Origin of the sequence: Candidatus Puniceispirillum marinum IMCC1322, from assembly GCF_000024465.1 — a bacterium.
Lineage (GTDB): Bacteria > Pseudomonadota > Alphaproteobacteria > Puniceispirillales > Puniceispirillaceae > Puniceispirillum > Puniceispirillum marinum.
The window spans coordinates 57,672-115,342 of record NC_014010.1; the positions used below are offsets into that span (position 1 = coordinate 57,672).

A 57,671-nucleotide genomic window follows, 5' to 3' on the forward strand; every position below is an offset into this window, starting at 1 on the left:
GTTGATAGCCGCCTGTTGTTTGTACCAGTCAAATTCTTCGACCCAATACGCGCAGATTTCCTTCATGTAATCAAGATTGACGCCATAATCCCAGCCCCCATCATCCGGCATTTCATGCCATGGATATGAAGCAACGCGTGCTTTTATAGTCGCAATCGTGTCTTCGGATATATCAAGATGATAAGGGGTTAGGTGTGCCATATTGGTCTTTCTTATTTGTATATAAATCTAATGTGCCGTAGGCCTGTAACTTCTAAGCCGCTTCAAAACGGGTAAGCTGTCATACATTATAATATCTGACTTATCCAAAAAACTGACTTCGATAAAAGGAGCAGAAATGCTTTTTTATAGGGACAGATTTAACGTTATGCGGTGTGAAGACCTGTATTTCAGCAGTTTTGAAAGTTTTTGAAAGGTAAAACAAGGAATTGAAAAATAACATAATATGCTGTTTCCACACTAGATTTTTCTAGTACTCAGGCGCATGAAATAAGCCTATCTGTCCTTATTATTAGAATGTTTTGTCCCTTTCTTGCGGCGTTGTGGCCGTGAATGATTAGATATGACAAACGTCAATATTGGATATCGATCAAAGACAAACATCAAGGCCTAGCCTTGCGACATAGGGAGCAGGAAATGAAAATGAATTCCTTCTGGAAAACGACTCTCACCGCGGCCGCCATTATATTTGGCGTTGAGGGTGCGAGTGCCGAGACTGTGCTGAAGCTCGGAACGACTGGTAGGCTGGGTATGCCGATCGGTGACGCTATAGATCAAGCATTGATGCCCGCCCTGGAGAAAGTTTCCGGTGGCAAGATGAAAATCGAACCACATTATCAAAAAAGCTTGTGTGCTGAACAGAAATGCGGTGAACAGGCGAACCAAGGACTTATAGCTCTGTGGACCAGCTCTACGGCAAACTATGGTAATTTTGGATCAGAATTAGCGATTTTCGATTTGCCTTTCATCTTTAAATCACTCGAAGATGCTAAGCGTATTTCAAATGATTGGCTGGCCGAACGACAGTGTAAGCTGGCACTTGAGAATGCGGGGCATATTTGTCTTTCCGTTTATTCGAGTGGTGGGTTCAGGCAGCTTGGGAATGCAACCAAACCGGTTCGGGTTCCTGACGATATGAAAGGTCTCAAGTGGCGGACTACCAAGAGCCCAGTTGAGTTCATGCTCGTTAAAAATTGGGGCGCTGTTCCCACACCTTATGATTGGAGCCAGCTATATCAGGGGCTTCAGTCAGGGGTAGTCGAGGGCCAGTATGTCGCTAGCCCCTGGCAGCATGTAGCAAAGCTTCATGAAGTTGCAAAATACTTCACCGAGATTGGTGGCATGTGGTCTGGCAATATTCTGGCGATGGATGCTAAGCAGTATAACGCGCTGTCTTCTCAGGAGAGAGAATGGTTACATCAAGCGGCCGATGCCTATGGTGAAAAAGTCAATGAGTTGGATAACGCTTGGATCAAGAATGGAGAAGATGCCATTAAAGCATCTGCGAAAGAGTGGTATGTGCCATCTGAAGCGGAACTAACTAAATGGAGAGCCGGCGCAATTGGTGCGTGGTTGGATGCGAAGGGCACATTTGAGCCTGAGGTTGCCAAAAGGGTACTTCTGGAACAGGGCATGGATAGTTTTGTGGCGCAGCTAGAAGAAGCTGGGGCGTTATAAATCATTCATCTATTAAACTTTGAAAAGATCATCTAGGCTATGGGTTAGCCTAGATGGTTTTTCTGAAACAAAACCTTCACATGTGAGTCACCATGGAAAGCATCCTTCTACTTGGCATATTGCTGTTTCTAATCCTTTGTGGTGCTCCCATTGGCTTCACTTTAATCCTAATACCTTTCTTTTATATTTTGATCACCGACGCCGTGCCTCTTGTCTTGATCCCAAGTCAGATGTTTACCGCCATTGATTCAGTGCCATTGACAGCGATTGCGTTCTTTATGCTGACAGGTGAATTAATGACCAGTGCGACGATTACCGATCGGCTCGTGGCATTGAGCAGGGCGCTGATTGGCCGACTGCGCGGAGGATTGGCGCAAGTTAATGTGCTGGTAAGCATGTTTTTTGCGGGTATGAATGGGTCGGTAGTGGCTGATACGGCTACCGTTGGTGCTTTAGTATTACCAGCGATGAAAAAAGCTGGATACCCACCTGCCTTTTCTGCCGCCGTTACAGGCGTAAGCTCGACCATAGGCGGTATCATTCCGCCCAGCATCATGATGATTGTTCTTGCCAATGCAACCGAGATTTCGATTGCGTCATTGTTCGCGGCAGGGATTATTCCGGGCCTGTTGATTGGCGTGGTGATTATGCTCATCAACCATTATTTCGCGGTAAAATACGATTTTGAGCGCAGCGAAGAGTCGTTCTCGATAAAGCGCGCAGGCAAAGAGTTCTATCGATCCTCTTTTGCGCTGCTGATCCCCGTGGTTTTGGTTGGTTCAGTCATGGGGGGTGTTGCGTCGGTCGTTGAGGCTGGTGCTATCACAGCGATGGTCGCGTTATTTACGGGTGTGTTTGTTTACCGTACTATTAAATGGAAAGAATGTAGTGGCGCTTTCCGTCGGGCATTCCGTAATTCGGCGATGGTTTTTATTATCATCGCAGCGTCGGGGCCGTTTAGCTGGTTGCTTACCTCATTGGGTGCCATCAATGATCTCGAGACTTGGCTATTGGGGCTTACCGATTCCCCGGTGATTTTTATTTTGGCACTGATGCTTTTCATTTTTCTGCTCGGAATGGTGATGGACTCTGCCGTAAATATAATAATCGTTGGCCCCGTTTTGGTTGATGTGATGGCGAAAGCTGGCTTTCCTGAGGTTCAGGCCGCCGTCGTTGTCATCGTTGGCTTTTTGATAGGGTCGGTAACACCGCCGGTTGGGGTTGCCTACTTTACCTCTGCGACGATCGCGCAAGTGCGATTAGAAGCGGTAGCGGTAGCGTTAGTGCCTTATCTAGCTGGACTGTTTCTACTGTTGTTTTTCATTATCGTCATTCCGGAGTTGACGATGTTTCTTCCCCAGATCATGAGTTAATAGAGAGCTATGTGGCAATTCCTGAATCACATTGACCGTTTTGTCCATCGTGCTTTAGAGGCACTTTGTTCACTGTTTCTGGCTTTGATGGTTGGATTCACCCTCTATACTGTGATGATGAGATATGTGTTCGCAAATCCACCTGTTTGGGGGGATCTGTTGACTGTTTTAAGTAATATCTGGTTGATGTTCATCGCGCTTTCGCTCACCGCCAGAGATAATGAACATATCGCATTAAATTTAATCTATGAAAAATTGCCTGCGAAACTGGCTCTGTATGTCCGCCAGTTCTGGAAACTTATGATTATACTGGTCGGCTTCATTTTGATCATTTACGGGGTTGAACTGGTCGAGGGCATGCGTGGTAAATATTGGGAAATGTGGCATTTCGAATTCACCGCCCAAGGCATTGAGTTTAAAGAAAACTACATGCCAAAAAAATACGCGGTGATGATCCTGCCAATCGCCGGGTTCTTGACCGCCTTTGGTGCTGCAATTTGTTTTTTTAAGAAGGTCTAGTTTATCGGCAAACTATGATATGAAGCATAGATAGACAATTGCGATTTTCCGGCTTTGATCGCGACCAGTGATGTCCCTTTGATGGGGATATCAAAGTCATGACCGGTTCACGACGCATTGACGAAACCTTATAAGATCAGGAATGATAGAGATCATTCAATCACATCTGAGAGATCATAACATGGAATTGTCAGCCCCGAAGCTTGAGCATATATGTGATATCAAAGTCGAACTTGGTACGGTCAAGGAACTGGGCGATGGGCGTGGCGGCAGGCGTCGTATCATTCCCATAATTGGCGGCACAGTGTCGGGACAAGGCTTAAGCGGCCGGGTTTTGAATGTTGGTGCTGACTGGCAAACCGTTTTCACGGATGGTCTGGCACAGCTGGATACGCGTTACGCATTCGAAACTGATGATGGTGCGGTTATTGAAATTCTTAACTTTGGATTTCGCCATGGACCTGAAGAGGTGATGGCGGCTGTTGCGCGTGGCGAAGATGTGCCGCAAGGTCAGTATTATATGCGTACGCATGCGCGGCTTGAAACAGGTGACCGCCGCTATGACTGGGTCAATCGGGCTTTATTTGTCGGCACGGGGGCGCGTCTTAAATCAAAAGTGCTGATCAGCCTTTTCCAGATTTTATAGTTAAGATTTATATACGTATCTATTTATTCATTTGTTCAGACGGGCATTAGCCGAGCGCCTTTTTCGATCAGTGGTGCGGCATTATTTACCGTTTCCATAGCGAAGCCTGCGGCGGCTTTATATTGTGCCATGAATGCTGTGCGCTCGGCCTGTGACATGACATCATCTATATCATCAAAAATCCCGCCACAGCGTTCCTCGACAAGCGTCAGCAGGCCAAATGGCCCGTCATTACGATTGCGAAGCACCACTTTTGCAATGGGCGCAGATAATGCGTCGTCATAGGCTTTTAGGGCGTCGGTTGTGATGCCATATTGCAAAAGCATTTTGGCAAATATGCGGGTATCGATAATCGCCTGACTGGCGCCATTCGATCCGGTCGGATACATCGGATGCGCCGCATCTCCTATCAAGGCCACACGATTTTCAATCCAGCATTTCAGCGGGTCACGATCAATCATCGGATTTTCATAGGCAGCGTCCGCAGCCTTTATCATGGCTGGTACATCAAGCCAGTCAAACTGAAACGAGCTGAAATGATGCACAAAACTATCTATTTCAACAGGACGGAACCAGCCACTTTTTTCCCAGCCATGCGCAGGATCAACGGCAACCTCGGCGATCCAGTTAGTCGTTGCCAGACCGTCGGCATCCATTTGTGAAATGGGATAAATTATGACCCGATTGTTCCGCGTCCCAAGCCCGAGAAAAGAAGAGCCTGTTCGTACCGGACGCATGCGTGTGGTGCCGCGCCACATGATCGTGCCACCCCAATGAATGGGCGGCTGTGTTGGGTGCATCTGGGCGCGAATTCTGGAATGAATGCCATCAGCGCCAATCAGTAAGCTGGCTTTTTGCGAGATTATTGTGCCGTCGGCGGTTTCAATGCGCGCGGTGACGCTTTTGTCATTATTTTTATCATAACCTATGACGCGGTGCCCAAGTTTGACCGCATCAGCACCCAGCCTTTCTAACACCTTTTTGTAAAGTAACATATGAAACTGACCACGATGAACCGCGTATTGTGGCCATTTATATCCAGCCTTTTGGCCGCGTGGTTCACTGTAAATTTCGGCACCATTTAGTCCCAGCAAAGCCCATTCGGATGATTGGATGCCAATCGTGTCGAGAGCTGTTGCATCTATGCCAAGGTCGCATAATTCCCGAACAGCATTTGGTTGCAGATTAATGCCCACACCCAGAGGCCGCATGTCCTGTGCGGTTTCATAAACCATACAGGGAATACCAATCTGGTGAAGGGTCAAGGCCATGACCAATCCGCCAATGCCACCACCGGCAATTATTATCTGATGATCATGTTGCATTTATCGATATCACCTGGTTTTACAATAAATAATGACTGTCTATTCTGGGTCGAGACATCCGTCATGGCCGCGCAGGCGGTATTGTCAATTTTGACAAAACATTATGCTTTTCAAGAGATGCACGAATAAAGCCATTATTGATCAGGGTAGCAACGACATCATTCAAAAATTCAACAATCTCCGGATTGTTTTTTCTAACACCCATTGCCTGTTTGATCGCGGTGAATGGAGGTTTGATGATCCGATAGCCGGATCTGATCGATAATTCTTCTTCAAGTTTTGGCAGCAAGCCCGCCAATATAGCGGCCTTTCCCTGCCGAAAACATTCATGCGATTTTGCAATAGATTCTGCTGAAACAATTTCGGCGTTTTTGAAGTTTTCCCGTAACCACAACTCATAGGCGCTACGCTCTGATACAGCTATTGTGGCACCCAATCTGTCAACATCACTGTTAGTCTGAAACTCTGAGTCATCACGCACGAGAAAATGCGTGTCTATAAGGACATAAGGATCACTAAAATCAATGGTTTTGCCTCGTTCAACTTCAGATGCGATATTACCGATATCCCATAAGTCCTGATCTACGGCATCGGCTAATTGTCCTGGCTGGTCAAACAATACAAATCGGCAAGGTACGTCAAGAATTGATGCTACATGCTTGGCTATATCTGGTGAAATGCCAATCGGGGTGCCATCATCCTGTCGCCCCGAAACAAGCAGACTATTGCCAAGATTAATAGCCACGCGCAAAACACCCGTTGGTGCTAGTGCCTTTTGAAGTGGTTTTTTCATAAAGTTATGTCCACAGATTAGATGAAATTGTTAGCTATATGTCTGACCAATTTCAAAGATTTGGGAATTTTAGAGACTTTTGATTATCTGGACGTATATTTTATTATTTATGATTCAAATTTTAGAAGACTTTATAGGCAATCGCAAGCAAGGAACACTATGATAGCAAGCCTGTTCTGTGTTAAAATAAACTAATCTTGAAGGATCTAAATGTTATTAAACAGATATTTGAGAACCAGATATTTGAACAATGTTCCAAACTAATTTTTAGAAATAGGTGATAACGAAATTCGAGATCCTGTTGGTCGAAAATTGTCGTTGTAAGCAAAACCAGCCTAGAGGAATGAAAATGTCGGATTCAGTTGTTATTCTAGGGGGAAAACGCTCTGCCATTGGTAAATTTGGTGGCGCGTTAGCCGGAACTTCTCCAGCATCATTGGGTAGTATTGTTACCAAAGCGGCGTTAGAAAGCGTTGGTGTTTCGCCACATCATGTTGATCATAGTGTTTATGGAAATGTACTCCATAGCGAAGCCCGTGATGTTTATATAGCCCGCGTTATCGCGCTTGAGGCAGGATTGCCAACACATGCGCCTGCGCTAACGGTAAATAGGCTTTGCGGATCGGGTTTGCAGGCCATTATCTCGGCCATTCAGCTTATTCAACTAGGCGATGCCAAAATAGCCATAGGTGGCGGTGTTGAGTCTATGTCCCGGACTGGTTATCTGTTGCCTCAACTCAGGTTCGGAACAAAAATGGGAGATGCAAGTGCTATTGATATGATGCTAGCGTCGCTTCATGACCCGTTTGGAAATGGACATATGGGGGTAACCGCAGAAAACATAGCGTCCAAATTCGACGTTTCAAGGGATGAACAAGATAGCTTTGCCCAGCTAAGCCAGGAACGTGCCGCCTATGCCATCGCCGAAGGCCGGTTCAAAGAACAAATTGCAGGTATTGATATAGGGCGTGGTAAAACCGCAAGTCATTTTGATACCGATGAGCATCCACGTGCAACGTCGAAGGAAGATCTTGCAGGGTTGCGGACTATTTTCAAGGAAGATGGCAGTGTTACCGCTGGCAATGCCAGTGGTATCAATGATGGTGCGGCAGCTGTTGTTCTTGCGAGTGAGCATGAGGCCCAAGCAAAGGGGTTGCAACCAATGGCGCGGGTGCTTTCCTATGGCTTTGCTGCTGTCCCACCTGAAATTATGGGTGTGGGGCCTGTTCCAGCGTCAAAAATGGCACTTGATCGGGCCGGCATTTCAGTAGGTGATCTGGATGTTGTTGAATCTAATGAAGCCTTCGCTGCCCAAGCCTGTTATGTAAGCCGCGAATTAGGGCTTGATCCAGCTAAAGTGAATCCGAATGGCGGGGCCATTGCGCTGGGGCATCCGGTTGGCGCCACGGGGGCTATCCTGACATTGAAGCTGGTGTATGAACTGCGCCGTATTGGTGGCCGTTATGGATTGGTGACGCTTTGCATTGGAGGTGGGCAGGGCATTTCACTGGTTGTCGAGGCACTCTAAAACCATCTTTTGATGATACTGATATATAGGTGAAGGTTCAGCCTGATATGGTTGTCTGTAATGGTGGTGATGCTGTCTTTTGGTCAGCTCATTCATTATGGATGAAACCGAATGAAGGTGCCGTTTTGGACTCAGGACATTAATATTTTTATGGTTACAGGTCGTGGGCTGGAATATGACAGTTAATTACATGGCCCGGGCTGGTCATCTGTGATGGAGGGGTATGAGTCTCGCAGATAGCCCCAACTTTGCGCGGGCAACGGCGCTGGAATGGACAACCTGATGCTGGGGGGGCCAGTTCGACAACATCGTCGGCGCTCAGTTTTGGCGCGACGTCTGGATTGGGTTCGAGTACAGCCCCTAGCAGCAGATCAGTATAGGGATGATATGGTGCTTTATAGACATCATCGGCGTGGCCAATCTCGCATAAGCGACCCTGATATAGCACCGCCACCCTGTCTGAAATAGCCTTCACGACCGCCAAATCATGCGAGACGAAAATATAGGTTGTGCCCTGACGTGTTTTTAACTCGTCGAGCAAGTCAAGAACAGCCGCCTGAACCGAAACGTCCAGCGCGGATGTCACCTCGTCGCACAGGACAATCTCGGGTTCTGCAGCAAAGGCACGAGCCACGGCAACGCGCTGTTTTTCTCCGCCAGATAACTGGCTTGGCAGACGGTCAAGATAATGTGCGCCAAGCCTCACCCGTTCAATGAGTTCAGTGCTACGCTGACGCAAAGCGTCGCCGCTCAAGCCAAAATAGAGTCGCAGCGGTTGGGCCAGAATTTGTGCTACCGTATGACGTGGATTCAGACTGTCATCCGGATTCTGGAAAATCAGCTGAATCTGACGCAAATTTAGCGCTGGGCGCTCTTCGACTTTAGCAGTCAACGGGGTCTCGCCATGAAGCGTAATGGCGCCATCCTTTGGTGAAATTAATCCGGCAATCGCTTTTAGAATTGTGGATTTTCCACTACCACTTTCGCCAACAAGACCAAGCGTTTCACCTTTTTCGATGGTGATATTGATGCCTTCTACGGTAGCGGGAGAGGGTTTTTTAACGGAAAATAGGGTTTCCAGAAAATCAGTTTTAGCATAGCTGATGGCAAGGTTGTTCAACCCTAGCGCTTGCCCAGATTCAACGGTTGTCAAATCGCCTTGTCGTGCCGGTTTTTTGTTTGCCGTCGGCATCTGGTCAATCTTGTCACTATGAAAACAGCGGACGTCTTCACCGCTGTCTATGGGGATAAGTGGTGGCGACATTGACTGGCATTTTTTATCCGCCAGGGCACAGCGGTCGGCAAAGGCGCATCCGTTAATAGCCTCGCCCGGCATTGGTGGTCGCCCGTCCAATGCCATTGGCAAGCGGGTTTGATTCAAGCGCGGTATTGATGCCAGCAAACCATGTGCATAGGGATGACGTGGCGCCAGCAAAACCTGCCGAGCCGAGCCATTAAGTACAATTTCACCAGCATACATCACCACCACACGGTCACAGACCCTCGAGATCGCGCCCAGATCATGGCTGACATAGAGCATTGCCATATTGCGTTCACGCGCCAGATCACGGAGCAATTCAAGAATATGCGCCTGCGTTGTTACATCCAGACCTGTTGTCGGCTCGTCAAGTAATAATGCTTCAGGTTCTCCGGCAAGTGCCATGGCGATGGCCACCCTTTGCTGTTGGCCACCAGATAGTTCATGCGGATATCGCGTCACCAGCGCGGCCGGATCGGGAAGCCGAACTTGCGTTAGTAGTTCAACAACACGTGCCTTAAATTGCTGGTCATTTAGATCGCTGTGCAGGCGCAAGGCCTCGGCAACCTGTTGACCAATACGCAATGTCGGGGTGAGTGACTGACCAGAATTTTGGGGAATGAGAGCCAATCTTCCCCCTCGGATTGCCTGTAGGTCATCGCGGTCAAGTTTGAGCATATCAACGCCATCAAAACTTACACTACCGTCAAGAGCACGAAGACCACGTTTGAAATAGCCAAGCGCGGCAAGGGCTAGCGTGCTTTTACCGGAACCGCTTTCACCAACAAGGCCAACACTCTCGCCGCGTTTGATGGTAAGGCTGACATCGCGTAGCACTTTGATCACCTTGCCGGAACGGCTGGAATAGCCAATCGACAAATTCTTGATATCAATAAAGGCTTTTTCACTCATGCTACATTGGTGCCTTTTGTGCACGATCAATACCCAGCGCTTTGGCGAGGGCATCTGCAGTTAGGTTAATGCCTATAATTAGCGACGAAAGTGCGATCACGGGACCAATGACACCCCATGGTGCAAAGGACATGAAACCGCGCGCATCAGAAATCATCAATCCCCAGTCTGGTGTCGGTGGTGACACACCAAAGCCCAAAAATGACAATGACGAAAAGGCTAACAACATCCACGACCAGCGCATGGCTCCTTCTACCATCAGCGTATCAAGCACGTTTGGTAGTAATTCACGCCATATAATGCTGATCCGGCTGTGCCCCCGGGCTTTGGCCGCCCATACAAAATCGCGGGCGATCACATCATGGGTTGCGGCACGGGCAATGCGAATGACAGGAATTCCATAGAAAAAGGCCAGTGTTGGAATGAGTACTTCGACACCACTGCCAAAGGTCACGATCAGTACCAGCATTTTCAAAATCCAAGGTAGCGACAGAAACGCATCGACAACCCGCATTAGCACTTCGTCAAGACGCCCGCCAACCAAACCAAAAAGAATACCTGTAAAACCGCCCCAGATAACCGCTAGTGGGGTTGCTACACCAGTCACCAATAATGCCTCGCGTCCACCCATTAGGGTTCGGGAAAATACATCCCGACCAAGATGGTCAGCCCCAAGCCAGTGAATATTGTCAGGTGCCGAAAGCATGAGACCAGAATTCTGCAATTTAAAATCAAATGGGATTATGTAAGGGCTAATCAGCGCCAGCACGACATGGAACAGAACCAGCGACAAGCCAATCGCGCCTGACGGTCGCGATACAAGATCTTTGAGAACTGTAATCGCACGGAAGCTGGATTCGGTTTTTGGGGCGAGTGCTACAGCCATTAGTTTCTCGTATACATGGTGCGTAGCTTCGGATTGGCGATCATGGTGAGTAAATCTGCAGCCAGATTGACACAGACATAGACGCTGGCCACAATCAGCGCAATTGATTGCACTACAGGCAGGTCGCGGTCTGAGATTGAGTCGATCATTAGTCGGCCAAGCCCGGGATAGTTGAACACCACCTCAATCACAACAACACCACCAAGTAGCCACGCAATCGTTAAAGCAACAACATTAATCGCTGGCAACAACGCATTTGGCAGGGCGTGACGGAACACCATCTGCCAGTAGGGAACGCCTTTCAGAGTTGCCATCTGCACATAATCGCTTGCCATCACCTCAATCACCGACGAGCGCACCATCCGCATTATATGTGCGCACATGACCAGCGATAATACGATGACAGGTAACAGAATTTCCGGAAAAAATTCTGCTGCCGGGGCGCCAGCAGATGTTAAAACGATACCTGGTAACCATCCTAGCCAGATACTGAAAATCAGTATGAGCAGGGTTGCCGAGACAAATTCTGGGATGGTCATAGCAAAAATGGCTATAGTCGAGACCATCAAGTCTGGCATACGATCGCGCCACAAGCCCGTGATCACGCCAAGAAAGAGCGCTAAAGGAACCCCAACACTCATGGCGCATAGCGCTAGTAAAAGTGAGTTTTTCAAGCGGTCGCCAACAATTTTGCTGATTTCTGTTTTACCATCGACGGCAAGGCCAAGGTCGCCTGTAACCGCGCCGCCAGCCCATTCGCTAAAACGGTCAATAGCGGGACGATTAAGGTCAAGATCCTTGCGGCATTGCGCTAGCAATTCGTCATCCGCCTGATATTCGCCCAGATATTGAGTGCAGGCGTCTCCGGGAAGTATTTCCACGCCAGCAAAAATGATTAAAGACACCAGACAAACGGTAACAAGGCCCAGAAAAACCCGTCTTATCAACATGAATAGCATGTATGATGTCCCCCCGTTTGGATGGAAACGTAAACCAAACGTCAATTAAAGTGAAGGCCAGTGAGTTACCCATATTATTTTGGGTTAGACACTGGCCTACATTTTAGCTGGCCCACATTTCAGCTGGTTGTCTGCTCATGCAGACAATTGATAGTCAGCTTATTTTACAGTCACTTTGTGCCAGCGAATGGTATGGTTTTCGACAGCATCGATGCCACTGACCCGATCATTCATCACATATAGCTTTGAAACATGATAGGGGATCAATGTGCCAGCGGTTTCGTAAAGATGCTCCTGCGCTTTTACATAAAGAGCCTTACGCTTGCTAAAGTCCAACTCACGGCGGGCATTGCCAAGCAAGGCGTCAAAGGCCTCATCCTTGTAATAGGACTCGTTCCACTTTGCTGTTGAGAGATAAATCTCATGCAGAGCAGAGTCGGCAGGACGCTCATTCCAGCGGGTTGCTGAAACAGTTTTCTGCATCCACGTATCACTCCAGTAACCGTCAGAAGGAACCTGCTTGATTGTCACGCGGATGCCAGCTTTAGCAGCTTGCTGCTGGTATGCTTCTGCAAGAATTGGCCAAGTAGGCTCCAATGTTGCAACATAAACTTCGACATCAATACCATTTGGATAGCCTGCTTCGGCAAGTAGCGTTTTCGCGCCGGCAATGTCCTGAGGGCATTTAATGTCAGCATGATACTGGTCATCGGGCTTTACCGGTGTGTCACAAGCAACCGTTGCCGCGCCACCCATGATGAGCTGAACCAGATCTTCACGATCAGCCGCCATGCGAACAGCTTGACGCACGCGCACATCGTCAAATGGCGCAACGTCGGTGCGGAATACCAAACCACGCCAGTTGCCTGTCGGCACTTCCATCAGCTTGAATTTGTTGCTGCTGGCAAACATCGGCTTTTGCTGGTTGGTTACCGTGTTTTCAAAATCAATCTGGCCACCAAGCAAAGCCTGCATACGGGCCTGTCCATCACCAATGCCAATGATTTCCATTTTGGCAACGCCAGGTGCCCCTTCCCAGTAATCCATATTAGCTTCCAGCTTGGTAACACCGGCAGCGTCAAAGCTAACTAGTTTGAATGGGCCGGTGCCAATGCCTGATGTAGCGATTGAGTCACCAGACCCCTCTGGAATGATTCGCAGACGATAATCCATCAACTGCAAAGGCATGTCGGCAAAAGGTGTCGACAAGGTGAATTTTACAGTCATGCTATCCAGGGCTTCCATTTTTTCGATCATTTTGATCGCGGAACGCGCTGGTGATTTGTTTTCTGGATCCAGAACACGATTTAACGTGTAAAGAACATCGGCGGCTTCAAAACTACTACCATCATGAAATGAGACGCCGCTACGAAGTTTTAATGTCCATTCCGTAGCCGAATTATTCGCGCTCCATGACGTTGCAAGATCGGGACTTGGCGAGCCTTTCATGTCTGGACGAATAAGACGGCTCATAAGCTTTTCAGTGATTTGCATCACCCGGCCACGCGACGCCGGGTCAAGACTGGACTTGTCACCATAGCCATATTCGTGGGCTTGTCTGAATGTACCATCTGGTGCTGCTATTGCGCTTGTTCCACTAATTGACAGAATCATCGCAGAAGCAATAATCAGTTTTTTCATTAGAGTTCCTCCTCAATTACAAGAGTATCAGGCCTGTCCAAGGGGAGCCTGTTTTTAATGTTGATAATTTATTGAATTGCGTTGGAGCTTTGCCCTACGAATTCCCCCTCAGGCTTATTGTAACACCCCAAGTATGGATTTACCGTTTGCTGATAACAATTAAAATTAATGAATAGATTTATACAAAAAATGTATGAATTACATTTTTATATGCGTATTGCCTATTCTATGAATTTGCAGGAAGCTGTCGGAACATGGGTTTCTGGAACAGGTGCAAAAGATTTATGGCTATGGAGAATACCGGTATATTCAAAGAAAATGTAAATATTTTTGCAGTGGGTGGTGGTAGTTTTACCCATGAACAAACGTCAGATAATAGTGATTCGATGCTAGAGGACTATCTGCTGACTCTGTCACCACCGCATCCAAATATTGGCTATATTGGTCATGCCAGCAATGATGATCCTGATCGAATAGGGGCTTTTTATACGCGCTTTGGTGAGATTGCCCATCCTAGCCATTTGCCTGTTACAGCTGACGCAACGGCGGCAAAAGCATTTGTAGCCGATCTGGATATTTTATATGTTGGAGGTGGTTCAACGCTGAAAATGCTCTCGCACTGGCGCGAAACCGGCATTGCCTCGGTGCTGATGGTGGCTGGACAGCACGGCATGATTCTGTCTGGGGTTAGTGCTGGTGCGATTTGCTGGTTTGACCAATTGCTACTAAGTACGCCAGAGAATGATTATATTCTGTCTGCAGGTCTGGGGTTAATTGCTGGGAGCGCATGTCCGCATTATAGCAATGAACCGTCGCGTCAAATTGCTTATGATACCCAGATCAAGGCTGGAAATCTGCCATCAGGCATAGCCATTGATGACGGTGTTGGCGTCCATATCACTAACGGTGTGGTGGCAAAGATTGTCAGAGCCAGCAACGGAAATGCGTATTTTGTCAAAGCTCGCCCATCTTTTGAAGACTCTTCAGCGCACGAAAAGATAAAAGGTACTAATGGGCGTGGGACAATATGTGATGTTGCGCTTTTGAAAGCTGGTGATGAACTGGTTTCTGATACGCATTCAAAAGGGTGTTAGAACCCCAAAAAAGGAACATATAGTAAAATGCGTGAAGGACGTGATGATGGTAGATGAAGCTAGAACAAGGTTATCAGGAAGAAGCCGACGGCGCGGTGCGAAGCCAGCTATCGAAACGATGGCGTCCTTGCATGGTCAAAGAATTGTTGGTAACGGAGGGAGCTTTAACCCACTCAATCCAGAGGGGATTACTGCTGTTCATGAGGTTGCCTGTGAACTGCTTGCCGTAACCGGTCTTAGCGAAGCGCCAGCATCAGCCATTCAGCTTGTAGAGGCGGCAGGCGGGCGTGTTAGTGATGCTGGACGTCTATTGTTTCCAACGTCGCTTGTCGAATTGGCGATCAAGGGATTGTCGCGTGACTTTACACTTTATGGGCGGGCCGAAAACACCGATCTGGTGCTAGCTCAGAACAAGGTTTATGTTGGCACCGGCGGGGCGTCACCACAGATATTTGATATGCAGTTGGGACGCTATAGGGAGTCATGTCTTAGCGATCTTTATGATACGGCACGGCTTGTTGATACACTTGACCATATTCATTTCTTCAGCCGCCCTATAGTGGCACGCGATATGGCCGATGTCAGGCGTCTTGACGTGAATACAGCCTATGCCAGCCTTATGGGGACGCAGAAACATGTTTTTACCAGTGCTAGCAATAGTCAATCCGTTCGCGATATTGCCAATATTTGTTATCAGCTTGCAGGTTCAAAAGCGGCTTTTCTGGAGCGACCTTTTCTAACTTTGAATGTTAATCACGCCGTACCACCAATGCGTTTTGACAGTGATGCTGTTGAGGTGCTGATAGAGGCGGTGCGGTGTGGCATTCCGGTGTCGGTGAATACATTTGGTCAACTTGGTGCCTCTAGCCCCGTTACCATCGCTGGCTGTGTTGCCCAAACAACAGCAGAAACGCTAGCCGGAATGGTGCTTGCATGGCTGGTTGATGAACAGGCGAAAGCCGTGTTTGGTCCGCGGCCAATGATCACTGATCTGCGCACAGGCGCAATGGCTGGTGGTTGTGGCGAGCAAGCCATGCTGACCGCCGCTGCAACCCAGATGGCCAGGCATTATGGTCTGCCTTCGTCAACTATCGCCGGCGCAACGGAAAGTAAAATTCCTGATGCACAAAGTGGCTATGAAAAATGTTTGACCGTAAGTCAAACTGTGCAAGCTGGCGCAAATATTGTGACGCAAGCTTGTGGCGCACAGGCCAGTCTTATGGGCATTTCGTTTGAAGCATTGGTTGTTGATAATGACATGCTTGGCTGTATCTTGCGGGCTACAAATCCGGTTGATATTAGCCCGCAAACGCTTTCAGCTAGTAATATTGCCGCGGTGGCATGCGGTGCCGGACACTTTCTTGGTGAGGCAGACACCTATGCACGGATGCATTCTGATTTTCTCTATCCGGGGATTGCTGACCGTTCCGTAATCGATGTCTGGGAAGCTGCAGGCAGTCATGATATCAGGCATGTTGCCGCAGTGCATGCCAAAGAGGTGCTGGAACATCATCATCCCCGTTACATAGATGCCAAATGTGATGCCATTCTTCGCGCGTCATTGCCCATTGAGCTTGTAATGTAATCTAGGTTTTGTTTTTGTGATCACGGACAACCGGATCATTCTCAAATGCGTCGATCAGAGCATTAGCTAGTTTCCGTGTATCTTGGGTCATCGTATCAACGCCGCGTGTGATAATGGCTATGTGATATCGCAGTTTTTGCAAGAGAGGGCGAACCATGACGCCGCCATTATTCACAGCCATTCTTGCTGAAAACGGATCAACAATGGCTGGCACCCCAGTTTCACGAACCAACGCGGCAGCTGTCAGAAGGTTGGCAACACTATAACGTGCGTTCTTCTGAAGCTTTTTTGATAGACTTGCGTCCATGCCCTGCATTTCGAGCGGATAGACATTGCCAAAGGTCACAAACTCCTGATCTCGTGGCATGGTTGTCAGGTCGAGTTTGTCAGATACTTTTGCAAGGGAGTGGTCTGCCGGAAAAAGAGCCACGTAATTCACTGCTGTTTGGTAAAGTATGTGAACCCCCTCATAAGGTGGTGAACGTGAAACAATACCAAGATCAAATTGCTGGAGTTGGACGGCATCAACAATGGCCGGGGTGTTGCGGGCATAGATAACAGTATGGGTCTTATCATTTTTTTTCTGCATCTGTCCGAGAACTTCGGGTAGCACTGATACCGAGAATGTGGGGATCACGCCAACGGATATCTTGCCAATAGTATCTTGTCGGATCGATGAGGCTAGGTCATCCAAACGCTCAATGCTGATAAAGGCACTTTCTACCGCCTGATGAAAGCGTCGTGCCTCAACCGTAGCGACAATACCCCGCCCTTGCCGCACGAATAGGGCAAAGCCAAGGGCGGTTTCCAATTCATGAATCAATCTGGTCACACTTGGTTGTGACACACGCATATGATGCGCGGCAGAGGTAATTGTGCCATGCTGCATGACCATATTGAAGGCTCTTAGTTGACGAAAATTCATTTAAAACCCCTTTAGCAAAACTATAGGTTTTTTTTATTAATTCATTCAATAATTTTATTTGTGTTATGAATTTTAATTTTGTTACGTTGTATCATGCAAAGGCATGATCTGCTGTAAAACGAGCGCCTTGCAAAAAGGTGAAAACGTGTCAAAAAGCCTACTTTCAGTCCAAGAAGCGCGAATTCGCGCTAAAAAGCGCATACCGCAGATGATGTTCGACTTTGTCGATGGCGCGTCTGGTGACGAAAGTCTGTGCGGTCTAAACAGCCGTGCGCTGGATGAAATAAGGTTGATGCCCAGGGTTTTGGTTGATGTTGCAGAACGCAACCTGTCATGCCGCATTCTGGGTCAAGAAACAGGTCTGCCTTTTGGTATTGCTCCAATGGGGATGTGTTCATTGTCTTGGCCGGGCGCCGACCGGTATATGGCACGTGAAGCGGCAGCAAGGCGTTTCCCTCTTTGTGTCTCAACAGCGTCTTCTGCTACCTTGGAACAGATTATCGAGGATGCTGAAGGTCATGCGTGGTTTCAACTTTATGCCGACCAGTCGGGTGACTTTGTTGATGAACTCATCGAAAGAGCAAAGGTTAGTGGTTATGAGGTTTTGATCCTTACTGTCGATGTGCCTATTCCATCCGTGCGCACGCGTGATTTGCGAAACGGTTTCACGTTTCCGATGCAATGGGGACCGCGCCAGATATGGGATTTTGCCACGCATCCGCTTTGGTCGTTGGCCACGGTTGCCAATAGCTTTGCCGCTGGTATGCCGCGGCCAATGAATTATGTAACGTCTTCATTCGGCACCAAATTTGTCCGTAACGCCAGCCGTGGACGCGCTAATTGGAGCTTTCTTGAAATGCTTCGTGATCGCTGGCTGGGCAAGCTGGTGGTCAAAGGTGTGCAATGTCCGCAAGATGCTTTACAGATCAAAGCCATGGGTGCGGATGCAATTTACGTGTCTAATCATGGGGGGCGGCAACTGAACGCTGCACCAACGACAATCGAGTCACTGGTGGCTATCCGTAAAGCTGTTGGCAGTACTATGCCGTTGATTTTTGATGGTGGTATTCGTTCAGGTGAGCATGTGATTAAAGCGCTTGCATCAGGCGCTAATTTTGCCATGTTGGGACGTGGTGCCATGTATGGCATAGGTGCTGCAGGGGCATCAGGCCTGTCGGACATTCTGGACGTCATTAGCAGTGAGGCTAGTTCTGTCATGGGGTTGATCGGCCATAAAAGCGTTACAGAAATCAGTGCTGCGAACCTTGCCGCTACACATCACAATAATCTATCTAAAGGACTAGACGATGCGTGAAGATAACAAAATTCGAGGTGGCGCTCTGCTGGCACGGGCACTTCAGGAAAAGGGTGTTGAGCATGTGTTCACCTTGTCAGGCGGATTTTGCAACCCTGCGCTTGAAGGTTTTATGGAAGCGCAGATGAAAGTTATAAATTGCCCGCATGAGCAGGTTGCGGGGCATTTTGCTGATGGCCACACTCGTATCACCCGAAAACCGGCTGTATGTCTTGTTGGGCCTGAGGGATTTGCGAATGCTGTTCCGGCGATGATGGAGGCGTGGGGCGAACGTTCACCAGTTATTTTTGTCACTGGATCAAGCACGCTGAAACGTCAGGGTTCGGGAGGCTTTAAGGAAATTGATGATGTTGCCATTGCTGCGCCACTGACCAAATATAGTGCCAGCATTACTGATGGTGAACGGATCAACGAATTTGTAGATCGGGCTTATAAAATTGCAACAAATGGCTATCCAGGAGCTGTGCATCTAAGTTTGCCGGTTGATATTATGTTTTCGTCTTTCCCGGAAAATATAGGCCGACAGGAACGTCCGTTTGATCTGACAGCCCAGCCACCAGCGAAAGCATGGCCCGAACCAGAGCGGTTGCAAATGGTATTGGACAAGCTAAGCACAGCGAAACGCCCTGTTTTGATTGGTGGGCATGGCGTATGGTGGACTGGCGCAGAACACTATCTGGAAGCTGCAGGACGTAAGCTTGGTATTCCTGTATTCAACATCCCTTATCATCAAAAACTGCTTGGTGAGGAATGTGAGGCCTATATGGGGCTTGCTGATATTCATCAGTATCACCCGTCAAAAGATGCGTTCCATGAGGCAGATCTGGTGCTGATGGTGGGGGCAAGGCTTGATAACCAGATGAATTTTGGCAACCCGCCTTTATTTCCAGAAACGGTTGATCTTGTATGTGTCAACGGCTCGCATGAAGAAATAGAGTTCAACCGCGCCGCTGATTTCGCGTTGTTGTCTGACCCATGCGCGTTTTTGCAGGCCATGATTGCGCATGGCGATAGCGCGTTATTTACCCTTGGTCGTGAGTGGTATGATTTGAACCGCCAGCGTCGCGCTGACTGGGTGAAAAAAATGATAGCTGATGTTGAAGCGGAGGCCAGCGCCCCAGAATTTGGTGGCCGCATACATCCGATGCAGTTGGCATTGGATGTTCAAGACGCGATGAATGATGATGACTGGCTTGTTATCGATGGTGGTAACACCCATTTCTGGTCAGAAATTGCGATCAACCTTGCTGGCTATATGGGCAAGAAATTGGGTGGAATTCTTCATCCTGGCACCTTCAGCCTACTTGGTGTTGGTGTGTCTTTTGCTGCGTCTGCGAAGAATATTCATCCTGAAAAGAATGTTGTGCTGATTAGCGGTGACGGTGCCTTTCTGTCGGGGGGCTTGTCGATCGAAACCGCCTTTCAGGAGAACCTGCCGATTACAATTGTGATTGATAATAATGGCGGCCTTGATTGTATTTCACAACAACAGGAACGTTTATTTGAAAGTGGTAAGCATTATGCGACTGATTTCCGCGATATTCCTTTCCATTCGATGTTTGAAGGGCTAGGTGGGCATGGTGAATTAGTGACCAAGCGCGAAGATATCATTCCCGCAGTAAAACGGGCCATGGCCAGTGGCAAGACTGCCTGTGTCAATGTAAAGGTCAAGGGTGTGATTAGCCCGATTGTGCTTGCCACGACATCAAAACGAGACAAGGCGTCAATCGAATAGATATTTGTTGAAAGTAAGTTGAGCCTGTTTAATGGATAGTTAGGTGAATATTCTGGAGGACAAGAAAATGGCTGTGCTGTCATCGCATTTGCTGAACGGCGTTGACGGAACACATGCCGGAAATGTTGCCATATCACTGATAAAGATCGAAGCTGATGGTTCACGTTTACCTGTGTTTGAGGGCGTGAGCGATGAGGGTGGCCGGTTTACATGTAAGGTGAATGCCGCCAGCGATGCTATCTATGAAATGGTGATTGCCAGTGGGGCATATTTTGATGTTCGTGCGATACCACATAGTGGCATGAAAATTATGAGTGACATTGTTATTCGATTTACTATGCCAGATATTTCGGCACATTATCACATACCGGTGATTATGTCGCCAAACAGCTATTCCTGCTGGTTATCAAGCTAAGGTCATGTCTGGGTATTATCGTTTTTAGAATGGCCAAGTAGTTAAATGAAGGAAATTCAATGGCACAATCAGGTCTGAACATGTCGCGGCGCATTCGGCGCTCGCCTTTTACCGACAAGGTAGAAGAATATGGCGTGCGAGGCTTTAGCGTCGTTAATCATATGTTATTGCCAAAAGCTTTTGAGACAAGTGTTGAGGATGATTATTGGCATCTTCGCGAGCATGTGCAGATATGGGATGTCGGGGTACAGCGGCAGGTTCAAATAACCGGTTTAGACGCAGCCCGTCTTGTTCAAATGATGACACCCCGCGATGTGCGGCAGGCGAAGATTGGTCAATGTCTTTATGTGCCCATGATTGATGAAGATGCCGGAATGCTCAATGATCCGGTGTTAATCAAACTAGCTGATGATAAATTTTGGCTGTCTATCGCCGACTCAGATATTTTGCTTTGGGTAAAAGGGCTGGCGCTTGGTTTAAAATTAAACGTTGATGTCGAAGAGCCTGATGTCTCTCCATTGGCGATACAAGGCCCAAAAGCAATCGCCTTGATGGCTGACCTATTTGGTGAGGCGATTCGAGATTTGGGCTATTTCCAATATGGCATATTTGATGTGCTTGGTACACGCCAGCTCATTGCGCGTTCCGGATATAGTAAACAGGGCGGTTTTGAAATTTATCTTCACGGGGGGCATCTTGGGAGTGACCTCTGGGACATGATCTATCAGGCCGGGAAACAATATAATATCATGCCTGGCTGCCCCAATCTGATTGAGAGGATTGAGGGTGGGTTAATGTCCTATGGCAACGAATTTACACGTGACAATAATCCGCTTGAATGCGGATTTGAAGAGCTTTGTTATTTTGGAGATGACATTGACTATATCGGCAAGATCGCGTTGCGCAGAATTGCTGAAGAAGGCCCTCAAAAATTAATTCGTGGCATAAAATTCGGTGGCGGCAAAGCGCCACCATGTGGCAAGCCCTTTTTGGTTACGACGCGCGACAATATTCATATTGGCCAGATTACATCGGGCATCTATTCACCACGTCTTAAATGTAATGTTGGCATGTCGATGATGGCGAAAGGCCATTGGGATTTCGGCACTGTGGTATTCGTTCATACACCCGATGGCATAGTGCGGGAGGGAACAGTTTCACCTTTGCCATTTTGAAACAATTATCAGGGTGGGCTTTGCTTCACGATTCCTAGCGTCAGACATTGAGAGCCTGAAAATCAGATGTTTGAATCTTAAACCGGAAGGTTTGGAGCGGCGTGCGGGAATCGAACCCGCGTCTTTAGCTTGGAAGGCTAAGGTCTTACCACTACACAAACGCCGCGTCTGAAATTGTTTTATAGCTATATTTCCGGTTTGTCCATGCTGTTCCTTTTGCGGTGAAAGGTTATTGCCATTATGCTTGCTGGTGATAATGCATAACCAGATGCCCCACATTCCGGTGTTCGGTTCCGGCGCGTTGCTGGCGGGTCACCATTGCATGTCGAACAGACCTATTTTTCAGATTTTGTGACCAGAGGGCTGGCTGTTCGCTGGATAGCCATATCGTGTGGGGCAACCGCCGGAGGATGCGATAATGTTTCTGGATAGACTGAAAAGATTTAAGCATGGGCCGCGTGACGACCGCGCAAAATCAGCCCTGAAGACGGTTACATGGCGTGTGCTGGCATCAACAGATACGCTGATTATTTCATGGATACTGACGGGCAATTTCAAGATTGCAAGTTCGATCATGTCGGTTGAGATCGTGACCAAGATGTTTCTCTATTACGGGCATGAGCGCATCTGGGCGCGGTTTTTATAGCTGTCTTGGGGGCTAACTATTCCCCCAGCCCCTTGATCCAGTCGAGCATGGCGGTGGTGGCGGCTTTGGTTTGCCCGGGAGAGACAATATCGCCAGCAATCACATGCGAAAATTCATCATCCTCCGCGCCCATCGTGACAGTGATGCTGGTGGCGGTCGCGCCCCATCTTTCGGCCATGTCAATCGTTTTTGCAGGATCGACAACCTGATCCTCACGCGAAAAATAGAATAGGGCAGGTGTCTGAACCGCGCTGACATCGGCATTGACCACGGCCTTGACCAATGCCGCCATCGGCAACAGGGCGGTGGTCGGATAGGTGGTTGTCCAATAGCGTGCATTGAGCGCATTGCGCGGGGGTGACTGGCGCGTGTCACCAAGGATTAAAGGCACCCAGTGGCGCGCCCATGGCCATGTCAGCAATCCGGCAAACGGGTTGTTGATGCCGAAATTAGGCGAGACAAAAATAAAGCCTTTCACATCTGCCGACAAAGCAGGGTCGAGCGCCGCCGCCGCGCTGATCGTAGCGCCAGTCGACGTTGAAATTACGATGGTCTTGTCGCCCAGCCGCCGGCCAATGGCCAAGGCCTCGCCGATATCATACATCCAGTCGGCAATGTCTGCCTCAGCCATCGCCGCCGCGCCGCGCCCATGCCCGCGTAGGCGCGTATAGAACAGATTGGCACCAAGGCTGGCGGCCAGCTGGTCAGGCACAGGGCTTATTTCGGCGGAACTGGCCGAAAAGCCATGGATATAGATGATTGATAGCGGGGTTTTCTGTTGCGGCGCGCCAGCCCAGATGATCTGCTTACCAACATTGAGGGTTATATTGTCAAAGCGCGCTTCGCGTGTCGCCAGATAGGCGGAGATATCATCGCCAAGCACGGCTTCGTCAAAGGCGATGTCAAGCGATGCCGGTTCGCGCGGTGCCAATGTCCAGACGCTGGCACAAAGCAGAATCAAAATGACAATTATACGAAAGCGCATCATGGCATCCCTTTGGCACATAAGCCGGATGTCATGATGGCGCATTATCGGCGGACTGTCACGAAGTGGTTAGCCGATGATCGAAGCTAGAACTGGCGTTTGACCTGAACCGTTGTATAGCCAGCCTTGGTGACCTTTTTGAACGGGTTGATATTGGCGGTGTCCTCTGTCGCGTATTTTTGCTGTGCCACGATCAGCGACCAGCCATTATCATGGTCAACCGATACGGTATGTTCATGCGAAATACCCCAAGCGCCTTCGTCAATATTGGTCGCCAGCTTATCTTCATAGGATAGTGACCAGTTATCGGGCTGCATATCATCGCTGACATAGCCAAGGATATTGGTAAGATTGGCGCGCAGATACAGTCCCGCCTCGCGTTCTTCACTGTCGGTGCGCTGATAGTCTTCTACTTCGGCGTTCCAGGCATCACGCCTGATAAAGTCCCATTCAATATGCGCACGGGCGGAAAAGGTGCGGCCAGAGAATAGATAGACATAAGGCATAACACGATAGGTAAGGCCGTTGATTTCGTTAAAATCGCGCTGTGACAAAGTCAGCAATGTGCCTATTTCATGCTGGTCACCTTCGCCAAAGCGATAGCGAAGCCGGGTACCTGTAGCCGAGATATGGTCATTATCCTTGGCTTTGTCAGGCGCGACACCATCGACGGTTTTGTTTTCGATTTTGGCGTGCTGGGCGCGGAAATACAGGGTGGCATATGTGGCCACATCATATTCACCATAAATGGCAAAAGCTTTCTGATCCATTTCCGATGTTTCATCAAACAGATACTCCCCGACGACATAACCGCCGGTGAATGTCGGATCGCGATATTCATCCATCACATCAGCCGCGGCGGGAGCATGTAACATGGCCAGCGCGATCATAAGGCTGGCAGACGATTTGTAATTCATCAGTTGTCTCTCATAAGTTTATTTATAAGAGATAACTAATGTGGCGATTAATAATTGAGATCAATATGCCAAATTCCGACGGTGAGTCGGTAAATAAAGCATTGAAATTATGTTAAAATTATCAGGGAGTGCGCTATCGTTTCAGATCAACCCAGCCTTTGAGGTTGTCGATGGCGATGTCTTCGATCACCTTCATGCCCGCCGCCGAGTCATTCAGACAGGGGATATAGCTGAATTTCTCGCCGCCATGCTCGATAAATTCTTCATGCAGTTCAATGTCCAGTTCATCAAGGGTTTCCAGACAATCGGCAACAAAGCCAGGTGCCATAACCATGACATGTTTCTTGCCCTGTTTGGCCAGATCGACAACGCTGATATCGGTATAGGGTTGCAACCATGGTTCGGAACCAAAGCGCGACTGAAAGGTAGCATGAAAGCTGTCATCATCCCATTTCAGCGCTTCCTTGAGAAGCCGCGCACTTTTCATACAATGGCAATGATAGGGATCGCCCGCTACAAAATAGCTTTTCGGGATGCCGTGAAATGATACAACCAGCGCATCAGGCTTGCCATGCTTTTTGACGGCGGCTTTGACGCTGGCGGCTAGTGCCTTGATATAGCCCGGATGATCGTGCCAAGGCGGGACGGTGCGCACCGCCGGTTGCCAGCGTTTATCAAGCGCCCATTTGTATAATTCATCATTCACCGTCGCGGTGGTCGAGGCCGCATATTGCGGATAAAGCGGCATCAATACGATGCGGCTACATCCGGCATCCTGTAATGCCTGTAATTGCCGGTCGATGGCGGGCTGGCCATAACGCATTGCATATGTGACCATCAGATTATCGCTGTTAAAGGTCCTGGCGACATGCTCGGCTTGCAAACGGGTGATTTTACGCAAGGGTGAGCCGTCGGGATCATCCTTTAGCCAGATACGGTCATAGGCGGCCCCCGATTTTTTGGGTCGAACATTCAGGATGATGCCATTGAGGATCACCCACCATAGCAGGCGCGGCACTTCAATCACGCGGCGGTCAGACAGAAACTGTTTCAGATAGCGCCGCATCGATTTTTTATCGGTGCCATCAGGCGTGCCCAGATTGACCAGAAGCAAGCCGGTTCTGGCTTGCCCGGGAAAGGTGGGATGATCGGCAGGGGCTTTATTTATCGGCATGGCAGACACTCTTTAAACATCACGTCCTAGATATGTAGGGACTTGATGCGGTGGCGTCCAGCCTTTCGCGCGAAAAGACCTTAAACTATGGTTTTGTCGGGTCAGCAACCTTGCGCAAATAGGGCTTTATCGTCTGCCAGCCATCGGGAAATAATGTCCATGCCTCATCATCCGATACCGAGGGCACAATGATAACATCATCACCATGCTGCCAATCAGCTGGTGTGGCCACTTTATGCGTCGCTGTTAGTTGCAATGAATCGATTGTGCGGATCAATTCGGCGAAATTGCGCCCCGTGGCCATCGGATAGGTCAATGTCAGCTTGATCCGCTTGTCAGGCCCGACGATGAATACCGACCGGACGGCCTGATTTTCGACCGCCGTGCGGCCGGCATGGCTGGTGCCTTCTTCACGCGGCAACATGTTATATAGTTTGGCAACAGCAAGTTCGGTATCGGCGATGATCGGATAATTAGGCATATGTCCGGTGACATCAGCGATATCCTGAAGCCATGAATTATGATCTTCGACCGGATCAACCGACAGGCCGATGACTTTCACATTGCGGGCTTCAAATTCAGGCTGTAATCCGGCCAGTGCACCCAGCTCGGTTGTGCAAACGGGCGTAAAATCCTTTGGATGCGAAAACAGAACGCCCCAGCTATCGCCAAGCCATTCATGAAACGACAGATCGCCTTGCGTTGTCTGCGCGGTAAAATCAGGCGCTATATCATTGATTCGTAGTGACATTTTTGTCTCCTTAGGCTGTATTGGGTGATCATGCACAGGCATGCGGCTATCGCAGCCGAAATCACGTCATATATCAGACATGGGACTCAGTTTGCGGGATACAATATGACGGGGATGACTATTTTAATTTAGCGTTTTGAAACGCAAAATTTTGCCTTTTACGGATAAAGGCGCAAAGCCATACGCTAGGAAGTCCTAAGATGTCCGATGATCACTTTGTTATTCATTTTTAATCGCTTTGCATAAAATGGTAAAAGCAACATCAATTCGAGAAACAAATTGTTTTTCAAGCTCAGTGTACGTGCTTTGGAATTTCGTATTTGTTGTCCATAAAAAATCCATCATAATTGCAGTTGAATCTATGATTAGTGTTTCATCTGTCATCCTTGTTTTTAGCAGATGATCGGTTTTTAGCAGATGACCGGTAATAATTTCATCATCATATTTCCACAAATTCTCTTTGATCAATGTGTCAATAAAAAAGAGTTTCTTTTCTTCTTCAGTAATAAAAGTTAAAAAATCTTCACTATCTGAAAATGAGTTATTCTCAATTAGATTTTTTAACCTACCCTGGCTTGCTAGACCAAGCGCCCATAATTGGCTGCCAAGCGTTTCAAAGGCTGAGCCATCTCTTTTTTCTTTTCTACAAAGTGTCGCAACATATGAAACTATCAAGCTCATATATGTCGCTTTCATAACTAACTCTTCACCTTCGACAATTTGACGGTAGGTGCTTTGAAGAATTTTGACTGATTTTATGAAGTTACCGCGCAAACGTTCATAGTCTGCTAGCTTTTTAATTATGGGAATATCAATGCAAGTATTTTCGCTTTTATGGATTTCAAGTGCTTCTATAATGTATTTTATAGCAATGTCTATGTCAGTTTTTTTGGCGGCAGTTGCTGCTTTAAGCAATCGAGAAATTTCTGGGTTTGGTTTCTCTAAGACAATCATTTATGCTCTCTTTTGCCCAGATGAATTACCCAGATAGTCCAGGTTGGCGCGCCTGATCGGATTCGGCGGTGGCACGGGAAATGGCATTTTCCAGCGCGTTCACAAGATGCGCGATCATGGCATCGGCATGAAACGGGCCAGGGGTCAGACGTAGCCGTTCGGTGCCTTTGGCAACGGTGGGGTAATTGATCGGCTGGACATAGATATTATAGTCATCAAGTAACAGCCGGCAAACGCGGGTACAGGTGGCGGCATCACCAATCATGACCGGCACGATATGCGTTGGCCCGTCGAGAAACTCTATCTGCGTGGCGCGTAACGCCGCTTTCAGCTTTTCAGCCTGAATTTTTTGCTGGTTTCGAGGCTTGTCATGCGCCCGAATATGCCGCACCGATGCCAATGCTGTGCTGGCAATGGCAGGCGGCAGGGCGGTTGAAAAAATAAAACCAGACCCGTAACTGCGCACAGCGTCACAAATCACATCATCAGCCGCGATATAGCCGCCAATCGTGCCAAAGGCCTTGCCAAGCGTGCCCTGAATGATGTCGATATCGTTATCCAGACCAAGCATCTGGGCGATGCCGCCGCCATCGGTGCCATACATGCCAACAGCATGAACCTCATCAAGATAGGTCAGCGCGTTATAACGTTTGGCCAGGTCGATAATGTCGGCAATCGGGCTGATATCACCATCCATCGAATAGACCGATTCAAAAATGATGATCTTTGGCCGGTCAAGCGGCTGGCTTGCCAGTAGCGATTCCAGATGCGCAACATCATTATGGCGGAAAATAGCCTTTTCAACCCGTGCATGACGAATGCCGGAAATGATCGAGGCATGATTCATCGCGTCAGAAAAGACAATGCAGTCATTCAGCAAGCCAGCAAGGGCGCTGATACTGGCTTCATTAGCGACATAGCCGCTGGTAAGAACCAATGCACGTTCTTTGTTATGCAATGATGCTAGTTCCTGTTCCAGCGCAACAATCGATGCGCTGGTGCCCGAAATATTGCGGGTGCCACCAGCGCCAGTGCCATGCTGACCAGCTGCATCTTGCAGGGCGGCGATCACGTCGGGATGATGCCCCATGCCGATATAATCATTCGAACACCATACCGTGACATCGCGTTTACCATCGGGGGCGTTCCAGACAGCCTGAGGATGCGCGCCAACAATGCGCTCAAGCTCAACAAAGTGGCGATACCGATTTTCGGCCACTAGTTGATTGAGCTTGCTTTTAAACGCATCGCGGTAATTCAACTGCCGTCTCCAGCCTAACAGGGTGCCTTAATGCCCTCTGTTGCGTTTGGTGGCGTTCTAAGCTTAGGGCTATTAACCAATGGTTGCTAACCTTCGCGCAAAAGCGGTTAATGTAACGAAACACGGAACCAAAACATCAAAGACAAACGAACGCTTCTTAGATAGTCACTAGGGATGTGATATCGCGAAATATCACATCCGTATAGAGGGTATATGGCCGTTGAGCTATTCTGCCGCAGCTTCGACCACTGTTTCAAGCCTTGCGGCCGAAAATTTCAATTCGGGGATCTTGCCATATGGGTCAAGCGCCGGATTCGTCAGCATGTTGGCAGGGGCTTCGTTAAAGCAGAAAGGAACGAAGATCATACCCGCAGGCAGTTTCGGGTCAACCCGGGCAGCCAGCGCAATTTCACCACGACGCGTCACGACACGGATCAGATCACCAGCCGATACCTGTAATGATTGCAGATCAGATGGTGAGACATGTACCTCTGGCTCTGGCTCGAGGGCGTCAAGAACGGTTGCCCGCCTTGTCATCGAACCGGTATGCCAATGTTCCAGCAGACGTCCGGTGGACATCACAAGCGGAAATTCAGCATCAGGCATTTCATCAGGCGGCAATACATCTGCCGGTGTCATCCGTCCGCGTCCCGACGCGGTCGGGAAACCATCGCCGAAGATCACATCCTTGCCTTCGCTGTTTTCATCAGCACATGGGTAGGTAACGGCATCTTCCTTGAGCAAGCGATCCCATGTAATGCCAGTCAAAGACGGCATAACCATGCGCATTTCGCCAAAAATATCCCGGGCATGTGTATAGCTCCAGCTTAGGCCCATGCGGTTGGCAAGTTCCTGAATGATCCACCAATCCTGTCTAGCGTCGCCTGGTGGGTCGATCGCCTGACGCCCCATCTGCACGCGGCGGTCAGTGTTGGTAAAGGTACCATTCTTTTCCGGAAAGGCCGAAGCAGGCAGGATTACATCGGCAAAAGCGGCCGTTTCGGTCATGAAGATGTCCTGCACAACCAGAATATCCAGATTCGCCAGCGCCGCGCGGGCATGCGCCTGATCAGGATCCGACATGGCCGGATTTTCGCCCATCACATACATCGCCTTGATGTCACCATTATAGGCGGCGTCGGTAATTTCAACGACGGTAAGGCCTTTTTCCGGATCCAGCTTGGCGTTCCATAGATTTTCGTATTTAGCGCGGATTTCAGGGTCGCCAACAGGCTTGTAATCAGGGAAGAACATCGGGATCAGACCCGCGTCAGATGCGCCCTGAACGTTATTCTGGCCACGAAGCGGATGCAGACCAGCGCCGGGCTTGCCAACATTGCCTGTCAATAAGGCCAGCGAAATCAAACAGCGTGAATTGTCAGTGCCATGCGTATGCTGTGAGATGCCCATGCCCCAGAAAATCATCGCGGCTTTGGCATTGGCATAGCCACGTGCCACGTCGCGGATTGTGTCGGGCGCAATACCACAAATGGCCGACATAGCCTCAGGCGTTGAACTGGCGGTACGGGCTTTCAGGTCTTCAAAACCTTCGGTTTGATTTTTGACATAATCACTATCATAGAGGCCTTCGTCGATAATGACATGAATCAGACCGTTCAACAGCGCCACATCAGTGCCCGGAACAAAATTCAGTGATTCTTCGGCATAGCGGTCAAGTGCCTGACCGCGGGGATCCATGACATAAAGCTTGGCACCCTTTTGGGCAGCGTTCTTGATAAAGGTCGCGGCAACCGGATGGTTCACTGTCGGGTTTGAGCCGATCACGATAATGGCATCTGAATTGCGACATTCGGAAAAGGAGGCGGTGACAGCACCAGAACCAATATTTTCCAGCAAAGCAGCGACCGATGACGCATGACACAACCGTGTGCAGTGATCGACATTATTGGTCTTAAAGCCAGTACGTACAAGCTTTTGCACGAGATAGGCTTCTTCATTACTACCCTTGGCCGAACCAAAGCCCGACATGGCTGATGGACCATAGGTGTCACGCACATGATTGAGTTTGCCCGCGGCAAGATCAAGTGCTTCTTCCCAACTTGCTTCGCGGAAATGGGTGAGTGGATTGCTGGCGTCAAAGGGCAGGGAGTCTGACTTGGCAACATCATCGCGGCGGATCAGGGGCGTTGTCAGGCGTTCCGGATTGGCAACATAATCGAAACCATAACGGCCTTTGACACAAAGCCGACTTTTATTGGCTGGGCCTTGACGACCCGAAACAGCCACGATTTTTTCATCTTTGATATTGAATGTTAGCTGACAGCCAACACCGCAATAAGGACACACGGAATCGACATGGCGGTCAGGCGTGATTGCCAGCTTCTGGCTGTCATCAAGCAGGGTTTTGGGCATCAGGGCACCTGTTGGACAGGCCTGAACACATTCACCACAACCCACACAGGTGCTGGCACCCATATCATCACCAAAATCAAACACGATATGCGCATCAGCACCGCGACCAGCCAAGCCGATCACATCATTGACCTGCACTTCGCGGCAGGCGCGAACGCACAAGCCGCATTGGATGCAAGCGTCCATATTGACGGCAATAGCTGGATGTGAACTATCAGGTTCGGCTGACATGCGCGCTGGAAAACGGCCGCTTTCAACGTCCTGTGTTTCGGCATATTTCCACAATTCGGAATCCGGATCATGCGCAGATTCACGCGCAGGTTGATCGGAAACAAGCAATTCCATGACCATTTTACGTGCCGTGGTGGCGCGGTGGTTCTGGCTGTTTACCACCATGCCTTCGCTTGGGGCGCGGATACATGATGCCGCCAAGACCCGTTCACCCTCAATTTCAACCATACAGGCCCGACAATTGCCATCAGGGCGGTAGCCATCATCATCTTTGTAACATAGATGCGGAATATCAGTGCCAAGGCGTGCCGCAGCCTGCCATATGGTTTCGTCAGCTTCGGCGCTAACATCCTTGCCATCGAGAATAAAATTAATCGGTGTTTTCGTATCAGTCATCGTTATATCTTTCACCTAAATCTGAGTGGCTAGCAAAGTCAGTTATGATTGGTATCCGGTTTGGTCGTTATTTTACAATATCTTCAGGAAAATGCTTCATCACGCTGGTCAGAGGATTGGATGCCGCCTGACCAAGGCCGCAAATGCTGGCATCACCCATGGCAATCGATAATTCGCCCAATAGATTGACATCAGGATTTGCGCTTTGCATCAATGTCACTGCCTTTTCGGTGCCATTCCGGCATGGGGTGCATTGCCCGCAGCTTTCATGCGCAAAGAATTTTAACAGATTTGTCGCGGCGTCCCACATATTATCCTGATCGGATAATACGACGACTGCATGCGAGCCTACAAAACAGCCTTCCTCGGCAAGTTTGCCACCAAAATCAAGCGGAATATCACTTTTGCTTGCGGGCAGAATACCACCGGAGGCACCGCCAGGGAGATAGCCTTTGAAGCTATGTCCATCAGCCATGCCGCCGCATAGGGCAATCAATTCTTCAACAGTCGAACCGGCAGGAGCCACGATCACACCAGGCTTGGCAACACGGCCAGAAACCGAATAGCTGCGTGGCCCGGGATGTCCGTCTTTGCCCTGATTGTTGAACCAGTCGGCACCTTGTTCGACAATGTCACGAATCCAGTATAGCGTTTCGACATTATTGACCAGCGTCGGGCGGTCAAAGATGCCTTTTTCAGCGACAAAGGGCGGGCGGTGACGCGGCAGGCCGCGTTTACCCTCGATCGACTCGATCATGGCTGACTCTTCGCCGCAAATATAGGCACCAGCACCGCGGCGCAGATGCAACTCGGTATGATCGGTTAAGCCTGCCGCTTCGACAGCCGCCAGCTCTTCTTTTAGCAAGGCAATGATTTCTGGGTATTCATCACGCATATAGATGTAACAAGCATCGATGCCCACAACCTTGGTTGCGATCAGAATGCCTTCAATCATACGGTGGGGGTCATTTGATAAATATAGGCGGTCCTTAAAGGTGCCCGGTTCGCCCTCATCACCATTGACTGCCATCAGGCGTGGTCCGGGCTGGCCTGAAACAATGCGCCATTTACGTCCAGTCGGGAACCCCGCACCGCCAAGACCACGTAAAGCTGTGTTATCCAGAACGGACAAAACATCTTCGGCGGTTTTCTCGCCTGCCAGCAAAGCTTTGAGCAGGCTATAACCACCATCGGCGACATAATCATCAAAACGGCGTGCGGTTGCCGGAATTTCCGGATGTCCGTCTTCTTCAACGGCTTTCAGCGCTTCAAAGCTGGCATGTTCGACAAGTTTGTGACCAACCGCGGCGGCAGGCGCCTTGTCACAAGCGCCAATGCAAGGCGCAGGAACAAAACGCACCTTGTCACTGGCATAGGGTTGTAACTTTTCAAGCATGGTTTCACCGCCAGCCATCATGCAGGAAAGTGACGTGCAAACGCGAACGGTACAAAGCGGTGGGGCTGTTTCATCTTCTTTAACAAGATCAAAATGGTCATAGAAGCTGGCAACTTCCCAGACTTCGGCCATCGGAATGCGCATGATATGGGCAAGCGCTGCCAGATGCCGTGCAGATAGGTGTTTTTCACTATCTTGTATCATGTGCAGATATTCAATCAGCATATCACGGGTGGGGCTGATATTACCCAGTAGCGCGCGCACTTCGTCAAGCGCAACAGGGTCAAGCATACGACCTTTTGGTTTGTATCTTCCTTTGCCGCGGCTGGGTGTGCCAGCGCTGCTAAAATCGTCTGACTTATCGCGACCGGTGTTCGGTAAATTATCCACCAGCATTTCTCCCATAAAAGCATCATATACTAGGCTATAGCTTATTATTCGTAACAACATGCAAAACGAATGTCTTTACAAACATTAGCTATGAACTGATAGGGGGCGTCATGGTTTTTTCAGATACCGCCAGCAGATCCACATACGCACAATTTATCAGCTGTTTGCCGACATGCTCAAAGTTCACCGTTACATTCAGACCGACAATCGATTGCACCTGACCAATACCCCAATCAGGGCGTTCAGGATGTCTCACAAAATCCCCAAGTTCAAAATACAGCATGTTGTCACCATGGTTATGTGTGATCTGTTCCGGCTAAGCCCGACAATACCATAAATACGACAGCGTTAAAATGCTGTCGATAGGTCATATGCCCTTTGTACCTTATGGTGATTATCGGGGGATGTCGATGATTGGGGATTGTCGAATATCGGGGTCAAATAGAAAATGGCCAGCATGATGCTGGCCATTCAGGGAGAGACTTTGGTTTGGCGTTTAATTTAACCAATCATTGATGAAGTTTAACAAGACACATCAAATAATATTAACAAAACATGAAGATGTCTGTGCGCATTCTGCTTGGTTTGAAACATCTAGTGGCCAAGGTTAAATGGATTGTTCGGCAATTTCGAAATCGGGGGTTTCACGCAGGATATAGCCTTGTCCCCATACCGTATCGATATTCAGCCCGGAGGCCCCGGCATTGTCGAGTTTACGGCGTAATTTGCACATAAAGACGTCAATGATCTTTGGCTCAGGTTCGTCAATACCGCCATAGAGATGGTTCAAAAAGGCATCTTTACTCAACACTGATCCCTTACGTAGCGCCAGAAATTCGACAATGCGGAATTCCTTGCCAGTCAGATTGAGCTGCTTGTCGCCAATCTTGGCGTAATTGCGGCTGAGATCAACGGTGAGATTGCCAGCGGTGACAACCGCCGAACTATGACCATTGGTGCGCCGGATAATCGCGTCCAGATTGGCCATCAATTCATATCTATCGAAGGGTTTGGTAAGATAGCCATCGGCACCAGCACCAAGCGCTGCAATCTTGTCATCAATGCCACTATTACCAGAGACAACAAGTATTGGCATGGGTAAGTGATGCTTGCGGATCAAGCGGGCCAGCCGGGTGCCGTTGCCATCAGGAAGGTTTATATCAAGCAAAACAGCGTCGATACGATTATGTCGCAATTCAGCAAGTGATGCCTCAATTGTATGGGCAACTGTGCTGAAATGCCCAGCTTCATCAAGGGTCATACCGATCACGTCTGCAATAACTGGATCATCTTCAACAATAAGAATATTCATCGATACCTCTTTCCTTATTTGTGCGCCCTTTAGCAGAGCAAAATTGCGGCAAAACGCGCCGCCACATGTAAGTTCGAAGGTGAAAAGACAGAACACGTATAATAAAACAATAATTCACACGAACGTTGGCTTAGTGCAAAAGTTAAAGGAACATGAACAAGATCTCAAATCACATATGCGTGATTAACTTTTTAATAATGATTTTCAATGGTTAACGGTGCTAGGCCGCGAAACTGACCCAAAAAATATACTTGATTGGTAACGAAATACGGTGTAGGTGAAGGGCAAATTTTGGTCTGTTGAATTCACGTCTCGGGGCTGTACGGCCTGACAAGTTATTGCCCTGCAATTAATATTGACGAATAGGTTTTGAAATGACTTCGATAACATCAAAAACAAAAACCACTTCCGAGTCAGCGTCGCTAGGTCTGCTACCCGAAGGGTACCGGCCGAGTGATAGCGAAGAATTCATGAATCCGATGCAGTTGCTGTATTTCCGCAAAAAGCTGGAAGATTGGCGCGCCGAGCTGATTGATGAAGCAGGTGCCACGATCTCAGGGTTGTCGCAGGAAAACCTGCATCAACCGGATCAAATGGATCGGGCACAAATCGAAAGTAACGCCGCGCTTGATCTGCGCACGCGTGATCGTGAGCGTAAATTACTGCAAAAAATCGAAGCGGCCTTGCGCCGGATCGATGATGGCAGCTATGGCTATTGCGTTGAAACCGATGAACCGATCAATCTACGCCGTCTGGAAGCGCGCCCGATTGCCTCATTGAGCCTGCATGCACAGGAACGGCATGAGCGCATGGAACGTGTGCATCGCGACGATTAACGTTTCGGTTATCTTTCATCATTAGACCTATGACGGTTCCTGATTGATTGGATTGGGCGCTGATCCCTTTGAAATATGGGGGCGGGGCATGCTTGCGCGTCGCCCCTGTGTCGCCCCTGTGTCGCCCCTGTGTCGCCCCTGTGTTGCCTCATATGCTACCCTGATGCTCAATGAATCAGCAAAAATAGAACAAAAAGTGAAAATGCTCTTGAAATAGGAACAAAAACAGTACAAAATGATTTCATGATGAATTTTTAACCGGCAATGTCAAAAGGTTCATTGAACCAAAATTTGGACATGGACACTGCCGGGTAGCTATGCAACATGGAGGCATAAAATGGCTGGTGTAGTGGTGGATATGAAAATGAAGGATAACGACAAGAATCAGGCGCTGGAAGCGGCAATCGGACAGATTGAAAAGGCGTTTGGCAAGGGGTCAGTGATGAAACTTGGCCAGCGGGAATCGGCAGTTGATGTTCAGTCGATTTCAACAGGGTCACTGGGGCTGGATATTGGCCTTGGCATTGGCGGCTTCCCGAAAGGCCGGATTGTCGAAATATATGGTCCTGAATCTTCAGGTAAAACAACCTTGGCATTGCATGCGGTTGCCGAAGCCCAGAAAGAAGGCGGTAACTGCGCCTTTGTCGATGCCGAACATGCGCTGGATCCGGCCTATGCAAAAAAGTTGGGCGTTAATATCGATGATCTGCTGATTTCACAACCGGATGCTGGCGAACAGGCGCTGGAAATTGCCGATACGCTGGTGCGTTCGGGTGCCATTGATGTGCTGGTTGTTGATTCGGTGGCGGCATTGGTGCCGCGTGCGGAACTTGAAGGCGAGATGGGTGACCATCATGTCGGTTTGCAAGCCCGTCTGATGAGTCAGGCGTTGCGTAAATTGACCTCGTCAATTGCCCGGTCTAACTGTCTGGTTATCTTCATTAACCAGATCCGTTTGAAAATTGGCGTTATGTTTGGCAATCCGGAAACAACAACAGGTGGTAACGCGTTGAAATTTTACGCTTCGGTTCGCCTTGATATCCGCCGTATTGGGGCGATCAAGGACCGTGATGAAGTGGTTGGTAACCAGACCCGCGTTAAAGTTGTCAAAAACAAGGTTGCGGCACCGTTCCGTACCGTCGAATTTGATATTATGTATGGTGAAGGCATTTCTAAAATGGGTGAGCTTCTTGACCTTGGCGTTGCCGCAGGCATCGTTGAAAAGTCGGGTGCTTGGATTTCCTATAAGGGTGATCGGTTGGGACAGGGGCGTGAAAACGCCAAAAATTTCCTACGTGAAAATACCGAAATCGCAAATGAGATCGAAAGTGCGATCCGTCAGAATGCCGGACTTGTTGGCGATGCAATGCTTGATAATTCGATTGCCGATTCACCCGAGGCTGATGTACCTGAGTCTCCGGATGCACCGCTTGATGCATGATGCGTAACAGCGCACAGATCATGGCAATGCGGGCCTGATCGGAAGCGATGCCATAATATTTAAAAGCCGGGTTTCCGAAATGGAGACGCGGCTTTTTTGTCACATGTAAAAGTCGCATGGGCAAATTTGCAAACGACCCTCTATGATAAGTAAAATGCTATGATGATTCTGGCGTAACGATTGCCAAAATTACAACAGAATATGAAGATAGACTGGACAGGGCGCCAACCTCACGGCTACAACGCTTGAACGAACGGACTTTTAACAGGCATCAAGACGGCAGGTATAATTGTAATGGCAAGCGTCAACGATATTCGCGCGACCTTTCTGGAATATTTTAAAGATAACGGTCATCAGGTGGTCGATTCCAGCCCACTGGTTCCGCAAAATGATCCAACCCTGATGTTCACGAACGCTGGCATGGTGCAGTTTAAAAATCTGTTTACCGGTTTGGAAACACGTGATTATGTGCGCGCAGCAACGTCACAGAAATGTGTGCGTGCGGGTGGTAAGCATAATGATCTTGAGAATGTAGGCTATACGGCGCGGCATCATACATTTTTCGAAATGCTGGGAAATTTTTCCTTTGGTGATTATTTCAAGGAAAATGCCATCGAATTGGCCTGGAACCTGATTACGCGTGAATACGGACTGGACGCCAGCAAGCTGCTTGTCACTGTCTATCATGAAGATGACGAAGCGGCTGATCTATGGAAAAAAATCGCCGGGCTAAATGATGACCGCATTATCCGCATTGCCACGTCAGATAATTTCTGGGCCATGGGTGACACTGGCCCTTGTGGTCCCTGTTCGGAAATCTTCTATGATCATGGTGATCATATCCCTGGTGGGCCTCCGGGATCACCGGATGAAGATGGTGACCGCTTTATCGAAATCTGGAATCTGGTGTTCATGCAGTTTGAACAGACCGCCAATGAACGGATCAATCTGCCAAAACCATCGATTGATACAGGTATGGGGCTAGAGCGAATTGCCGCGGTGCTGCAAGGCAAACATGATAATTATGATATCGATTTGATGCGCGCCTTGATCCAGGCTTCGGCTGAGGCGGCGAATGTGGCGGCTGATGGTGACCATAATGTGTCACATCGTGTTGTTGCCGATCATTTGCGGGCGTCGTCATTTCTGATTGCCGATGGGGTTCTGCCCTCTAATGAAGGCCGCGGTTATGTGTTGCGCCGGATCATGCGTCGCGCCATGCGGCATCTGCATCAGATGGGGTGTCAGGATCCGACCATGTGGCGGCTGGTGCCAGCTCTGGTTGCCGAAATGGGTGGGCATTATCCCGAACTTGGACGGGCGCAGGCGCTTATCACCGAAACATTGAAGCTGGAAGAAGGCCGGTTCAAGGAAACGCTTGGACGTGGCTTGCGCATTCTGAATGATGAGGTAGCGGGCAAGGCCGCTGGCGGTGTGCTGGATGGCAAGACCGCTTTTAAACTTTATGACACCTATGGGTTTCCGCTTGATCTGACGCAGGATTTTATGCGTGGCTATGAATGGGATGTTGATCTGGATGGTTTTAATTCGGCCATGGAAGCTCAGAAGGCCGCTGCCCGTAAAGCCTGGAGCGGATCAGGTGATGCCGCCACCGAAACTATCTGGCTTGATCTTGGCCAGCAACTGGGCGCGACCGAATTTTTGGGCTATAGCACTGATACTGCCGAAGGGCAGGTAACAGCATTGGTGCGTGATGGTGCCGCTATCGCGAGCGCTGCCGCAGGCGAAGATGTGCAGATCATCACCAATCAAACACCGTTTTATGCCGAGTCAGGGGGACAGGTTGGCGATACTGGGGTAATCAGCTGGGCTGATGGCGCGGCCGATGTTGCCGATACGTTCAAAACCCCGATGGGTATGTTCGTGCATCGGGCAACGATTACCAAAGGATCGCTGGATGTTGGCAATGATGTCCGGCTGGATATTGATGTTGCGCGACGACTGCGTCTGCGGGCAAACCATTCGGCAACGCATCTTTTACATGAAGCCCTGCGCGAGGTGCTTGGTGAACATGTGGCGCAAAAGGGGTCAATGGTTGGACCCGATCGATTGCGGTTTGACTTTTCCCATCCTAAAGCCATGACAGAAGATGAATTGGCGCGCGTTCAGGCGATCGTCAATAGCCGGGTGCAGATGAATTCGGATGTTTCAACCAGAATCATGACCCCCGAAGCCGCAATCGAGCTTGGGGCACTGGCATTGTTTGGCGAAAAATATGGAGATGAAGTGCGGGTCGTGCAAATGGGCGGGGAAACCGACATCAAAGGCCGCTCGGCATGGTCAGTTGAATTATGCGGTGGAACGCATGTCAATCGTACCGGTGATATCAGTATTCTGAAAGTCATTGGCGAATCTGCGGTTGCTGGTGGCGTAAGGCGGATTGAAGCGGTAACGCAGGCCGGAGCGGTTGAATGGATTGAACATCGTGAACGGATTTTGAGCCACACTGCCGAATTGTTGAAAATTGCCCCTGAACAGCTGGCTGATCGTGTTGCCAAACTGCTTGAGGATAATAAGCGCGCCGAGCGTGATATCACCATGATGCGGCGAAAATTGGCGGCTGGCGGTGATGCTGGTGGTGCTGGTTCCGAACAAATCAACGGGGTTAATTTTGTTGGTCGCCTTATGGAAGACACGCCTGCGCGTGAGTTAAAGTCAATGGCTGACGAAATGAAGCAAGGGCTGGAAAATGCCGTGATCTGTCTTGTCGCTACCGATAGTGGCAAGGCCTCGATTGTCGTTGCTGTTACTGATGATCTGGTTGATGCAAAGAATGCTGTTGATCTGGTGCGGGTCGGTTCGGCCGCGCTGGGGGGTGGCGGTGGTGGTGGCCGCCCCGATATGGCACAGGCCGGTGGCCCTAATGCAGATGATGCCGGGGCGGCGTTAAAGGCAGTTGCCGCCGCGCTCTAGGGCATGGCCGATGCAGATATTTCAGATAAGAAAAACCGGTAGCAGAAACTGTTACCGGTTTTTTCGTAATAATATGTCGGCTGTGCTTTACGACATCGCCTTTTGCAAATTCTGGTCAATCGCGTCAAGGAAGCCGTCAGTATCGAGATAAGGCTGTGCCGATGAAATCAGTAGCGCCAGATCCTTGGTCATATGGCCTTTTTCAACAGTGCTGATACAGACCTTTTCAACAGTATCGGCAAATGCCGCAACATCAGGTGTTTCATCGAATTTTGCCCGATAGCTCAAGCCTCGCGTCCAGGCAAAGATCGAGGCAATCGGGTTTGTCGATGTGCTTTTGCCCTGTTGGTGCTGGCGATAATGGCGCGTGACAGTGCCATGCGCCGCTTCGGATTCAACCGTCTTGCCATCAGGCGTCATAAGTACGGATGTCATCAGACCCAATGATCCAAAGCCTTGTGCCACGGTGTCTGACTGCACGTCACCATCATAGTTTTTACAAGCCCAGACAAAGCCACCATCCCATTTCATGGCACAAGCAACCATATCGTCGATCAAACGATGTTCATAGCTGATGCCTGCATCTTTGAACTTATCTTCAAACTCGGTCTCGAACACCTCTTGGAACAGATCCTTGAAACGGCCATCATAAGCTTTCAGGATTGTGTTTTTAGTCGATAGATAGACTGGCCACCCAAGATCAAGGCCGTAATTCATGCAGGCGCGGGCAAAACCGCGAATGGAGTCATCCAGATTATACATCGACATGGCAACGCCACTTGATGGAAAGTCGAACACTTCGCGCGTCACAGCAGGGCTTCCATCGGCTGGTTGAAAGGTCATGGTCAGTTTGCCGGCGCCTTCGGTTACAAAATCAGTAGCTCGATACTGATCGCCAAAGGCGTGACGGCCAATCACAATTGGACGGGTCCAGCCTGGCACCAGACGCGGCACATTCTGACAGATGATTGGCTGGCGGAATACAGTGCCGCCCAGAATGTTGCGGATAGTGCCATTCGGTGAACGATACATGCTTTTGAGATTGAATTCTTTAACACGGTCTTCATCAGGTGTGATGGTCGCGCATTTGACGCCAACGCCATATTCCTTGATCGCATTGGCGGCGTCGATTGTGATCTGGTCATCTGTTTCATCGCGCTTTTCGATGCCAAGATCATAATATTTGAGGTCAATATCCAGATAGGGGAAAATCAGCTTGTCTTTGATCTTCTGCCAGATGATGCGGGTCATTTCATCGCCATCTAATTCGACTACTGGCGTTTTTACTTTGATGCGGGACATGCTTTTTCCTCAAAATTTGTCAGGCCGGGGGCTGTTACAGGCCGTTAAAATTTGGCAAAGGGCGGCTTGTAAATATGACGCTTTTTAAGCATAAAATGGATAAAAAACAAGTGTTCTGGGTGGATTTGCCCTTTTATTAGCTGGTTCTTGGCTGGTTCTTGGCCAGTAGGCTGAAAATATTCAACCGATAGCTCAATTGTCAGGCAAATTTATCCAGATGATTGCCCAACTCTTCGAGATTCTGCGCGACCTCAAAATGGTCTATATGGTCATTATGCATGAAGTCATTGTCAATCACCGACTGGAACAGCGCAAGCAGGTGATCCCAATAGCCATTCTGGTTCAGTATGATGATTGGTTTGCTGTGTTGTTTTAACTGTCGCCAGGTAATGACTTCCATGGTTTCGTCCAATGTACCAAGGCCGCCCGGTAAAATGACAAAGGCCGATGAAATATCATACATCATGGCTTTGCGTTCATGCATTGAATCAACAAGATGCAGATCTTTGACATCAGGATGCCCGACTTCAATATCATTTAAAAAATGGGGAATAATACCTGTTACATGCCCATTGCCGGCAATGGTGCCATCGGCAACTGCGCCCATGAGCCCCATCTTGCCACCGCCATAAACAAGACCAAGGCCGCGTGAAGCCAGCATTCTGCCCGTTTCAGTCGCAACATCGCGATAAATTGGATTATTGCCGGTGGCGGCACCGGTAAAGACACATATTTTCTTCATGAAGATATCCTGTTGATCGATGGTAACTACGGTATGTATTGAACCTACAGTAATTTAGGATTACGCTTAAACTGTTATTTATCACAAAGATGGAATTTAGACCGTGCGATTAAAGATTTTCTTATTAATTTCGGTGGGTGCCATTCTGGCCGCCTTTGCGCTTGGTTGGGTATTCCTATCTGACGATAATATCACGGCGGTAGAGCCGCAAAGTGCGGAAGTTCTGGACATACCCAAACCAGAAAAGACAGCCCCTGAACAAGACACGGCCGCACCATCACAAGAGACGACACCAACTAGCGATAGTGAAGATCAAAAGACCAACGATTCAGCAAGCGTGACTGATGATAAAACCACGCTGGAAATAGATATAGCGCGGGTAAAGCCTGATGGCGCGGCTGTATTTGCTGGCAAGGCAGCGCCGAATGCAAAAATCCGTGTGTTTGAACAAGATATTCTGCTGGGTGAGACGGTGGCTGATGAAAATGGCGAGTGGGTTGTCGTACTTGAGCGCCCGCTGGCACCGGGACAGCATCTGGTGATGATCGGCATGGAAACCGAAGATGGCCAGAGTGAGCTGGCGGATATAACGCTTGCCATTGAAATTGACGATTCTGAGTCTGTGCAGCCTTTGGTGGCATTATTGCCGCAAACCGAAACCGATATGCCGAAATTGTTACAGGCACCTGAGACTGAGGCAGAAACACAGGCTGAAGTTAGCAGCCCAGAAAATGATGCCGCCATGCCGCTTGTGGCGCCGCGTTCGATTGTATGGCTTGATCAGGAGCGCATCTCGATTGCAGGTATGTCACGCGGTGGCGTGCGTCTATTGGTTAGCCTTGAGGATCAGAAATTTGCCGATGTAGCTGTGTCTGATCAGGCGGGGCAGGACGATCATGAATGGCAGGTATCCGGCGCCGTTGATATGACCAAAGCGGGCTTTGAGATGATGTTCAATCTGCTTGATGAAAACAGCCAATCTGTTGCTACCTACAGGTTACCCCTTGTCACCAGTGATCTTCAAAAAGGTCTGGATGGAAGCGATCTGGTTATTGTGCAAACGGGTGATGCCTTGTGGCGTATTGCCTATCGCCGATATGGCGAGGGTGTACGCTATGTCGATATAGTGCGCCAGAATGCGGCAGCAATTAATGACCCGGATCTCATTTTTCCTAATCAGGTGTTTGCAGTTCCCGAATAATCATATCTCGCATTTTGGGGTGTCTAAATCATATGATATGATGGCTGATAAATGGATGCAGCTGATCTATGGCAAACAGGCAAGGTGATGATGGCTAACGACTCTGCAACTGGATTGATGGCATCAGGGCGAGGTATCTTTGGCCGTATTGCCGATGATGGATGGATGGTTGTGGCTGTGGCTGGTGGTGTGACCATCGTGCTGAGCCTGATTTATCTGCCGCTAGGTACCTTTGCGCTGGGCCTCACATTGTGGTTTGCCCATATCATGCGGATGCCCGAACGCCAGCGTCCAGATAATGACGCAGCCATTCTTGCCCCTGCTGATGGCGTGATTGTCGATATTTCTGATGCGCGCTATCCGTCGCCATCTTTGCCGCAGGATGATTTATCGAATACGGCCGAAAAGGGGCTACGTGTGACAATACGGACATCTCTGGCGGATATGCAGTGGCAATGTAACCCTGTCAGTGGCCGTGTGCTGGATAATCTGCTGATCCCCGGGCAAAGAAAACATCTTGGTGGTACCGATTGTTTTGCTTATAAGCCTGCCTTTGACAAGGATGTGCTGGCGGCAATCAGAGCTGGCAATGAACGTCGTGAAGTTCGGTTTTTATCAGATAACAACAGGCATGTTACGCTTGTGCAATTGGCCACAGCCAGCGCACGCAAGCTTGTATGTCGCCTACCAGAAGGCAAGCATATCAAAGCAGGTGACAGTTTTGGCATGTCACATCTGGCAGGTTTGATTGATCTGTTTGTGCCGTCGGATCATGATGCGGCTATCGCCATCGGGCAACATTGTGTGGCTGGCGAGACGATCCTGGCGCTGCCTGCAACAAAGGCGCAGACAAAATCTGTTTCAATAACTGATGTTTGACGCGAAGCTTCGTCCGGTTGTTGACACCATGCTCAAGCCGACTGGCCAGCACCTTGCCAGATGGGGCGTCACCGCAAATCAGGTGACTGTTTTTGGTGGCTTCATGGGTCTGGCGGCGGCAGTCAGCATTGCATTCGATGCCTTGCTGATCGGGTTGGGCTTTATTCTGGTCAACCGACTTGCTGACGGTCTTGATGGGGCTGTGGCGCGGGCGTCGGGTGCCAGTGATTTTGGCGGCTATCTGGATATTGTTTTTGATTTTATTTTCTATAGTTCGATTCCGTTTGCTTTTGCGCTGAACGATCCGGCGAACGGCCTGGCTGCATGTTTCCTGATTTTTAGCTTTATTGGTACGGCGACCAGCTTTTTGGCTTTTGCTATCATTGCTGCCAAGCGCGGCATAGTGACGGAGTCTCGTGGCAAAAAACAATTCTATTATCTTGGTGGCTTGACCGAAGGTGCCGAGACCATCATTCTCTTATGTCTGATGACACTAATGCCATCATATTTCACGATGTTGGCAGTGGGTTTTGGTGTCTTATGCTGGATCACAACTGCGATACGTATTGGCGATGCGTTCCGGATGTTTTCATCTGATTAGGCGCGAAGATAGATAACAGGCGGTAGGTGATGAAATTTGAAATAGGTCAAGGGCTGACGCGCATAGAAGATCACCGGCTTGTAACTGGTGCTGGGGTCTATACCGATGATGTCAAGGCTGGCGAAGGGTTGCGCGTGGGCTTTCTGCGCGCGCCGTTTGCCCATGCAAAATTACTATCGCTTGATGTCAGTGCCGCAGCAGACGCCCCCGGGGTAGTGCTGGTGGCCACACAGGCGGACCTTGATGCCGATAACATTGGTGAAATTGCTTGTAAGAATGTCGTTGTTAATAGTGATAACAATCCGATGCCTATGGTTACCAAGCCCCCAATGGTTCGGGATATTAACCGCTATGCTGGTGATATTGTGGCAATGGTTGTGGCGGATAGCCAGATGCATGCCGATAATGCACTTGATCTGATCGAGGTTGATTTCGACCCGCTGGACGCTGTTACCGATGTCTATGCTGCGGTGGCCGAAGGCGCGCCCCAATTATATTCAGAATATCCGTCAAATATCGCCTTTGACTGGCAGAAAGGTGATCCGGCCGCCACAAAGGATAGTTTTGCCACCGCCAAGCAGGATGGGCACAAAATTGTCGAGGTGGATGTCATCAATGGCCGGGTTATTGTCAATTCGGTTGAGACACGGCCCATTATCGCGGCACCTGGTGATGATCCCGATACGCTTTTGATATGGTGTGGGACGCAAGGTGCGCGGTCTATTTCGACGCAGATTGCCGATGCACTGAACATGCCCCATGATGCGGTTCGTGTTCTGACACATGATGTTGGCGGCAGTTTTGGTTTCAAGATTTTTCTGCATCCAGAACAGGTGCTGGTCAGTTGGGCGGCGCGCACGCTTGGTAGTTTGGTGCGCTGGCAACAGCCACGTTCTGATGGATTTCTCTCGGATATACAAGGTCGGGATACGCGAACCAAAGCGCGTGCGGTGATTGATGATAGTGGGCGTATTCTGGCCTATGAAGCCGATGTGCATGCCAATATGGGTGCGTGGTTATCTAATTTTTCAACGGCTATTCCGACAATTTCAGCCAATTCAGCCTTGACAGGTACCTATGATATTCCGGTGGCAAGCTTGCGCGTGCGCGGGGTTGTGACAAATACCCCCGCTATTGATGCCTATCGTGGTGCAGGACGCCCAGAGCTGATTTACGCATTGGAACGGTTGCTAGATCAGATCGCGTTTGAAACCGGTATCAGCCGCGTTGATGTAAGGCGGCGTAATCTTATCAAGGCAGATCAGATGCCCTATCCCATGGCGGTTGGCATCACCATTGATAGTGGAGATATGCCAGCCTTGTTTGAAACCGCATTGCAGCGTGCCGACTGGGACGGGTTCGCCGCCCGACGTGAGGCTGCGCATGTCAAGGGGCTGTATCGCGGTATCGGTCTTGGTATGTATCTTGAGAAAAGCGGTGATGGCAGTGATGGCGGTGTGCATATCAGCTTTGCGGCCAATGGGTATATGACGGTGTTGGCATCACAACAATGTAACGGTCAGGGGCACCGGATGACGCTGACCCAAATTCTGTCTGACAAGCTGGGCTATGATGCTGATAAAATCACTGTCCAGCAAGGTGACTCGGCGACCATGCCCGAAGGCACAACAGGCGGGGCAAGGATGACAGCATTGATTGGTTCGGCTGCTGCCAAAGCGTCAGCCAGCATTATCGAAATGGCGCGCCCACAGGCGGCGCAAAAGCTGGATTGTGCTCTGGATGATCTGGCTTTTGACGATGGCATCTTTGCCGATAAAGCCAGTAACCGGTCAATCACGCTTGCGGATCTGGTCATCGCGCTTGCCGATGAAAAAACCCCGCATATGTTTGATATTCGCCAGCCTTATGCCAGTGATGGCCCCAGCTATCCTTATGGTTGTCATATTGCCGAGGTCGAGATTGATCCGGCAACCTGTAAAGTGAAGCTTGACCGTTTTACCTGTGTCAATGATTTTGGCGTCGTTATCAATCCGGTCATGCTGGAAGGTCAGATACAAGGCGGCATCGTTCAGGGCATAGGGCAGGCACTTTATGAGCATGTTGTCTATGACGATCAGGGACAGCTTCTGGCTGGATCATTGATGGATTATACATTGCCGCGTGCTGATCATATTCCGATGCTGGATATCACTATGCGCAATACGCCGTGTCAGAATAACGCTCTTGGGGTAAAGGGAGCTGGGCAAGCTGGCGCAATCGGGGCACCACATGCGGTCATTTCGGCAGTTTGCAATGCGCTGTCGATCCCCCATATAGATATGCCCGCTACACCGTCATCAATCTGGCAGGTGATGCAGACGCGAAATATTACCGCCGCATAATATGGTACTTAGTTAAATTGGAGAAATTATGTCTGACAAAATCATCAAAACCGATGCCGAATGGCGCGATATGCTGACCGATGAGCAATATCACATCACCCGCGAACATGGCACCGAGCGCGCCTTTACCGGGGCGCTATGCGATAATCATGCAGATGGCACTTATCAGTGTATTTGCTGTGGGGCGGATCTGTTTGATAGCGATACGAAATTCGAATCAGGCAGTGGCTGGCCCAGCTTTTACCAGCCTGCCGAAAATGGTGCGGTTGGTGAGACCGAGGATCGTAGTTTATTCATGCGACGTACCGAAGTGCATTGTAACCGCTGTGATGCGCATCTAGGCCATGTGTTTCCCGATGGGCCACAACCAACAGGCTTGCGCTATTGTATCAATTCGGCATCGCTGGATTTTGTCGATAAAGACGCAGAGAGTGAATAAGCTACTATGGGGCTGGAAAAGCGAACTCGCACCAGCGTAACGTTGTTACGCTTTCGCCGGGGGAGAAACGGCGGTGCGAGTTGCATTGTCTTTAGCCCTATCGGAGGGGAACGCGGCTAAAGACCTCATTGATGTGCGTTCACTGGCATAGGCTGTTAGTTATATTGATGGCTAGCTTTCGGACATGCCTTGGCCATGTGAACGATCGCGCTTATGCTTGTCATGATGTTTATAATGATGTCGCCGTGGCAATTCGTCTGGTTGCAACAACCCATCAGCATTCACGTCCAGCTTTTCAAACATAGTTACCATTTTGGCGTTATATTCTGCCGGTGCAATCATGCCGTCCTTGTTGGTGTCAAGCATATCGAACCGGCTTTGCTGTCGCGCTAGCATCTCATCGCGGCTGATCATGCCATCATTATTCACATCGATTTTTTTGGCAGAAAACATGCTGTGATGGCGATCTTTGCCAAATCCACGGTCTTTTGCCATTGCGAGGCCAGCAACTAGGCCGCCTGAAACAAGCAAGCCAACGCCAAGAATAATAGGGAGCTTTAGATTTTTCATAATATGTCCAGTCAATATCGTTCAATCAGTTAGGTGTCATCGGGTCAGCCCGTAAGTGGGTGATGACAGGCCAACACCGGTGACACATCAATGTTTAGGCAGTAATAGCGGCGCAAAAAGGGCGCGGCTGTGACAATTTCTCGTAAATCTTGTGGCGAATTTATGTGCGTTCATAAATTTATCTGAGTGGATAAAGCGCACGTGCTTGGGTATGATGACGGGTTTTCTACAATCGGATTAATGTCATGACTGAACAAACACCTGCCGTACCGCTTATCACAGGCACAACAAAGCTCTTTGGCGTGATTGCGCATCCATCAGCGCATGTACGCGCGCCAATGGTATTTAATGAGCGTTTTGTTGCCGAGCAACGCGATCATCTGATGATCCCGATTGATGCAACGCCAGCGTCGCTGGTCACCGTCATGGATGGATTGCGGGCGATGGAAAATTTTGGCGGTCTTACCATCACCATTCCTCATAAGGTGCCGATTGCGCAGATGTGCGACGAGCTGGGCGAAGCTGCACGTGTTTGTGGCGCGGTAAATGCCGTGCGCTTTGGTGAAGATGGTCGCCTCTATGGTGATATTTTTGATGGTGCCGGTTTTGTGGCCGGACTGGCGCTAAAGGGACATGACATTGCAGGCAAGCGTGTTTTGATGATGGGGGCAGGCGGTGCCGCACGGGCAATCGCGGTGGCTTTATGCCAAGCAGATGTGGGTGAGATTGCAATTGCCAACCGTACGCGTGACAAGGCCCAAAATCTGGTTGATGCGATGGTACAGGGGGCAGGCTATACACAGGCGCATGTTCTGGACAATATGGCCGAAGCGGCTCTGGAAGCTGCGCGTGATGTTGATGTCATAATAAATACAACGTCGCTTGGTCTGCATGCAGGTGATGCTTTGCCTGTAGCGCTGGGTACTGTTCGCCCTGATACCCTGATTGCCGATATCATAATGGTGCCAGAACGAACCGAATGGCTGGCTCTGGCCGAAGATAAAGGTCTGCCTACGCATTATGGGCGTCATATGCTTGATTGTCAGCTTGAGCTGATTGGGCGGTTTATCGGGGCTCTGGATTAAATCAGCAAGTTTCCTATATATAGGGTTAATAGGAAATTGAATTAGTTGGTCGGTGCCGTTATAACGGCAGTCTTGATGGTAATGGCGCGGCCATACCTAGATTAAGAGGATGATTATGTCAGATACGGCAAATGTTTGGACTGATGAGCGCTTGGAAAAGTTGAAGGTCCTGTGGAGTGAAGGCTTGTCTATTTCGCAAATTGGTGAGGCGCTGGGTGTATCGCGCAATTCGATTGCTGGCAAGGCGCATCGCATGGGATTGCCAAAGCGGCCATCACCAATTGCCAAAACCAAATCATCAACAGTCAAGCCTGTGGCGGCAGTACCAGAGCCAGATCGCGAAATGCCACTTCGGCTGGAATTACGCAAACTTGAATGGTCACGTAGCAAATGTTGCTGGCCAACAGGTGACCCAAAGTTTAACGGCTTCACATTTTGTGGTGATGCCATTGTGCCGGGAAAACCTTATTGTCTGACCCATTGTCAGGAAGCCTATACAACTTCGCGTGACTCCAGCTAATCATGTTGAAACATCGTTCTGGCTATATGCCGCCTGCCTATCTGGTGATCGCGGCGCATCTTGATATTAGTATTTTTGATGATCAGACGCTTGTGACCACGCGTCTCGAGCTGACCAAGAACCCTGATGCGGGGACTGGTGCCAATGAGATGCGTCTCAATGGCCGTGATCTGGAATTAAAACGCCTGTCTATCGATAATATCGAAATAGCCAAAGATGACTGGCCACTTGATGATGCGGGTATCCATCTGACAAACCTGCCAGAAAGCTGTGTCGTGGAAAGCCTGTCGGTCTGTCATCCAGAAACAAATACCGCCCTTGAAGGCCTGTATTTGTCGGGTGGGATGTATTGTACCCAGTGCGAGCCAGAAGGTTTCCGGCGTATCGGCTTTTACCCGGATCGCCCTGATGTGATGACCATATTCACCGTGCGGATCGAGGCGGATATTGCCTATCCGCAATTACTGTCTAATGGCAATCTTGTTGAAACAGGTGCGGCCTCGGAAGGTCGGCATTTTGCCGTCTGGCATGACCCGCATCCAAAACCAAGCTATCTTTTCGCCTGTGTTGTTGGTGATCTTGAATGTGCCGAGGATAACTTTATAACGGCGTCCGGACGTGATGTTGCCCTGCATATCTATGTGGAAAAGGGTAATGTTGGCCTTACAGGTCATGCGATGGATTCGCTTAAACGTTCAATGAAATGGGATGAAGACCGTTTTGGGTTGGAATATGATCTCGATCTTTTCCAGATTGTTGCCGTTAGCCATTTCAATATGGGCGCAATGGAAAATAAGGGTCTGAATATCTTTAACAGCAAATTTGTGCTGGCCGATACGAATACGGCAACCGATACCGACCTGCATCGTGTTGAGTCAATTGTGGCGCATGAATATTTCCATAATTGGACAGGCAACCGTGTGACCTGTCGCGACTGGTTCCAGCTAACCTTGAAAGAAGGGCTGACAGTTTATCGCGATCAGTGTTTTTCGGCTGATACACATGATGAAGGCGTGCAACGCGCCGATGATGTCAGCCTGTTACGGGCAGCGCAATTCCCCGAAGACCGAAGTCCCACAGCGCACCCAATCCGGCCTGAAAGCTATCGTGAAATCAATAATTTCTATACCGCCACTGTCTATGAAAAAGGCGCTGAAGTGATCCGGATGATGGCGGCGTTTCTGGGCCGTGATGGTTTCCGCAAAGGGATGGATCTGTATTTCAAACGGCATGATGGTTCGGCGGTGACCTGTGACGATTTTGTCGCCGCACTTGCCGATAGCAATGATATTGATCTTTCAGGGTTTGCCCGCTGGTATGAACAAGCAGGCACCCCGCATTTGTCAGTCAAACGTGTGGCTGGCGGGAAAGCGACTATTACCCTCGATTTTGAACAGACACTGCCAGAAACCGCGGCGAAGACCCCGCGTAATGCAGTACCCATTCCGGTCAGGTTGGGCTTTCTTGATGCGGCAGGACATCCGGTTGCCACCAGCTTGACACCCGATGGTGTCAGCGCTGATGAGCATGTGGTTCTGATGCAAACAGCAACGCATCGTCAGTCATTTCATGCGGCGTCTGGGGGTGGTGATGTTGCGTTGACGCCAAGTCTATTACGTAATTTTTCGGCACCGGTGGTGCTGGCGGATGACCTTAGCACGGCTGAACGTCTGCATCTCATGGCACATGATACGGACCGGTTCAACCGCTGGGATGCAGCCCAAACGCTGGCGGCGGACGCAATCGTTGCCGCGGCAACAGGCGGTAATAGCCTGGATGCCGATGCCGCTGCCTTGTCTGGTGCCTATCGAAATATTCTGGGTGAAGCTGATTTGCTTGATGCGTTCAAAGCCAGCATGTTTGCCTTGCCTGGGGTATCGGTGCTTGAAAGTCGTCTTAAACCGGCTGATCCAGTGGCTCTGTATCATGCGCGTATGCGCTTGCAGGCGGCGCTTGGTGATGGTCTGGCGGATATTATTGCCACATATCTCAAAGATGACGCACGCCATGCGCTGCAAGCCAGTGACGGTGGTCGGGCGTTGCTAAATGCGTTGCTTATGCTTGGCGTAGCGGCGTCAAGCGCTCAGGCCGAGGACATTGCTGCAGCACAGGTGCTAGACGCGAATATGACCTTGTCGCAAGGGGCTGTCATGGCGCTTAATAACAGTACATCAACAGCGCGCGATGTCGGGCTTTCGGCCTTTCATGACCGCTGGCTTGATAATCCCCTTGTTATGGAAAAATGGTTCCAGATGGAATCGATGTCGGTTGTTGGTGGCACCGTCGCACGGCTCAAGACTTTGATGCAACATCCGTCATTTGATCCGAATAACCCGAATAAGTTACGGGCGGTGCTAGGGGCATTTATGTCGGGTAATCCGGTGCATTTTTATGCTGAGGATGGCTCAGGCTTTGCGTTTATCGCCGATTGTCTGATTGATATTGATAGCCGTAACCCGCAGATTTCGGCGCGTATGGTATTACCACTTACCCGCATGTCTGCCTATGATGATCGCCGAAAAGCCCAAATGATGGCGGCCTTGCGCCAGATTGACAACGCTAAGCCATCAAATGATCTTGCCGAAATTGTTGAAAAGACATTGGCCGCAAACAGCTAGCTAGACACTAGATTGACCCTGCAAGAACTAGCGCCGCAAGAAAGCCGGTATATGGCCTGTTGCTTCCAGCGTATCGCCTTGGCAGTCAGGTGGTGACGGTAATTCGTCTTTAGTGTTGCCGTTACGGTTTTTCTGGCGCGGCTCTTTGGTGTTATGATCTTTTGGCTTGGTTGAGGAAGCTGGTTTTTTATCAGCCTTTGTGCTGACTTTATCAGCTTCTTTAGCCGCGGGTTTTTTACCACGACCGGCGGGTTTTTTATCAGTGTCTTTCGCCGTTGATGTTTTGGTCTCGCTTGCGTCGTCGCCAGCATCTCCAACAAGCGGAATTGTCTTGCCGATCAGGCTTTCGATAGCGCTGATATAGCGTTTATCATCCTTGCCAGCGGCAATCGTAAAGGCGCGGCCAGATTTGCCTGCACGCCCCGTACGGCCGATGCGGTGGACATAATCTTCGGCATTCATCGGGACATCAAAATTAAATACATGGCTGAGGCCAGCGATATCAAGACCACGGGCGGCGACATCCGAGGCAATCAATAAAGGTACTTCGCCTTTTTTGAATTTATCCAGCGCTTCCAGACGGGCTGACTGGGTCATGTCACCATGCATCGCCACTGCCGAAAACTCATGTTTTGTCAGCGATTTTACCAAGGTTGAAATATCGCGTTTCCGGTTACAGAAGATAACCGCATTTTTAACCGTTTCCACCCGCAATAAGTCACGCAGAACGGCCCGTTTGCTTTTCACGTCAGTCCATTGCAGATGTTGCGCCACGGTATCGGCTGTTGATGCAGGGGGGGCAACCTCGATGATTTTCGGATTGCTCACAAATTTATGGCTGATTTTATGAATGTCATCCGACAAAGTTGCCGAGAAAAACAGCGTCTGACGCAAAGGTGGCAGCAAGCTGACAATGCGCTCAACATCGGGGATAAAGCCCATATCAAGCATGCGATCAGCTTCGTCAATCACCAAAACTTTAACATCATTCAGCATGACCTTGCCACGTTCAAAATGGTCAAGCAAACGACCCGGCGTTGCGATCAGCACATCTACACCCTTATCAAGCGCGGTATTCTGATCGGAAAAGCTGACGCCACCAATCAAAAGCGCCATATTCAATTTGTGATGGGTGCTGAATTTCTCAAAGGATTCGGCGACCTGGGCAGCAAGTTCGCGTGTTGGTGCCAGAATGAGTGAGCGTGGCATTCGCGCTTTGGCGCGGCCTGATGCCAATATATCGATCATTGGCAAGGTAAAGGATGCGGTTTTACCCGTGCCAGTCTGGGCTGAACCCAAAATATCACGACCCATCAATATGATAGGGATCGATTTCTCTTGAATAGGGGTGGGGCTTTCATAACCTAATTCGGCTACAGCCTGACTAAGCTCATCACTGAGACCGAGGTCAGAAAATTTCAAGGACAACTTCCTTTGAACATTTAATAAGGCGGATAAGGCATAGCAGAAAATTCTGCTATCAAACTATCTGATGCGGTGATACAGAGGAAACGCCGCAAGGTCAATCTTTCATTCAGATAAGCCGCATGACATGACCCCATTTACCCCCATTTTCATTCCGGGTTTGCTATGTACCGCAGATTTGTTTGCCGCCCAGCTTGCCCATTTAGACACCACGCAAAGACTGTTCAAAGTCGCCGATACATCACAAGAGGACACTATTACCGCTATGGCTGGACGGGCGCTGGCGATGGCTGATGGCATGTTGCTGCCGGTCGGTTTGTCGATGGGAGGCTATGTAGCACTGGAAATGGCACGCCGCGCGCCAGACCGGATTGCGGGATTGGCATTATTGAATACCACTTGCCGGATTGATAGTGCGGCACATCGCAGACAGCGTGAACAAGCTATCAATTTGGCGCATAGTGACCGTTTCAAAGGGGTAACACGGCATCTTTTACCCCGCTTGTTATCGCCAGATGCGGTGAATGATCCGCATATAGCCCGCCGCGTGCTGAAAATGGCTGATGATATTGGCCGGCAAACCTTCATCCAGCAACAGACCGCGATCCTTGGTCGGCAAGATCAAAGCGAGATATTGCGGGCATTCAGACAGCCGATATTGATTTTATGTGGCACGCTTGATGTGCTGACACCGCCCAAGCTATCTGCAGAAATGGCTGCCCTGTGCCCACATGCTGATTATCGCTTATTGGACGGCGTCGGGCATTTATCCTCGATGGAAGCCGAAAGCGCGGTTATTGACGCCTTGCAGGCTTTGTTTGATAGGGTTGATGCGGCCTAGCTGGCGGTTAAACGTCCAGATTGGCTAGTGCATCTTCGGCATGATCGCGGATATAGCCAAAACGCAGTTCAGCCTTTTTGCCCATAAGCGTATTGACCAGCTGATCGGTGGTGCGTCGCAGATCAGCGCCAATGCTGTCACGTTGTGGCAATTCAACCTTTAGCAGGCGACGACTTGCCGGATTCATGGTGGTTTCCTTGAGCTGGGCTGGGGGCATTTCACCAAGTCCCTTAAAGCGGCTGATATCGATTTTGCCGCGTTTGTCAAAACCAGTTTCCAACAATGTGTCTCGCTGGGCATCATCCAGCGCATAAAGCGTTTTGCCACCCTGATTAATACGATAAAGCGGGGGCTGGGCAAGATAGAGCCGACCTGCTTCGATCAATTGGGGCATTTCACGATAGAAATAGGTCATCAGCAAGGCAGCAATATGGGCGCCATCGACATCGGCATCTGTCATGATGACAACACGCCCATAGCGTAGATCATCGACTTTGAAGTCCTTGCCTGGGCGCACGCCAAGCGCCAACGCCAGATCGGATAGTTCCTGATTGCCGCTGAGTTTTTCAACCGTTGCGCTGGCGACATTCAAAATCTTGCCGCGTAGAGGCAAAACGGCCTGCGTTTTACGATTACGGGCCTGTTTTGCCGAACCGCCCGCCGAGTCCCCCTCGACAAGGAATAATTCGGTCAGATCAAGATCGTTTGAAGTGCAGTCAGCCAGCTTGCCTGGCAGGCGCAGACGGCGTGTTGCCGATTTACGCGCCACTTCCTTTTCCTTTTTGCGCCGCTTGCGTTCTTCGGCGCGTTCAATAGCGGCCTCTAGCAGAAAATTGGCGCGTGCCGAGTCGGCAGATAGCCAATGTTCAAAGCGATCGCGCACCGCCTGTTCGGTCATGCGGGTAGCATCGGTTGACACAAGCCGGTCTTTGGTCTGGCCCTGAAACTGCGGATCGCGCAAAAATACCGACAGCATGACGCCGGTATTGGCCAGCACATCATCGGCGGTCAGGTCAGCCGCTTTGCGGTTGCCCGCCAGATCACCATAATTACGCAAGGCACGCACGATCGCCTGACGAAAGCCGGTTTCATGCGTGCCGCCCGATGGCGTTGGCACCGTGTTACAATAGGAATGGAAAAAACCATCTTCGCCGGCACCAAGCCAAGTGATCGCCCATTCGAATTTCTGCCCGTCAAGCTCGGCAATTTCGGCAAAAGGCGTTGAAACCATCAATGCCTTGTCGCGGGTCACATCATTCAGATAATCGGCAAGTCCGCCCGGATAATGCAGCACAGCTTCGGCTGGCACCGGATCATTATCCGCCAATAAGGCCGGATCGCATTGCCATCTGATTTCGACGCCAGCAAACAAATAGGCCTTTGACCGCGCCATCCGGTATAAGGTGGACGGGCGGAAATGCGCCTTTTCCCCAAAGATTTCAGTGTCAGGCGTAAAGGTCACCGTGGTGCCGCGACGGTTTGGTGCGCCGCCGATTTCGGTCAACGCGTCCAAAGGCTTGCCGCGTGAAAATGATTGCTGATACAGCTTTTTGTCGCGGGCGATTTCAACCAACAGCGCGCTTGATAGCGCATTCACCACCGACGCGCCAACCCCATGCAGACCACCAGATGTTGCATAGGATTTGCCGGAAAACTTACCCCCCGCATGCAAGGTTGTCATAATCACCTCAACAGCGGATTTGTCGGGAAATTTGGGATGATTACCCGTTGGCATGCCGCGGCCATTATCGCGGATCGACAAGGTCGTGGCAGATTCGAGATGAAAATCAATGCGGTTGGCATGCCCCGCGACTGCCTCATCCATCGAATTATCGAGAATTTCAGCCGCCAGATGATGATAGGCGCGCTCGTCGGTGCCGCCAATATACATGCCCGGCCGGTGGCGCACAGGCTCCAGCCCTTCAAGCACCTCAATATTCGACGCATCGTAATTGTCATCGGATGCCGCATTGCCAAACAGGTCAGACATATTCATCTCATATCAGGTTGAAACAGAATGCGGTCAGGCCGCCATCTGCAAGGTTTTCCATTACTACCGTATCTTGCGATGAATATAAAGCCTTACCGCCATATATGGCGTTGATGGGGTTAACGTTTTTTTAAAGTTTGGTTGTTATCCTAGCTTTCACATTATTTTGGGAGACATCAATGTCATTGAAACAACAACATGGTGCCGTGGCGGCATTATTTATATTGGCCGGGTGTGCATCCGAGTCAGCCAGTATTGATATTTCCGGCTATGCACCGGTGATCGATGTGAAGGGGCAGGGCTATGATGTTGCTTCCTATCATCAAGATCTGGATGAATGTCGCATGTTGGGGATGCGGGTGCAGACAAGCTATGAAGCGCAACGCAAAAAGGAAATTGAGGATGCGCAGAAATCGGCACTGATTGGAGCGCTGGCTGGTGCTGTTCTTGGTCAGGTTGTTGGCGATACCAACGATTATCATACGGGGCGTTCGGCTACTGCTGGGGCAATTTATGGTGGTGCAATCGGCGCGGCGTCAGGTGCTAGTAACATTGACTATTCAAGAACTATTGCCAAGTTTGGCCCAACCGGCGTTGTTGACAGATGCATGAGAGACCGTGGCTATAAAATCCTATCTGCCGAGGGCTTTGGCGGAGGGTAAAAGGAATGTTCAGAATTACTGCTCTTTTCAGCATCTTCATGGTGTGTCTGTTTATTCTTCCAAAGTTGGCAATGGCTGAAACAGTCATCCGAACTCATAAAGATTGGCAGGTGAGGTTGATCACTGATGATTTTACCGATGAAACAAGTGTTATTTTAAATACAATTATTGAGGATATTGAAGAAGATTTTTCGCGCAAACGCGGCATTGTTCTTATCGGTTCACAATTTTCAAACAAAAAAACCGAGGATATGCTTGTCATCAAGTGTGACCAGGCAAATACAAAACCCTATGTCGTCATTCTAACCAACGAGAGGGTAAATGGTGATGGCACGCGTAATATTGAATATCGCGTGGATAAAAGGCCACCACAAAAGACATTAATGAAGACAAATGAAAACTATCTGATGGTGTTTAACCATCGAAAAGCTAGCCAGTTTATAAGTAACATTCGATCTGGAAAGATGCTTATCGGTCGGTCAAGTGATAGGGAATCAGGTCTCATAAAATTCAAAATTCCGATTGAAGGGTTCAATGATATTGAGAGTGAACTTTATCGTTATTGCAAACCGCATTAAATGTCTGCATGAACACTGACCATGATGTGCTTATCGGTCAGGGTGATGGTGCATGGATTGTCACTTCGGTTTTGTAACTAGATCATCCATGACTGTGGGCTTTTAAGCAAGCATGGCC

General features: G+C 49.4%; 49 protein-coding genes and 1 tRNA gene (1 of these 50 only partly in view). 26 read left to right on the forward strand and 24 right to left on the reverse strand.

Features of this window, described 5'->3' with window-relative positions; genetic code table 11:
* Positions 1-201, reverse strand: partial view of an epoxide hydrolase family protein gene (locus tag SAR116_RS00270; RefSeq protein WP_013044929.1) — the beginning only. The gene continues 948 nt to the left of window position 1, outside the view; only the first 201 of its 1,149 coding nucleotides appear in the window; the start codon lies at positions 199-201; the stop codon falls past the left edge of the window.
* Between the two features lie 435 nt (positions 202-636).
* Between SAR116_RS00270 and SAR116_RS00275 the strand changes: the two genes are divergently transcribed.
* The 4 genes from SAR116_RS00275 (at position 637) to SAR116_RS00290 (ending at position 4,215) form a co-directional block, all read left to right on the forward strand.
* Positions 637-1,677, forward strand: coding sequence for a TRAP transporter substrate-binding protein (locus SAR116_RS00275; protein ID WP_013044930.1), 1,041 nt, complete (start codon positions 637-639; stop codon positions 1,675-1,677).
* A 92-nt stretch (positions 1,678-1,769) separates the two neighbouring features.
* Positions 1,770-3,050, forward strand: a complete 1,281-nt coding sequence (locus SAR116_RS00280) for a TRAP transporter large permease (RefSeq protein ID WP_013044931.1) — start codon at positions 1,770-1,772, stop codon at positions 3,048-3,050.
* Between the two features lie 9 nt (positions 3,051-3,059).
* The gene (locus SAR116_RS00285; RefSeq protein ID WP_013044932.1) at positions 3,060-3,569 is read left to right on the forward strand and encodes a TRAP transporter small permease; all 510 of its coding nucleotides are present in this window, start codon (positions 3,060-3,062) and stop codon (positions 3,567-3,569) included.
* 181 nt (positions 3,570-3,750) lie between these two features.
* Positions 3,751-4,215 carry a DUF3237 domain-containing protein gene (locus SAR116_RS00290; RefSeq protein ID WP_041860673.1) on the forward strand — a complete coding sequence of 155 codons (465 nt, stop codon included), beginning with the start codon at positions 3,751-3,753 and terminating at the stop codon, positions 4,213-4,215.
* Between the two features lie 35 nt (positions 4,216-4,250).
* Here SAR116_RS00290 and SAR116_RS00295 read toward each other — a convergent pair whose 3' ends face one another.
* Together SAR116_RS00295 and SAR116_RS00300 are read right to left on the reverse strand one after the other, a co-directional pair.
* Complete coding sequence (locus SAR116_RS00295) at positions 4,251-5,540, reverse strand: flavin-dependent oxidoreductase (protein WP_013044934.1); 1,290 nt, start codon at positions 5,538-5,540, stop codon at positions 4,251-4,253.
* A 61-nt stretch (positions 5,541-5,601) separates the two neighbouring features.
* Positions 5,602-6,333 (reverse strand): transporter substrate-binding domain-containing protein, encoded by a 732-nt coding sequence (locus SAR116_RS00300; protein ID WP_013044935.1) that lies wholly within the window; start codon positions 6,331-6,333, stop codon positions 5,602-5,604.
* A gap of 349 nt (positions 6,334-6,682) precedes the next feature.
* Here SAR116_RS00300 and bktB point away from each other — a divergent pair, with 349 nt between their 5' ends.
* Positions 6,683-7,861 carry a beta-ketothiolase BktB gene (gene bktB / locus SAR116_RS00305; protein ID WP_013044936.1) on the forward strand — a complete coding sequence of 393 codons (1,179 nt, stop codon included), beginning with the start codon at positions 6,683-6,685 and terminating at the stop codon, positions 7,859-7,861.
* A gap of 154 nt (positions 7,862-8,015) precedes the next feature.
* Here the strand turns inward: bktB and SAR116_RS00310 are convergent, their stop codons facing one another.
* The 4 genes from SAR116_RS00310 to SAR116_RS00325 all read right to left on the reverse strand — a co-directional run bounded on the left by SAR116_RS00310 (position 8,016) and on the right by SAR116_RS00325 (position 13,517).
* Positions 8,016-10,031, reverse strand: coding sequence for a dipeptide ABC transporter ATP-binding protein (locus SAR116_RS00310; protein ID WP_041860674.1), 2,016 nt, complete (start codon positions 10,029-10,031; stop codon positions 8,016-8,018).
* Position 10,032: 1 nt separating this feature from the next.
* Positions 10,033-10,917, reverse strand: a complete 885-nt coding sequence (locus tag SAR116_RS00315; RefSeq protein WP_013044938.1) for an ABC transporter permease — start codon at positions 10,915-10,917, stop codon at positions 10,033-10,035.
* Positions 10,917-11,876: an ABC transporter permease gene (locus tag SAR116_RS00320; RefSeq protein WP_013044939.1), complete on the reverse strand. Its 960-nt coding sequence runs from the start codon at positions 11,874-11,876 to the stop codon at positions 10,917-10,919. The genes SAR116_RS00315 and SAR116_RS00320 overlap by 1 nt, the downstream gene beginning before the upstream one ends.
* A gap of 159 nt (positions 11,877-12,035) precedes the next feature.
* Positions 12,036-13,517, reverse strand: coding sequence for an ABC transporter substrate-binding protein (locus tag SAR116_RS00325; protein WP_013044940.1), 1,482 nt, complete (start codon positions 13,515-13,517; stop codon positions 12,036-12,038).
* A gap of 284 nt (positions 13,518-13,801) precedes the next feature.
* Between SAR116_RS00325 and SAR116_RS00330 the strand changes: the two genes are divergently transcribed.
* Together SAR116_RS00330 and SAR116_RS00335 are read left to right on the forward strand one after the other, a co-directional pair.
* Positions 13,802-14,611, forward strand: coding sequence for a peptidase E (locus SAR116_RS00330; protein WP_013044941.1), 810 nt, complete (start codon positions 13,802-13,804; stop codon positions 14,609-14,611).
* Positions 14,612-14,654: 43 nt separating this feature from the next.
* A complete protein-coding gene (locus SAR116_RS00335; RefSeq protein WP_013044942.1) occupies positions 14,655-16,196 on the forward strand; it encodes a trimethylamine methyltransferase family protein in 1,542 nt (513 codons plus the stop codon).
* Position 16,197: 1 nt separating this feature from the next.
* Here the strand turns inward: SAR116_RS00335 and SAR116_RS00340 are convergent, their stop codons facing one another.
* Positions 16,198-17,121, reverse strand: coding sequence for a LysR family transcriptional regulator (locus tag SAR116_RS00340; protein WP_013044943.1), 924 nt, complete (start codon positions 17,119-17,121; stop codon positions 16,198-16,200).
* Positions 17,122-17,266: 145 nt separating this feature from the next.
* On the opposite strand from SAR116_RS00340, the gene SAR116_RS00345 reads away from it, so the two are divergent.
* The 4 genes from SAR116_RS00345 to SAR116_RS00360 are packed head-to-tail and all read left to right on the forward strand — an operon-like array spanning position 17,267 to position 21,761.
* Positions 17,267-18,436, forward strand: a complete 1,170-nt coding sequence (locus tag SAR116_RS00345; protein WP_041860988.1) for an alpha-hydroxy acid oxidase — start codon at positions 17,267-17,269, stop codon at positions 18,434-18,436.
* Positions 18,429-20,171 (forward strand): thiamine pyrophosphate-binding protein, encoded by a 1,743-nt coding sequence (locus tag SAR116_RS00350; protein WP_013044945.1) that lies wholly within the window; start codon positions 18,429-18,431, stop codon positions 20,169-20,171. The genes SAR116_RS00345 and SAR116_RS00350 overlap by 8 nt, the downstream gene beginning before the upstream one ends.
* 43 nt (positions 20,172-20,214) lie before the next feature.
* Entirely contained in the window at positions 20,215-20,586 is a 372-nt protein-coding gene (locus SAR116_RS00355; protein ID WP_148212221.1) for a hydroxyisourate hydrolase, read from the forward strand.
* Positions 20,587-20,645: 59 nt separating this feature from the next.
* Positions 20,646-21,761 (forward strand): dimethylsulfoniopropionate demethylase, encoded by a 1,116-nt coding sequence (locus SAR116_RS00360; protein WP_013044947.1) that lies wholly within the window; start codon positions 20,646-20,648, stop codon positions 21,759-21,761.
* A gap of 92 nt (positions 21,762-21,853) precedes the next feature.
* On the opposite strand, the gene SAR116_RS00365 is transcribed toward SAR116_RS00360, so the two are convergent.
* A tRNA-Gly gene (locus tag SAR116_RS00365) sits at positions 21,854-21,927 on the reverse strand.
* Between the two features lie 252 nt (positions 21,928-22,179).
* Here SAR116_RS00365 and SAR116_RS00370 point away from each other — a divergent pair.
* A complete protein-coding gene (locus SAR116_RS00370; RefSeq protein WP_013044948.1) occupies positions 22,180-22,407 on the forward strand; it encodes a DUF2061 domain-containing protein in 228 nt (75 codons plus the stop codon).
* 16 nt (positions 22,408-22,423) lie between these two features.
* Here SAR116_RS00370 and SAR116_RS00375 read toward each other — a convergent pair whose 3' ends face one another.
* The 10 genes from SAR116_RS00375 to SAR116_RS00420 all read right to left on the reverse strand — a co-directional run bounded on the left by SAR116_RS00375 (position 22,424) and on the right by SAR116_RS00420 (position 34,547).
* Positions 22,424-23,395, reverse strand: a complete 972-nt coding sequence (locus SAR116_RS00375) for an alpha/beta hydrolase (RefSeq protein ID WP_013044949.1) — start codon at positions 23,393-23,395, stop codon at positions 22,424-22,426.
* Positions 23,396-23,478: 83 nt separating this feature from the next.
* Positions 23,479-24,309 carry a hypothetical protein gene (locus tag SAR116_RS00380; protein ID WP_013044950.1) on the reverse strand — a complete coding sequence of 277 codons (831 nt, stop codon included), beginning with the start codon at positions 24,307-24,309 and terminating at the stop codon, positions 23,479-23,481.
* 133 nt (positions 24,310-24,442) lie between these two features.
* Complete coding sequence (hemH, locus tag SAR116_RS00385; protein ID WP_013044951.1) at positions 24,443-25,483, reverse strand: ferrochelatase; 1,041 nt, start codon at positions 25,481-25,483, stop codon at positions 24,443-24,445.
* Positions 25,484-25,568: 85 nt separating this feature from the next.
* Positions 25,569-26,234: a peroxiredoxin gene (locus tag SAR116_RS00390; protein WP_013044952.1), complete on the reverse strand. Its 666-nt coding sequence runs from the start codon at positions 26,232-26,234 to the stop codon at positions 25,569-25,571.
* A gap of 219 nt (positions 26,235-26,453) precedes the next feature.
* Positions 26,454-27,188, reverse strand: a complete 735-nt coding sequence (locus tag SAR116_RS00395) for a hypothetical protein (protein ID WP_013044953.1) — start codon at positions 27,186-27,188, stop codon at positions 26,454-26,456.
* Between the two features lie 25 nt (positions 27,189-27,213).
* Positions 27,214-28,449, reverse strand: coding sequence for a 5-aminolevulinate synthase (gene hemA, locus SAR116_RS00400; RefSeq protein WP_013044954.1), 1,236 nt, complete (start codon positions 28,447-28,449; stop codon positions 27,214-27,216).
* A gap of 225 nt (positions 28,450-28,674) precedes the next feature.
* Complete coding sequence (gene fdhF / locus SAR116_RS00405; protein WP_013044955.1) at positions 28,675-31,449, reverse strand: formate dehydrogenase subunit alpha; 2,775 nt, start codon at positions 31,447-31,449, stop codon at positions 28,675-28,677.
* A gap of 67 nt (positions 31,450-31,516) precedes the next feature.
* Positions 31,517-33,235 carry an NAD(P)H-dependent oxidoreductase subunit E gene (locus SAR116_RS00410; RefSeq protein ID WP_013044956.1) on the reverse strand — a complete coding sequence of 573 codons (1,719 nt, stop codon included), beginning with the start codon at positions 33,233-33,235 and terminating at the stop codon, positions 31,517-31,519.
* An 88-nt stretch (positions 33,236-33,323) separates the two neighbouring features.
* Positions 33,324-33,518: a DUF3553 domain-containing protein gene (locus SAR116_RS00415; protein WP_013044957.1), complete on the reverse strand. Its 195-nt coding sequence runs from the start codon at positions 33,516-33,518 to the stop codon at positions 33,324-33,326.
* A gap of 324 nt (positions 33,519-33,842) precedes the next feature.
* On the reverse strand, positions 33,843-34,547 hold the full coding sequence (locus tag SAR116_RS00420) for a response regulator transcription factor (protein ID WP_013044958.1): 705 nt from the start codon (positions 34,545-34,547) through the stop codon (positions 33,843-33,845).
* A 374-nt stretch (positions 34,548-34,921) separates the two neighbouring features.
* Between SAR116_RS00420 and dksA the strand changes: the two genes are divergently transcribed.
* The 3 genes from dksA to alaS all read left to right on the forward strand — a co-directional run bounded on the left by dksA (position 34,922) and on the right by alaS (position 39,758).
* On the forward strand, positions 34,922-35,383 hold the full coding sequence (gene dksA, locus SAR116_RS00425) for an RNA polymerase-binding protein DksA (protein WP_013044959.1): 462 nt from the start codon (positions 34,922-34,924) through the stop codon (positions 35,381-35,383).
* Between the two features lie 337 nt (positions 35,384-35,720).
* Positions 35,721-36,824, forward strand: a complete 1,104-nt coding sequence (recA, locus tag SAR116_RS00430; protein ID WP_013044961.1) for a recombinase RecA — start codon at positions 35,721-35,723, stop codon at positions 36,822-36,824.
* 294 nt (positions 36,825-37,118) lie between these two features.
* Entirely contained in the window at positions 37,119-39,758 is a 2,640-nt protein-coding gene (gene alaS / locus SAR116_RS00435) for an alanine--tRNA ligase (protein WP_013044962.1), read from the forward strand.
* 87 nt (positions 39,759-39,845) lie between these two features.
* On the opposite strand, the gene SAR116_RS00440 is transcribed toward alaS, so the two are convergent.
* Complete coding sequence (locus SAR116_RS00440; RefSeq protein WP_013044963.1) at positions 39,846-41,060, reverse strand: NADP-dependent isocitrate dehydrogenase; 1,215 nt, start codon at positions 41,058-41,060, stop codon at positions 39,846-39,848.
* A 199-nt stretch (positions 41,061-41,259) separates the two neighbouring features.
* Entirely contained in the window at positions 41,260-41,802 is a 543-nt protein-coding gene (locus SAR116_RS00445; RefSeq protein ID WP_013044964.1) for an LOG family protein, read from the reverse strand.
* A gap of 103 nt (positions 41,803-41,905) precedes the next feature.
* Between SAR116_RS00445 and SAR116_RS00450 the strand changes: the two genes are divergently transcribed.
* From SAR116_RS00450 to msrB, 5 genes are read left to right on the forward strand one after another with little or no spacing between them, the layout of a single operon-like run.
* A complete protein-coding gene (locus tag SAR116_RS00450) occupies positions 41,906-43,003 on the forward strand; it encodes a LysM peptidoglycan-binding domain-containing protein (protein WP_013044965.1) in 1,098 nt (365 codons plus the stop codon).
* A gap of 51 nt (positions 43,004-43,054) precedes the next feature.
* Positions 43,055-43,882, forward strand: coding sequence for a phosphatidylserine decarboxylase (locus SAR116_RS00455; RefSeq protein ID WP_013044966.1), 828 nt, complete (start codon positions 43,055-43,057; stop codon positions 43,880-43,882).
* Positions 43,875-44,483: a CDP-alcohol phosphatidyltransferase family protein gene (locus SAR116_RS00460; protein WP_041860675.1), complete on the forward strand. Its 609-nt coding sequence runs from the start codon at positions 43,875-43,877 to the stop codon at positions 44,481-44,483. Before SAR116_RS00455 ends, SAR116_RS00460 begins: the two co-directional genes overlap by 8 nt.
* Positions 44,484-44,512: 29 nt before the next feature.
* On the forward strand, positions 44,513-46,825 hold the full coding sequence (locus SAR116_RS00465) for a xanthine dehydrogenase family protein molybdopterin-binding subunit (protein ID WP_013044968.1): 2,313 nt from the start codon (positions 44,513-44,515) through the stop codon (positions 46,823-46,825).
* A gap of 28 nt (positions 46,826-46,853) precedes the next feature.
* Positions 46,854-47,264 carry a peptide-methionine (R)-S-oxide reductase MsrB gene (gene msrB / locus SAR116_RS00470; protein WP_013044969.1) on the forward strand — a complete coding sequence of 137 codons (411 nt, stop codon included), beginning with the start codon at positions 46,854-46,856 and terminating at the stop codon, positions 47,262-47,264.
* A 171-nt stretch (positions 47,265-47,435) separates the two neighbouring features.
* Here the strand turns inward: msrB and SAR116_RS00475 are convergent, their stop codons facing one another.
* On the reverse strand, positions 47,436-47,834 hold the full coding sequence (locus tag SAR116_RS00475; RefSeq protein WP_013044970.1) for an EF-hand domain-containing protein: 399 nt from the start codon (positions 47,832-47,834) through the stop codon (positions 47,436-47,438).
* A gap of 245 nt (positions 47,835-48,079) precedes the next feature.
* Between SAR116_RS00475 and SAR116_RS00480 the strand changes: the two genes are divergently transcribed.
* From SAR116_RS00480 to pepN, 3 genes are all read left to right on the forward strand, one after another.
* Positions 48,080-48,919, forward strand: coding sequence for a shikimate dehydrogenase family protein (locus SAR116_RS00480; RefSeq protein ID WP_013044971.1), 840 nt, complete (start codon positions 48,080-48,082; stop codon positions 48,917-48,919).
* Between the two features lie 115 nt (positions 48,920-49,034).
* A complete protein-coding gene (locus SAR116_RS00485; protein ID WP_013044972.1) occupies positions 49,035-49,439 on the forward strand; it encodes a GcrA family cell cycle regulator in 405 nt (134 codons plus the stop codon).
* A 2-nt stretch (positions 49,440-49,441) separates the two neighbouring features.
* Positions 49,442-52,057, forward strand: a complete 2,616-nt coding sequence (pepN, locus tag SAR116_RS00490; RefSeq protein ID WP_013044973.1) for an aminopeptidase N — start codon at positions 49,442-49,444, stop codon at positions 52,055-52,057.
* Positions 52,058-52,084: 27 nt separating this feature from the next.
* On the opposite strand, the gene SAR116_RS00495 is transcribed toward pepN, so the two are convergent.
* Positions 52,085-53,479: a DEAD/DEAH box helicase gene (locus SAR116_RS00495; RefSeq protein ID WP_013044974.1), complete on the reverse strand. Its 1,395-nt coding sequence runs from the start codon at positions 53,477-53,479 to the stop codon at positions 52,085-52,087.
* Between the two features lie 130 nt (positions 53,480-53,609).
* On the opposite strand from SAR116_RS00495, the gene SAR116_RS00500 reads away from it, so the two are divergent.
* Complete coding sequence (locus SAR116_RS00500) at positions 53,610-54,323, forward strand: alpha/beta fold hydrolase (protein WP_013044975.1); 714 nt, start codon at positions 53,610-53,612, stop codon at positions 54,321-54,323.
* Between the two features lie 7 nt (positions 54,324-54,330).
* On the opposite strand, the gene parE is transcribed toward SAR116_RS00500, so the two are convergent.
* Complete coding sequence (gene parE / locus SAR116_RS00505; protein WP_041860676.1) at positions 54,331-56,313, reverse strand: DNA topoisomerase IV subunit B; 1,983 nt, start codon at positions 56,311-56,313, stop codon at positions 54,331-54,333.
* 179 nt (positions 56,314-56,492) lie between these two features.
* Here parE and SAR116_RS13065 point away from each other — a divergent pair, with 179 nt between their 5' ends.
* A complete protein-coding gene (locus SAR116_RS13065) occupies positions 56,493-56,975 on the forward strand; it encodes a YMGG-like glycine zipper-containing protein (protein WP_013044977.1) in 483 nt (160 codons plus the stop codon).
* 5 nt (positions 56,976-56,980) lie between these two features.
* Positions 56,981-57,553: a hypothetical protein gene (locus SAR116_RS00515; RefSeq protein ID WP_013044978.1), complete on the forward strand. Its 573-nt coding sequence runs from the start codon at positions 56,981-56,983 to the stop codon at positions 57,551-57,553.
* Positions 57,554-57,671 lie beyond the last annotated feature (118 nt).

Excerpts from the sequence above, each read along its gene's own strand:
- SAR116_RS00295 (WP_013044934.1), bottom strand. The coding sequence starts at position 5,540 with ATGCAACATGATCATCAGATAATAATTGCCGGTGGTGGCATTGGCGGA.
- SAR116_RS00440 (WP_013044963.1), bottom strand. The coding sequence starts at position 41,060 with ATGTCCCGCATCAAAGTAAAAACGCCAGTAGTCGAATTAGATGGCGAT.
- SAR116_RS00480 (WP_013044971.1), top strand. The coding sequence starts at position 48,080 with ATGACTGAACAAACACCTGCCGTACCGCTTATCACAGGCACAACAAAG.
- SAR116_RS00285 (WP_013044932.1), top strand. The coding sequence starts at position 3,060 with ATGTGGCAATTCCTGAATCACATTGACCGTTTTGTCCATCGTGCTTTA.
- SAR116_RS00300 (WP_013044935.1), bottom strand. The coding sequence starts at position 6,333 with ATGAAAAAACCACTTCAAAAGGCACTAGCACCAACGGGTGTTTTGCGC.
- msrB (WP_013044969.1), top strand. The coding sequence starts at position 46,854 with ATGTCTGACAAAATCATCAAAACCGATGCCGAATGGCGCGATATGCTG.
- SAR116_RS00395 (WP_013044953.1), bottom strand. The coding sequence starts at position 27,188 with ATGATTGTCTTAGAGAAACCAAACCCAGAAATTTCTCGATTGCTTAAA.
- SAR116_RS00290 (WP_041860673.1), top strand. The coding sequence starts at position 3,751 with ATGGAATTGTCAGCCCCGAAGCTTGAGCATATATGTGATATCAAAGTC.
- SAR116_RS00320 (WP_013044939.1), bottom strand. The coding sequence starts at position 11,876 with ATGCTATTCATGTTGATAAGACGGGTTTTTCTGGGCCTTGTTACCGTT.
- SAR116_RS00415 (WP_013044957.1), bottom strand. The coding sequence starts at position 33,518 with ATGCTGTATTTTGAACTTGGGGATTTTGTGAGACATCCTGAACGCCCT.
- fdhF (WP_013044955.1), bottom strand. The coding sequence starts at position 31,449 with ATGACTGATACGAAAACACCGATTAATTTTATTCTCGATGGCAAGGAT.
- SAR116_RS00500 (WP_013044975.1), top strand. The coding sequence starts at position 53,610 with ATGACCCCATTTACCCCCATTTTCATTCCGGGTTTGCTATGTACCGCA.
- bktB (WP_013044936.1), top strand. The coding sequence starts at position 6,683 with ATGTCGGATTCAGTTGTTATTCTAGGGGGAAAACGCTCTGCCATTGGT.
- SAR116_RS00335 (WP_013044942.1), top strand. The coding sequence starts at position 14,655 with ATGATGGTAGATGAAGCTAGAACAAGGTTATCAGGAAGAAGCCGACGG.
- recA (WP_013044961.1), top strand. The coding sequence starts at position 35,721 with ATGGCTGGTGTAGTGGTGGATATGAAAATGAAGGATAACGACAAGAAT.
- SAR116_RS00455 (WP_013044966.1), top strand. The coding sequence starts at position 43,055 with ATGGATGCAGCTGATCTATGGCAAACAGGCAAGGTGATGATGGCTAAC.
- alaS (WP_013044962.1), top strand. The coding sequence starts at position 37,119 with ATGGCAAGCGTCAACGATATTCGCGCGACCTTTCTGGAATATTTTAAA.
- SAR116_RS00485 (WP_013044972.1), top strand. The coding sequence starts at position 49,035 with ATGTCAGATACGGCAAATGTTTGGACTGATGAGCGCTTGGAAAAGTTG.
- hemH (WP_013044951.1), bottom strand. The coding sequence starts at position 25,483 with ATGCCGATAAATAAAGCCCCTGCCGATCATCCCACCTTTCCCGGGCAA.
- SAR116_RS00390 (WP_013044952.1), bottom strand. The coding sequence starts at position 26,234 with ATGTCACTACGAATCAATGATATAGCGCCTGATTTTACCGCGCAGACA.
- SAR116_RS00315 (WP_013044938.1), bottom strand. The coding sequence starts at position 10,917 with ATGGCTGTAGCACTCGCCCCAAAAACCGAATCCAGCTTCCGTGCGATT.
- SAR116_RS00325 (WP_013044940.1), bottom strand. The coding sequence starts at position 13,517 with ATGAAAAAACTGATTATTGCTTCTGCGATGATTCTGTCAATTAGTGGA.
- SAR116_RS00310 (WP_041860674.1), bottom strand. The coding sequence starts at position 10,031 with ATGAGTGAAAAAGCCTTTATTGATATCAAGAATTTGTCGATTGGCTAT.
- SAR116_RS00515 (WP_013044978.1), top strand. The coding sequence starts at position 56,981 with ATGTTCAGAATTACTGCTCTTTTCAGCATCTTCATGGTGTGTCTGTTT.
- SAR116_RS00465 (WP_013044968.1), top strand. The coding sequence starts at position 44,513 with ATGAAATTTGAAATAGGTCAAGGGCTGACGCGCATAGAAGATCACCGG.
- dksA (WP_013044959.1), top strand. The coding sequence starts at position 34,922 with ATGACTTCGATAACATCAAAAACAAAAACCACTTCCGAGTCAGCGTCG.
- SAR116_RS00360 (WP_013044947.1), top strand. The coding sequence starts at position 20,646 with ATGGCACAATCAGGTCTGAACATGTCGCGGCGCATTCGGCGCTCGCCT.
- SAR116_RS00445 (WP_013044964.1), bottom strand. The coding sequence starts at position 41,802 with ATGAAGAAAATATGTGTCTTTACCGGTGCCGCCACCGGCAATAATCCA.
- SAR116_RS00420 (WP_013044958.1), bottom strand. The coding sequence starts at position 34,547 with ATGAATATTCTTATTGTTGAAGATGATCCAGTTATTGCAGACGTGATC.
- SAR116_RS00475 (WP_013044970.1), bottom strand. The coding sequence starts at position 47,834 with ATGAAAAATCTAAAGCTCCCTATTATTCTTGGCGTTGGCTTGCTTGTT.
- pepN (WP_013044973.1), top strand. The coding sequence starts at position 49,442 with ATGTTGAAACATCGTTCTGGCTATATGCCGCCTGCCTATCTGGTGATC.
- SAR116_RS00375 (WP_013044949.1), bottom strand. The coding sequence starts at position 23,395 with ATGATGCGCTTTCGTATAATTGTCATTTTGATTCTGCTTTGTGCCAGC.
- SAR116_RS00330 (WP_013044941.1), top strand. The coding sequence starts at position 13,802 with ATGGCTATGGAGAATACCGGTATATTCAAAGAAAATGTAAATATTTTT.
- SAR116_RS00370 (WP_013044948.1), top strand. The coding sequence starts at position 22,180 with ATGTTTCTGGATAGACTGAAAAGATTTAAGCATGGGCCGCGTGACGAC.
- SAR116_RS00280 (WP_013044931.1), top strand. The coding sequence starts at position 1,770 with ATGGAAAGCATCCTTCTACTTGGCATATTGCTGTTTCTAATCCTTTGT.
- SAR116_RS00275 (WP_013044930.1), top strand. The coding sequence starts at position 637 with ATGAAAATGAATTCCTTCTGGAAAACGACTCTCACCGCGGCCGCCATT.
- parE (WP_041860676.1), bottom strand. The coding sequence starts at position 56,313 with ATGTCTGACCTGTTTGGCAATGCGGCATCCGATGACAATTACGATGCG.
- SAR116_RS00460 (WP_041860675.1), top strand. The coding sequence starts at position 43,875 with ATGTTTGACGCGAAGCTTCGTCCGGTTGTTGACACCATGCTCAAGCCG.
- SAR116_RS00380 (WP_013044950.1), bottom strand. The coding sequence starts at position 24,309 with ATGAATTACAAATCGTCTGCCAGCCTTATGATCGCGCTGGCCATGTTA.
- SAR116_RS00340 (WP_013044943.1), bottom strand. The coding sequence starts at position 17,121 with ATGAATTTTCGTCAACTAAGAGCCTTCAATATGGTCATGCAGCATGGC.
- SAR116_RS00350 (WP_013044945.1), top strand. The coding sequence starts at position 18,429 with ATGCGTGAAGATAACAAAATTCGAGGTGGCGCTCTGCTGGCACGGGCA.
- SAR116_RS13065 (WP_013044977.1), top strand. The coding sequence starts at position 56,493 with ATGTCATTGAAACAACAACATGGTGCCGTGGCGGCATTATTTATATTG.